45 protein-coding genes and 1 pseudogene (1 of these 46 running past the window's edge) are annotated in these 57671 nt (G+C 57.2%); 23 read left to right on the forward strand and 23 right to left on the reverse strand.

All coding sequences use genetic code 11. From position 1 onward, the window contains the following. Window positions 1-83: 83 nt before the first annotated feature. The 7 genes from FAES_RS13330 to FAES_RS13360 form a co-directional block, all read right to left on the reverse strand. Window positions 84-1655, reverse strand: a complete 1572-nt coding sequence (locus FAES_RS13330; RefSeq protein WP_041257852.1) for a hypothetical protein — start codon at window positions 1653-1655, stop codon at window positions 84-86. 436 nt (window positions 1656-2091) lie between these two features. Next, window positions 2092-2493, reverse strand: coding sequence for a hypothetical protein (locus FAES_RS13335; protein ID WP_015331745.1), 402 nt, complete (start codon window positions 2491-2493; stop codon window positions 2092-2094). Window positions 2494-2582: 89 nt separating this feature from the next. Then, a complete protein-coding gene (locus FAES_RS13340; protein ID WP_015331746.1) occupies window positions 2583-3515 on the reverse strand; it encodes a glycosyltransferase family 2 protein in 933 nt (310 codons plus the stop codon). A gap of 114 nt (window positions 3516-3629) precedes the next feature. Beyond that, a complete protein-coding gene (locus tag FAES_RS30505; RefSeq protein WP_041257853.1) occupies window positions 3630-4190 on the reverse strand; it encodes a collagen-like protein in 561 nt (186 codons plus the stop codon). Between the two features lie 189 nt (window positions 4191-4379). Next, a complete protein-coding gene (gene trhO, locus FAES_RS13350) occupies window positions 4380-5339 on the reverse strand; it encodes an oxygen-dependent tRNA uridine(34) hydroxylase TrhO (RefSeq protein WP_015331748.1) in 960 nt (319 codons plus the stop codon). A 114-nt stretch (window positions 5340-5453) separates the two neighbouring features. Beyond that, a complete protein-coding gene (gene cobA / locus FAES_RS13355; protein WP_015331749.1) occupies window positions 5454-6203 on the reverse strand; it encodes a uroporphyrinogen-III C-methyltransferase in 750 nt (249 codons plus the stop codon). A gap of 64 nt (window positions 6204-6267) precedes the next feature. Beyond that, window positions 6268-8403 (reverse strand): nitrite/sulfite reductase, encoded by a 2136-nt coding sequence (locus FAES_RS13360; protein ID WP_015331750.1) that lies wholly within the window; start codon window positions 8401-8403, stop codon window positions 6268-6270. A gap of 269 nt (window positions 8404-8672) precedes the next feature. On the opposite strand from FAES_RS13360, the gene FAES_RS13365 reads away from it, so the two are divergent. Next, entirely contained in the window at window positions 8673-9389 is a 717-nt protein-coding gene (locus tag FAES_RS13365; RefSeq protein ID WP_015331752.1) for a WD40/YVTN/BNR-like repeat-containing protein, read from the forward strand. A gap of 3 nt (window positions 9390-9392) precedes the next feature. Here the strand turns inward: FAES_RS13365 and FAES_RS13370 are convergent, their stop codons facing one another. From FAES_RS13370 to FAES_RS13380, 3 genes are all read right to left on the reverse strand, one after another. Continuing rightward, the gene (locus tag FAES_RS13370; RefSeq protein WP_015331753.1) at window positions 9393-10256 is read right to left on the reverse strand and encodes a CHAD domain-containing protein; all 864 of its coding nucleotides are present in this window, start codon (window positions 10254-10256) and stop codon (window positions 9393-9395) included. 46 nt (window positions 10257-10302) lie between these two features. Beyond that, window positions 10303-10881: a DUF1003 domain-containing protein gene (locus tag FAES_RS29595; RefSeq protein WP_015331754.1), complete on the reverse strand. Its 579-nt coding sequence runs from the start codon at window positions 10879-10881 to the stop codon at window positions 10303-10305. A 103-nt stretch (window positions 10882-10984) separates the two neighbouring features. Next, the gene (locus FAES_RS13380; protein ID WP_015331755.1) at window positions 10985-11356 is read right to left on the reverse strand and encodes a DUF3471 domain-containing protein; all 372 of its coding nucleotides are present in this window, start codon (window positions 11354-11356) and stop codon (window positions 10985-10987) included. A 110-nt stretch (window positions 11357-11466) separates the two neighbouring features. Here FAES_RS13380 and FAES_RS13385 point away from each other — a divergent pair, with 110 nt between their 5' ends. The 3 genes from FAES_RS13385 (at window position 11467) to FAES_RS13395 (ending at window position 15391) form a co-directional block, all read left to right on the forward strand. Next, complete coding sequence (locus tag FAES_RS13385) at window positions 11467-12024, forward strand: (2Fe-2S)-binding protein (RefSeq protein ID WP_015331756.1); 558 nt, start codon at window positions 11467-11469, stop codon at window positions 12022-12024. A gap of 32 nt (window positions 12025-12056) precedes the next feature. Continuing rightward, the gene (locus tag FAES_RS13390; protein WP_015331757.1) at window positions 12057-13058 is read left to right on the forward strand and encodes an FAD binding domain-containing protein; all 1002 of its coding nucleotides are present in this window, start codon (window positions 12057-12059) and stop codon (window positions 13056-13058) included. 83 nt (window positions 13059-13141) lie between these two features. Then, window positions 13142-15391, forward strand: coding sequence for a xanthine dehydrogenase family protein molybdopterin-binding subunit (locus FAES_RS13395; RefSeq protein ID WP_015331758.1), 2250 nt, complete (start codon window positions 13142-13144; stop codon window positions 15389-15391). An 86-nt stretch (window positions 15392-15477) separates the two neighbouring features. Here FAES_RS13395 and FAES_RS13400 read toward each other — a convergent pair whose 3' ends face one another. Both FAES_RS13400 and FAES_RS13405 read right to left on the reverse strand, forming a co-directional pair. Next, window positions 15478-16254 carry an SDR family NAD(P)-dependent oxidoreductase gene (locus FAES_RS13400; RefSeq protein WP_015331759.1) on the reverse strand — a complete coding sequence of 259 codons (777 nt, stop codon included), beginning with the start codon at window positions 16252-16254 and terminating at the stop codon, window positions 15478-15480. A gap of 60 nt (window positions 16255-16314) precedes the next feature. Further along, on the reverse strand, window positions 16315-17130 hold the full coding sequence (locus FAES_RS13405; RefSeq protein ID WP_015331760.1) for a phytanoyl-CoA dioxygenase family protein: 816 nt from the start codon (window positions 17128-17130) through the stop codon (window positions 16315-16317). 209 nt (window positions 17131-17339) lie between these two features. Here FAES_RS13405 and FAES_RS13410 point away from each other — a divergent pair, with 209 nt between their 5' ends. Further along, on the forward strand, window positions 17340-18458 hold the full coding sequence (locus FAES_RS13410) for a BamA/TamA family outer membrane protein (RefSeq protein ID WP_229364474.1): 1119 nt from the start codon (window positions 17340-17342) through the stop codon (window positions 18456-18458). Window positions 18459-18541: 83 nt separating this feature from the next. On the opposite strand, the gene FAES_RS13415 is transcribed toward FAES_RS13410, so the two are convergent. After that, complete coding sequence (locus tag FAES_RS13415; RefSeq protein WP_041257855.1) at window positions 18542-20233, reverse strand: helix-hairpin-helix domain-containing protein; 1692 nt, start codon at window positions 20231-20233, stop codon at window positions 18542-18544. Between the two features lie 187 nt (window positions 20234-20420). On the opposite strand from FAES_RS13415, the gene FAES_RS13420 reads away from it, so the two are divergent. The 13 genes from FAES_RS13420 to FAES_RS13480 all read left to right on the forward strand — a co-directional run bounded on the left by FAES_RS13420 (window position 20421) and on the right by FAES_RS13480 (window position 35116). After that, window positions 20421-21563 (forward strand): sensor histidine kinase, encoded by a 1143-nt coding sequence (locus FAES_RS13420; RefSeq protein WP_041257856.1) that lies wholly within the window; start codon window positions 20421-20423, stop codon window positions 21561-21563. Continuing rightward, a complete protein-coding gene (locus FAES_RS13425; protein WP_015331763.1) occupies window positions 21560-22255 on the forward strand; it encodes a LytR/AlgR family response regulator transcription factor in 696 nt (231 codons plus the stop codon). The genes FAES_RS13420 and FAES_RS13425 overlap by 4 nt, the downstream gene beginning before the upstream one ends. 122 nt (window positions 22256-22377) lie before the next feature. Then, window positions 22378-23832 (forward strand): DUF3500 domain-containing protein, encoded by a 1455-nt coding sequence (locus FAES_RS13430; RefSeq protein WP_015331764.1) that lies wholly within the window; start codon window positions 22378-22380, stop codon window positions 23830-23832. Between the two features lie 87 nt (window positions 23833-23919). Next, window positions 23920-25026, forward strand: a complete 1107-nt coding sequence (locus tag FAES_RS13435; RefSeq protein WP_015331765.1) for a DUF3500 domain-containing protein — start codon at window positions 23920-23922, stop codon at window positions 25024-25026. A 78-nt stretch (window positions 25027-25104) separates the two neighbouring features. Next, entirely contained in the window at window positions 25105-26376 is a 1272-nt protein-coding gene (locus tag FAES_RS13440; protein WP_229364475.1) for a HupE/UreJ family protein, read from the forward strand. An 83-nt stretch (window positions 26377-26459) separates the two neighbouring features. Further along, window positions 26460-27260 (forward strand): FHA domain-containing protein, encoded by an 801-nt coding sequence (locus FAES_RS13445; RefSeq protein WP_015331767.1) that lies wholly within the window; start codon window positions 26460-26462, stop codon window positions 27258-27260. 68 nt (window positions 27261-27328) lie between these two features. Further along, complete coding sequence (locus FAES_RS13450) at window positions 27329-28237, forward strand: hypothetical protein (protein WP_015331768.1); 909 nt, start codon at window positions 27329-27331, stop codon at window positions 28235-28237. After that, window positions 28224-28832 carry an FHA domain-containing protein gene (locus FAES_RS13455; RefSeq protein ID WP_229364476.1) on the forward strand — a complete coding sequence of 203 codons (609 nt, stop codon included), beginning with the start codon at window positions 28224-28226 and terminating at the stop codon, window positions 28830-28832. The genes FAES_RS13450 and FAES_RS13455 overlap by 14 nt, the downstream gene beginning before the upstream one ends. Beyond that, window positions 28829-29653, forward strand: coding sequence for a PP2C family protein-serine/threonine phosphatase (locus FAES_RS13460; protein WP_229364477.1), 825 nt, complete (start codon window positions 28829-28831; stop codon window positions 29651-29653). Before FAES_RS13455 ends, FAES_RS13460 begins: the two co-directional genes overlap by 4 nt. Continuing rightward, the gene (locus tag FAES_RS13465) at window positions 29640-30437 is read left to right on the forward strand and encodes a caspase family protein (protein ID WP_015331770.1); all 798 of its coding nucleotides are present in this window, start codon (window positions 29640-29642) and stop codon (window positions 30435-30437) included. Before FAES_RS13460 ends, FAES_RS13465 begins: the two co-directional genes overlap by 14 nt. A 34-nt stretch (window positions 30438-30471) precedes the next feature. Beyond that, entirely contained in the window at window positions 30472-32352 is a 1881-nt protein-coding gene (locus FAES_RS13470; RefSeq protein ID WP_015331771.1) for a serine/threonine-protein kinase, read from the forward strand. A gap of 9 nt (window positions 32353-32361) precedes the next feature. Further along, window positions 32362-33372, forward strand: coding sequence for a hypothetical protein (locus tag FAES_RS13475; protein WP_015331772.1), 1011 nt, complete (start codon window positions 32362-32364; stop codon window positions 33370-33372). Window positions 33373-33418: 46 nt separating this feature from the next. Continuing rightward, the gene (locus FAES_RS13480; RefSeq protein ID WP_229364478.1) at window positions 33419-35116 is read left to right on the forward strand and encodes a LamG-like jellyroll fold domain-containing protein; all 1698 of its coding nucleotides are present in this window, start codon (window positions 33419-33421) and stop codon (window positions 35114-35116) included. A 7-nt stretch (window positions 35117-35123) separates the two neighbouring features. Here the strand turns inward: FAES_RS13480 and FAES_RS13485 are convergent, their stop codons facing one another. Both FAES_RS13485 and FAES_RS13490 read right to left on the reverse strand, forming a co-directional pair. After that, window positions 35124-36176 (reverse strand): asparaginase, encoded by a 1053-nt coding sequence (locus FAES_RS13485; protein WP_015331774.1) that lies wholly within the window; start codon window positions 36174-36176, stop codon window positions 35124-35126. Between the two features lie 39 nt (window positions 36177-36215). Continuing rightward, window positions 36216-36653 (reverse strand): NUDIX hydrolase, encoded by a 438-nt coding sequence (locus FAES_RS13490; protein WP_015331775.1) that lies wholly within the window; start codon window positions 36651-36653, stop codon window positions 36216-36218. Window positions 36654-36866: 213 nt separating this feature from the next. On the opposite strand from FAES_RS13490, the gene FAES_RS13495 reads away from it, so the two are divergent. Then, window positions 36867-37577 (forward strand): ThuA domain-containing protein, encoded by a 711-nt coding sequence (locus tag FAES_RS13495; RefSeq protein ID WP_015331777.1) that lies wholly within the window; start codon window positions 36867-36869, stop codon window positions 37575-37577. 78 nt (window positions 37578-37655) lie between these two features. Here FAES_RS13495 and FAES_RS13500 read toward each other — a convergent pair whose 3' ends face one another. From FAES_RS13500 to FAES_RS13515, 4 genes are all read right to left on the reverse strand, one after another. Further along, window positions 37656-38297, reverse strand: coding sequence for an inorganic pyrophosphatase (locus tag FAES_RS13500; protein WP_015331778.1), 642 nt, complete (start codon window positions 38295-38297; stop codon window positions 37656-37658). Between the two features lie 174 nt (window positions 38298-38471). After that, entirely contained in the window at window positions 38472-39446 is a 975-nt protein-coding gene (locus FAES_RS13505) for a glycosyltransferase family 2 protein (protein ID WP_015331779.1), read from the reverse strand. A gap of 121 nt (window positions 39447-39567) precedes the next feature. Continuing rightward, complete coding sequence (locus FAES_RS13510; RefSeq protein ID WP_015331780.1) at window positions 39568-40311, reverse strand: tRNA1(Val) (adenine(37)-N6)-methyltransferase; 744 nt, start codon at window positions 40309-40311, stop codon at window positions 39568-39570. Window positions 40312-40408: 97 nt separating this feature from the next. Continuing rightward, a complete protein-coding gene (locus FAES_RS13515) occupies window positions 40409-41206 on the reverse strand; it encodes a hypothetical protein (RefSeq protein ID WP_015331781.1) in 798 nt (265 codons plus the stop codon). Between the two features lie 138 nt (window positions 41207-41344). Between FAES_RS13515 and FAES_RS13520 the strand changes: the two genes are divergently transcribed. Further along, window positions 41345-41524: a hypothetical protein gene (locus FAES_RS13520; protein ID WP_015331782.1), complete on the forward strand. Its 180-nt coding sequence runs from the start codon at window positions 41345-41347 to the stop codon at window positions 41522-41524. A gap of 2 nt (window positions 41525-41526) precedes the next feature. Here FAES_RS13520 and FAES_RS13525 read toward each other — a convergent pair whose 3' ends face one another. Then, a complete protein-coding gene (locus tag FAES_RS13525; RefSeq protein ID WP_015331783.1) occupies window positions 41527-44907 on the reverse strand; it encodes a methylmalonyl-CoA mutase family protein in 3381 nt (1126 codons plus the stop codon). A 172-nt stretch (window positions 44908-45079) separates the two neighbouring features. On the opposite strand from FAES_RS13525, the gene FAES_RS13530 reads away from it, so the two are divergent. Beyond that, entirely contained in the window at window positions 45080-45979 is a 900-nt protein-coding gene (locus FAES_RS13530; protein WP_229364480.1) for a TraB/GumN family protein, read from the forward strand. 74 nt (window positions 45980-46053) lie between these two features. Here the strand turns inward: FAES_RS13530 and FAES_RS13535 are convergent, their stop codons facing one another. The 3 genes from FAES_RS13535 to FAES_RS13545 form a co-directional block, all read right to left on the reverse strand. Continuing rightward, window positions 46054-49113 (reverse strand): PD-(D/E)XK nuclease family protein, encoded by a 3060-nt coding sequence (locus FAES_RS13535; RefSeq protein WP_041257860.1) that lies wholly within the window; start codon window positions 49111-49113, stop codon window positions 46054-46056. Between the two features lie 167 nt (window positions 49114-49280). After that, a complete protein-coding gene (locus tag FAES_RS13540) occupies window positions 49281-50147 on the reverse strand; it encodes a sugar phosphate isomerase/epimerase family protein (RefSeq protein ID WP_015331786.1) in 867 nt (288 codons plus the stop codon). 106 nt (window positions 50148-50253) lie between these two features. Continuing rightward, entirely contained in the window at window positions 50254-50853 is a 600-nt protein-coding gene (locus FAES_RS13545; RefSeq protein WP_015331787.1) for a MiaE family protein, read from the reverse strand. A gap of 114 nt (window positions 50854-50967) precedes the next feature. On the opposite strand from FAES_RS13545, the pseudogene leuS reads away from it, so the two are divergent. Both leuS and FAES_RS13555 read left to right on the forward strand, forming a co-directional pair. Next, window positions 50968-53869, forward strand: a pseudogene (gene leuS, locus FAES_RS13550) (leucine--tRNA ligase). A 186-nt stretch (window positions 53870-54055) separates the two neighbouring features. Further along, on the forward strand, window positions 54056-57671 hold the 5' portion of the coding sequence (locus FAES_RS13555; protein WP_015331790.1) for an SdrD B-like domain-containing protein. The gene runs 617 nt beyond the window's last position; 3616 of the gene's 4233 nt are visible here — the first part of the coding sequence; the start codon lies at window positions 54056-54058; the stop codon falls past the right edge of the window.

Below are 57671 nucleotides of genomic sequence, written 5' to 3' on the forward strand. Positions count from 1 at the left end.
CTTTGTTGTTAAGGGGCTTTGCCTAGATATCGGCGCACAAGTTGGTTAACTACTGTTGAGCCGGAATGAAACCTATGTGACTGTTACAACCCATCTTGGTAGTCCATAGTAGGCTTAAACATTTTTGATATGTATGTAACCTGACCGTTGCCATCAACAAGCTCGAACGAAACTTGAACGCCAAAATTCAGCCGCCGAGCAGGGTTCCTAGCTAAACCATATATGGCAAAGTTTGTACTCACGTCATACCAAGTGCCTGCTGTTGATTGGCTAATCAAGATAGGATTTCGGTTTGCGCTATTGAAGTCTATACCGCCTGCCCCTTCATAGTACCATACCATGGTGATGTTCTGATTTCGGACAGTGACTTCTCCACTGATAGCTGGGTTTAAGGTTATCGTTGGACTGTCTAATTCGTATCTTGCCGCTAATTCATCATATTTGGATACATGGATAATTGGCATACGACTTAGATTGAACACGCCTAGAGGCTTATCGTAATAAGGAATCACACCTGGCGTATTTGGGTCAGTTCTAGCAGTACCAGGCAAGAAAAAGTGCTGACTGAAAAGCAGAAATTCATCTGTTTGCGTGCCGTTCGCTTTAGTTTGCGCTTTTAATTTGAGGTCCGTATTTTGAACGTTTTGCGCTGGTGAGGCAATTATAGAGGAGAAAAATTTAGTCAGTGGAGTGGTTAAAATGTTCAAGCCCCCACTAGCAAGTGTGTTAGCAGCATTCTTGACCGCCGTAGTTAGTCCCGAGGTGGCGGCGCTACCGATTAATTTAAAAATTCCATTTTTCGCTGCCCCATTAGAACCTCCAGTCGATACACTCCCAACGATGTTGCTGATGTTAGTTGCATTAGATGTTTTGGAGAAGAGAGTTGAAAAGAGTTGCCCGCCACTATCGCCTGACACATTGATGGTACCCTCGATCGTACCGTCTATAGTCCCTGTTATTTCCAGTCTCTTCTCTGATACAGCTCTTGCCTCTAGGTCAAGCCCGACTTGTAAGCCATTTATATTGGGCGTATTAGGATCATAGGCGAACTCGTAGTCGAACGTATACCAAGCGTCATTAAGGGCTCCTGTGTTGTTTGAAAGTGGAGTTGTATTCGTGCCAGCAGTAAAGGGCTTATCAACAAGTATATCCATTGCCTTGGCTTCATCAGTGGAAAAATTCAGCTGTGAGGTGTTATAGTTGACGCTACTGCCAAGACGCAGTTGATGAAGGATATAATTTGAAGCGGCGGGGACAGCTGACGTATTTCTGAAGAATACACGCAAAATGCCTCGGTACTTGTTGTAGAGGATAAAAAACAATTTGTCATCTACGAATTGATTGGGATCAAAGTAATTGTAAACTAACTCCCAGCCATCACGTCTAAAGCGGTCTTGCACTGTATAAAAAGGGAATACGGCGCTGCCTCCGGCTGCCCAAGGTGTTCTAACCTGGATGACTTGGCCATCACTTCGCTTGTAGTAGAAGAATTCAGCGTTTTCCCAGTCAATGTAGGTAGTTGGAATCCTTGCTTTCGAATGAGTTACCGCTGCAACCTTTGCGGCTGGTGCGACAGGACTCACAAGTTCAGGGGTGCAGGAATTGATGAACAGGCATAATGTGAATGTAAGCCCGACTAAAAAGAAATTTCTCATGTTCGTTTTGAAGTTGATTTGATAGATTCTTTCGTGAGTTGAGTGCACTAATCTCAGCTTAAAAACGAACAACTAATTTATGTATACTTATATGTTATTTTATATATATGAATAATACAAAAGGGCTACTTGAGGTTAATATTTGGTTGATCTAAATGAGTAAAAAGGGGAAAATGACCTTTTAATTGACGTAAACTTTAGTGTTATTGATAAAAGACCATGTATTGTATGTGCGGTATGATAAGTATATATCTTAAGATCATTGATAGATTTCTTTGAAAGATCCTAATAGCTATGTGCTTAGAGAGTATGGGCAAATATGTAATTAAGCGGTAAACAAACACACCCCTGCCAGCCTGGCGTCAACGTTTTAAGGTTGAGCCAGTGCCAGCAGGGGTGCGTTTGTTTATGGCCAAGCGACCAACTATGCCGCTACCTAATCGGCCTTTTCGGCAGGTCGGGGGCGCAGGGTGCCACGGGCGATGGGCTCGGGCTTAGCCTTCGGATCGGCGTAACGCAGCAGCGTTGCCGTCGGGAACTCCGCTTTGGGCGATTTGGTGATCAGTAACTGGTAGGAGCGGGTGCCCACCACCAGATTGTGGAAGGTCATGCCGCCCGACTCCTGGGCCAGGCTCCAGTTGGCTACGGCCTGTTGGCCCAGCAGCGTTTTGTCGTCGTCGGACAAAGCGGCGTAGAGGGTATCGGGAACGAATCGTTTGCCGCTGACGCCTTCAATGGCCGAGACAACAGCGGGTGGCGTGGTTTGGGCGGGCTTGGTCTGCGCCATCGCCGCACCGGCGAACAGCGAAAAAAGCCCGGCAAAAAGGAATCGTTTCATCGCGTTGAGTGGGCCAATCTGCTCACCAGACTGACCATAGTTTACCTAATCAACTACGTCCGAAACGATTCGGTTATCGGCTGGGTACGTTATTTAATCTTCACGAACATCTTAAAACAGAACAGCCATTTGCGCAAGGCCGAGCGTTTTTTGGTCGCCAGCAGCTCGTCGCGGTAGCGAAAAAAGGTCATCATCCGGACGAAGTTATTCGGAATCGAAAAGCTCTTGTACGTCCGGTTCAGCCGGGTCAGGACCTTCTTTTCGCGGGTCAGTTCGGCGGGGCACTTGTCGGTCAGCGCCTGGGCCCGCTCCCGAATGGCGTGCAGCCGTTGCTCGGCGCTCTTTTGGGCCCGCGTCCGTTTAACCCCGTTGACGACCGGTAAAATGCCATACACGTTGGTAGCGTGCTGCCGGTAATCGACCAGCAACTGTGGCACAAACTTGACCGGCTGCCTGAACGTCGCGACGAAGCACAGCCAATGATCGTGCGGGATGTGCAGCGGGAACGGTAGGCTTCGTTGTAGCAAGCTCTTGGTGATGAGCATGTTGTGGCCCGATACGGTGTTGCCGATCAAAAACGATAAACAGCTGTCAAAGCTCTGCAATTGGCGGATATCGGAGAAGTTGATGCCCAGTGGCTGATCGTTGTCGTCGATAAGGCGGGAGTCACCAAATACCACGTCGCTGTCGCCCATCGCCTCCACCAGAATGCGAATCTTTTCGGGGTGCCAGATGTCGTCCTGATCGCTCAGGGCAATCAGGTCGCCGTTGGCCAGCAGCATGCCTTTCTCGAAATTCCGGATATAGCCCAGATTGGTCTCATTAACGACAAGGCTGAAGTACGGGTAGCGGGCCGCGTAGTGTTGCAGGATGTCGTGGGTAGCATCGGTAGAACGATCATCGACCACAATCACTTCGAGTTGCGGATAGGTCTGCTGAACGATACTATCGAGTTGGGTCTTTAAAAAACGCTCACCATTGTAGGTGGCCAGCACAACTGAAACTAAAGGGAGTTGCTTCATGGGTACGCAAAGGTACACAGCAATAGCCAGCCCTTGGACCGAATACCTAAACAAACTACCCGGCTGAGTAACCAGACGGTGGTTTTCAGCCGGGTAGCGTTGACGGCAGCGTAATCAGTTCGGAAGCTTATAGAAGGCTTTTACGGCCTGATAATCGTTGAAATCAAGGGCTGCCTGCCGCCCATTGCGCAGGTCATTGGCCGGGATAATGACAATGCGCGTGTTGACAAACGTATCGCTGGTCGTAGACCCCGTACCTACCCGTACGATCGCCACCACTGAATTGGCCGAGGGGCGTATGTTGGTGCGGTACTCGTTGGTGCCGTTGAAAATTCCGGGTAGTGGATACCACCAGGGGTTTGTATTCGACACGTACACGAAAATGGCCGATTTAGTGATCATATCGGCGGTAATGCCGGTCAGCGTGTACGTTTGTTCGGAGCCGGTATGCGTGCGTGAGCCAAACGAAAACTGCATGACATTGGCATTGCCGGTGGGTCCGGCGGGGCCTGCCGCTCCTTGTGGACCGGCCGGTCCGGCGGGCCCAGTTGGTCCGGCTGGCCCTACTGGGCCCGCGGGGCCCTCGGTCCCTTTGCTACAGGCGATAAACAATGAGACGAGCGCCAGCAGCAAGAACGCCGGGCGGAAAATGCGGAAATAAAGTGTGTGGTGCATACGCGTAAATGGACGGATAGAAATGAATTGACCCATTCGGTCCGACGGTCTTTCCGATGCGGAACGAATGGGTCAAAAGTCGCCATCCTGCCCAGGCGGCGCAATCCCATAAATGGGGGATAAGGCTTACACGAATTGGACCGTTTGGGCGCTCAGGCCCAGCGTGCGTCGGCTTGGAGTGACATTGCCTTACTTGGCCAGTTCGCTACGCTTCATGCTGCGGTAACCAAGCCCAGGCGAGTAGCCGATGGGCTTCTTGCTGTAGTAGCCCGTACCGTCGTAGGTACGTAACTGCGGGTCGGCTTTGCAGTCATCCGTGCACGTGCCGGCGTGGGTATCGCCGCAGGCTTCGCACAGCGGTACGTGGTTGTTGCAGGCCGGGCTGGCGCAGTTGATCATCCGCGAGGTGGGCGTGCCGCAGCGGTGGCAAGTCGAAATTACCGTCGGGTTGATGGCGTTGACGTCCACGGCGAGGCGGTTGTCGAACACGTAGCATTGGCCGTCGAAGTCTTCGCCGCCTTCTTCCAGGCCGTATTTGATGATGCCCCCGTGCAATTGATAGACATTCTCAAACCCCTGCGACAGCAGATAGGCCGAGGCCTTTTCACACTTGATACCGCCGGTACAATAGGTGATGATTTTCTTGTCCTTGAGGTGCGCAATCTCGCCAACGTGATCGGGCAGTTCGCGCAGGTTCTCCATGTCGAAGGTGACAGCCCCTTTGAACCGCCCCACGGTATGCTCGTAGTTCGATCGCATATCGACCAGCACTACGTCCGGGTCGTTCTTCATGGCCCGAAACTCGGCCGGTTCCAGGTGGATGCCTGTCTGCTCACGCGGGTTCACGGGCAGGTCGGAATTGACGATTTCCTCTTTCAGCCGAACGTGCAGTTTCTGAAACGTGTGGGCCTCGACCTCATCGACTTTGAAATCGATAGCGGCAAAACGAGGGTCGGCTTTCACCGCGTTCATGTACGCCTCACAATCGGCCGTCAGCCCTGACACCGTACCATTGAGGCCCTCAGGAGCAACGATGATACGACCCAGCAGATTGAGGTCGAGACAAAGCCGGTGGTGCTCATCGCGAAACGCGGCGGCATCAGCAATGGGGGTGTAGTAATAGTAAAGGAGAACGCGGTACGGTTTCATGAATCAGTTGGAACGCGGATAACAGGTATAGAGCAGATTGGCACAAATACTAACTTACCGGCACTCTACTGAAAACTGCGCTCGTCTGCTCAATGGACTCTATCCGCGTTGCTATTACGCCTGCAAATTTACGAAAAATTGCGCGTTTTCGGGATGGTTGGCCAGCCGGGCTACTTCACCGACCACAATCACGGCGGGGTTGCTGATGCCCGTTGCCTCGACCCGCTCGACAATCTCGTGAACGTACCCCGCCACAACTCGCTGGTTGGTGGTCGTGCCGTTCTGAATGATGGCAATGGGCGTATCAGCTTTGCCCAATTCGGTGAACAGCGCCGCGATTTTGGGCAGTTGATGAATGCCCATCAGAATCACCACGGTCGCCGACGACTGAGCGGCCAGCCGTAGATCATTAGAGAAGCTGCCGTCTTTCAACGTACCTGTCACCACCCAGAAGCTTTCCGACAGCCCTCGGCTCGTGAGCGGTACGCCCGCCGCCGCCGGTACGGCATAACTGCTCGAAATGCCCGGAATGACCTCGACGGAGATACCGTGCTGCTGCGCGTATTGCAACTCTTCATAACCCCGGCCAAATACATAGGGGTCGCCGCCTTTCAGCCGGACCACATGCCCATAATGCTGGGCATAATGCACGATAAGCGGGTTTATTTCCTCCTGCGTACAGGAATAGGCACCCCGGCGTTTGCCCACGTAGACTTTCAATGCGTCGGGGCGGCAGTAATCGAGCAGTTCTTCGGCAACCAGTGCGTCGTACATGATGACGTCGGCCGTTTGCAGCACCTTCACCGCCTTCATGGTAATGAGATCGGGATCACCGGGCCCCGCGCCAATGAGCGTAAGTTTCATGCGAGTGAACGAGTGAACGAGTGGCTTAGGTACGTATCCGATTAGCACTCGTTCACTCGTTAGTTTAAGAGTCCTGCGCCTGCGTCAGTTCCTGGAGTTCGGGTTGGCCGTCGCGGGCAATTTGCTCGGCGCGGTAGGCTTGTACGCTTTTCAGAAAAGCAGCGGCTTTGGGTACAAACGACTGGGCAAACTGGGCCGATGGCTCGTTTTTGTTAATGCTGTAGGCCAGCGCTTTAAACTGTCCTTCCGCTTCGTGAAAACCATCGTAAGCCGCAAACTCGCGGTCGAAGTCGGTCACGATGCCGTGGTGCGTATTGGTGTTTACGTCGCGGGTCATCAGCGCCGCTTTGGCACCCGTAATGAGCACGTTGTAGGCGTGGTAGATGGCGTCGGCCCAGCGACTTTCGGCCAGGGCTTCGTCGGCCCATACCAGCTTTTCACCCGCTTCGTCGAGGGTCGTCGCCACGAGGTCAATCATCACGCCGGCACATTCGCCAACGCCCACTTCCGTCACAAACGGTTCGGTATGATCCCAGTCAACGTAATCGCTGTCCTGTACCGTTTTCAGATCGGCCAGCGGCTTCAGCAGGGTGTAGAAATAGTTCTTGCCCTTCCGCCCGTAGTAATCGTTGTAATATTCGCCGTCCAGCGCGTTGGTTTCATAATCCTGAAACAACAACCGCAGGGCGTCGGGGCCGCGCTTGGTCGGGATCTTCACGACTTTATCGCCCAACTGACCAACGCCCGCGCCGTTGAAACCACCACCCAGCAGTACTTGCAGAGCTGGCAGCACATAGGCGCCGTTTTTCATCGACGAGCCGTGGAAACCAATGTTGGCGACTGAGTGCTGACCGCAGCCGTTCATGCAGCCACTGATCTTGATCTTAATGTCGTTGTTGAAGATGATGTCGGGAAACTCGGCCTTCATCATCTCTTCCAGTGCCCGTGTGATGCCGTAGCTGCTCGAAATCGCCAGGTTACAGGTATCGGTACCGGGGCAGGTGGTAATGTCCGCCGTGGTGTCAAAACCCGGTTCGGCCAGACCCAATGCGTCGAGGGCGTGAAAAACGGCTTCTAGATCTTCGGGTCGAATGTACCGGAGCAGGTAACCCTGATTGACCGTCACGCGGATGTCATCGGCAGCGTATTGCTTCACGATCTGCGCCAGTGCCCGCGCCGTATCCGACGACATATCGCCCAGCAGCACGCGCAGTTGTACGGCATACCAGCCCGCCTGCTTCTGCTCGAAGACGTTGGTGGCAAACCAGTTTTTAAGTTTCGAGTCTTGCGTTTGGAGAACGTACCCAGCGGCTTCGGGGCGTGCCTCCCGAACGTCGAAGGCCAGACTCGAAACGGGCAATTCCTTGCTCCGCAAGGCTGTCCATTCTTCCTGTACTTTCTCCAGAAACGTCTCCAGCCCCAGATCGTTGAGCAGGTACTTCATCCGGGCTTTATGGCGTTTGGTGCGCTCGCCGTAGCGGTCAAACACGCGGATCACCGCCTCGATGAACGGAATCACCCGCTCTTCTTCGATAAACTCGGTGGCTGTCTGCGCCAGGAATGGCTGTGCGCCCAGCCCACCAGCCAGCAGCACTTTGAAGCCCCGTTGCCCGTTCTGTACGCGCGGAATGAGGCCGATGTCGTGCATGTAGCCGTAAGCCGAATCTTTCTCCGACGACGAAACCGAAATCTTGAATTTCCGGCCCATCTCCTGGCAGATCGGGTTGCGCAGGAAGTACTCGAAAATGGCGTGCGCATAAGCCGATACGTCGAACGGTTCGTCGGGGTCGATGCCCGCCCGGGCCGAACCCGTCACGTTGCGCACGGTATTACCACAGGCTTCTTTCAGGGTGATGCCCGCGTCTTCGAGGTCAGCCCAGAGCTGCGGCGAATCGGCCAGTTTTACAAAGTGGAGTTGAATATCCTGCCGGGTTGTGGCGTGCAGGTTGCCCGTTGCGTAACGGTCCGACACGTCGGCAATGCGAATCAACTGATCGGCGGTAATGCGGCCGTAGGGCAGCTTGATGCGGATCATCTGCACGCCCGCCTGCCGCTGACCGTACACGCCCCGAGCCAGCCGGAACTTGCGGAACTGCTCGTCGGTCATCTGCCCACTGCGGAAGGCCTCCACCTTTTTCTGAAGATCGAGAATGTCGCGCTGCGCCGCGTTGCTAACGGTGGGGGAGAAGGCAATAGACATAATAGTATTAGCCTATAGAGTTTATATACTGCTACTTTAAAACAAGAGCCGACAGAATACTTGCCGGCTTGTTGTTGATGCGTGTCGTACAAAGGTAATGGCTTTTATGGGCGAATCGTTCCGAAACGGTCAAGATTACGTCGAGCCTGGTGCAGGCATTTCGTTCGACAATAGCTTACCATCTACTAACTGATCTTGTACCGATTGTCTGATTTGGTGTAGTTTAGTAGCCAGTTAGGGAAATTTGATTTCTTTTAAATCAACGTACTATGAAAAGCATAGGCTATGGGCTTGCACTGCTACTCGTACTAGCCGCCTGCCACCGGGACAGTGTCGACACCGTACAACCCGAATACGACAACTGGTACACGCTTCGCTCTCCTGATGCCGGGTCTATCGATGCCGTTTGGGGCGATATCGATAGAACAGTTGTCATTGCATCTACTACGCTTACATTATATCGCACTACGGATCGGGGTGAAAGCTGGCAGCAGGTCTATGCTAAAAATCAACCTGTAACGGGGCTGGTCATGCAAAAGGATACTCTTTTTGCCACTTCAGGTATGCTGTATGCTGGAGGGGAGGTTACACTGGTGAACACGGCTCTGTATAGTATAGACTTGGGCGCAACCTGGCTGACCTATCACCGGATTAACCCAACTTTTGATTTAGTTGGCTATGCGGGAAATTCAGGAATCAAGACCAATCCAGTTACCGCGACGAATGGCGTTACGTACACAATTCGTCGGCAGTATCTCAACGATTCAACAAAAATAAGAGGTCGGTTTATAACACCTGGCGTAGTCACGCAGACCGGTAGACAGATTGACCTGCCTAAGCGACATCAACTGAGGTCACTGGCGTTGGACGCGAAAGGTCGCCTCTACGCTGCTGGCTCAGACGAGGTTTGCGAGTTATCCCCCAACTTCCGGTACTGCAATGGCGGAAGAGGTGTCGTCTACGTCTCGAAAAATCCGCTGCCGTAGTAGCTATACGTTGGGTTCGGCACCCGCACGCCAGGGAGCGAGTCCGTTGAGCAGCGTAGTTAGGTTGTCCATCAGCAGATCGACACGCTTCTCCTGCCGGTTGGCTGTCTGGTGTTGGCGGGCAATCAGGCGTTCCGTATTGTCGTCGGGCTGTTCGTTATCGGCTGCGATAAACGCTTCCAGATGAGAGAGCCAAACGACCCGATCGTGCCAAAGACCCACCTGCTGTTGCGTCTGTTTGGCCTTGGTGAGCAATTGCTCAAGGGCATCGTCGGGCATCAGTTGAATGAGCAACGTACCTACTTCGATCAGCGCTTTCAGGTGCTTCCGCATCTGGTGCGTGTTTTCGGTCGACTGCCCTCCCTGTTGTAGCACCTCGATGGCCGCGGCTTCCCGGTCGATGTACGTCCGCAGCCGCTGATCGACCTTAACGGGCGATACCGTGACGCCGATGCGCTGAATCAGCTTGTCCGCTTTTTTCAGATCGCGCTTGTGGAATTTTTTGAGGGCTTTTTTGAGCTTCTTGCGCGCCTTTTTTTCTTCTTTTTCCAGATAACGGGCGTAGCGTTTGGCCATGGTTCCCCGCAACGGAATGGTATCGATCGACGCCTGGCTGAGTTGAATGTCGCGCAGTTGACCGGCCCGTTTGAAGAGTTTGCGGAAAGCCCGCTCGTGCCGACGGCTCTTGAACTGCTTGGGCCGGATAAACTCCATCAGGCGATACAGCGATCGTAACCGCTTGATGCCGACCCGGATGCGTCGAACGTGCTCGTCGGTAAGGTGGTCGCGGGCGTCTTCGATCCGTTCGATCAGCGACGACGCGCGTTGTTTGTAAAAGTCGTGAAGTGGTGAGGTCGTCTCGGGCATGAGTCAGCAGGCTTTGACAAACAAACGGGCGAATTGGGGCCGGTGTTTAGGGCTTTCGTTGTAAGAGCAGGTCCATTTTCTGTTGAAGAAGCCGGATTTCGCTCTCCGCTTTCAGGTTCACCTCATAATCCTGCCGGGCGCGTTCGCGGTCACGCTCTTCCTGCCGGTTTTGGCTCATCATGATCACGGGCGCCTGCAGAGCAGCCAGGCACGACAGCAGCAGATTGAGCAGGATAAACGGATAGGGATCGAACCCCCGGTTACCCATATACCATACGTTGATGGCCATCCAGACAATAATAACGCCTAGAAAGAGCAGGATAAAGGTCCAGCTACCGCCAAAATCGGCAATCCGATCGGCTACCCGTTGCCCAAACGTCAGGTTGGCATCGGGATCAGGCAGCGGGATATGGGTAGGCTTGGGTAACACATGGGCATGATCAACGGCGCGATTGACGTAGGTAAGCAGCCGGTTTAGCGAGATAAAGCTGTCGACCCGAAACGTGGGGAAATCAGCCCGGATAGCTGCCAGCACCCGCGGGTGAAGCTGGTAGCCTGGTACGGCCGCCTCAATCGCGACGTTTTCGCCCGATACGTCGCAGAGTACATAAATTGGCTTCTTCATGCCCAAACATACGCGCTGAAAGCTACTATTAGCACTACCTGGTAACCATCGACCCGTTACCGTCACGGTCAGGAGTCAGCCTGGTTGCCGGGCTCGCCGCCAGCTAGTTGTCTTTCTTCGCGCTGAGTTGCTGCCCCTGCGCGGCAAGCGACAGGCCAGTAATCTGTTTGGTAGTTGTGTCGCGGGTGAATGTGATAAGCGAGCCGTATGAACTCGTCGATTTGTATTGGTCAGTCGCTTCCTGCTTGAGCAGTTTATACGTACCCATACCGGCGTCGCCATACAGATCACCATCTTTCACCGTGATTGTGTAAGTGCTGATTGGGCTGCCACTGGCGAAGGTATAGGTGCCGGCGTAGTCGCGCAGGGATTCGCTGGTTGCCGAGGTGGCCATCGGGGCGGTCGGGGCGGTTTGGGCCAGCGCAGCCGTCGTGAGGGCAAACAGGCAGAGCAGGAGACAGATAGGCGTTTTCATGGCAGTAAGGGGTTTGGCCGGACAAGGTCGTAAAAAAGCACGGGCTTCGCTCTGATTTTTGAACAACCGATAAGTCGAGGGGTTCCGTAGACAAAAGATCCTTAGTATTTATGTCTACAGTCACGTTGCCCCATCCGCCCGCAACCGGTCAGAAAACGGCAGGTACGTCGGCCAATCGACCGCAATCCGCTGCTCCGGCTCCTACGCCTGGCACCGTTACGTTGACCATCAACGGCACGGCCCGTCCGCTTAATCTAGCTCCCTGGACCACGCTCCTCGATGCGCTGCGCGAGTACGCCAACCTGACCGGCACCAAGAAAGGCTGCGACCACGGACAGTGTGGAGCCTGCACGGTATTGGTGGACGGGAAACGTGTCAACTCCTGTCTGACCCTGGCGGTGATGCACGACGGACACGATATTACCACGGTCGAAGGCTTGGCCAACGCCGACGGAACGCTACACCCCATGCAGCAGGCGTTTATCGACCATGACGCGTTTCAGTGTGGGTACTGCACACCCGGTCAGATCTGCTCGGCGGTCGGGATGATCAACGAAGGCCACGTCAAAACCGACCACGACATCCGCGAACTGATGAGTGGTAACATCTGCCGTTGCGGGGCTTACCCGCACATCGTCGATGCCATCAAGCAAGTGATCGACAAATAGGTTGGCTTAGGCCGTTAAACGTCAGACGAACCATGAACCCATTTACCTACGCCCGACCCGACTCGGTTGAGGCGGCTGTCAACGACCGGGCAACCGAAACCCAAAGTAAGTTTATTGGCGGTGGCACCAACCTCATCGATCTGATGAAGGAGAACATCGAGCGCCCCAACCGGCTGATCGACGTCAATAGCCTGCCCCTCGGCGGCATCACCGAGTTGCCTGATGGCGGCCTGCGCCTGGGTGCTACCGTCACCAATGCCGATACGGCCTACCATCCGCTGGTGCAGGAGCGGTATCCACTGCTGTCACAGACTATTTTGGCGGGGGCCTCGCCGCAACTGCGCAACATGGCGACCAACGGGGGCAACCTGTTTCAACGTACCCGTTGTTATTATTTCTACGACACCGCAACGCCCTGCAACAAACGCAATCCCGGCTCGGGCTGTGGGGCCATTGGCGGCTACAACCGCATCCACGCCATCTTGGGTACGTCCGATAGTTGCATCGCCACCCATCCGTCAGACATGTGCGTGGCCTTGGCGGCGCTCGAGGCGGTGGTGCAACTGACCGGCCCCGATGGCGACCGCAGCATTCCGATGGCCGACTTCCACCGGCTACCCGGCGATGAACCCCAGTTCGACAACACCGTCAAGCCCGGTGAGCTCGTTACCAGCATCGACCTGCCCGCTCGTGGTTTTCGGGAACACTACAATTACCTCAAACAGCGCGACCGCTCATCCTACGCGTTCGCGCTGGTGTCGGTAGCCGTCGGCCTGGAACTGGATGAAGCTGGCACTACCATCACAGCGGCACGGCTGGCCCTCGGCGGCGTGGCCCACAAACCCTGGCGCAAGCCCGAGGCGGAACAACGGCTGGTTGGCCACGAAGCCAGCGCGGCTAATTTCCAGGCGGTAGCCGATGCCCTGCTCGAGGGAGCCGTGGGGTATGGCCACAACACGTTCAAAATCGACCTCGCCAAACGTGCCATCGTACGGGCGCTGGACGAGGCCGTGCGCATGGAAAAGGCAATGTAAAACAGGTAGCGGTTGCTCGTCGGCTCAGAAGCGTTCAGCGGCTGAATCGTGCCAACCCTCAACCGCCAAACTTCAACCGAATTATGACGTACATCGGCCAGCCTGTCAAACGTGTTGACGGCTATGATAAAGTAACCGGTAAGGCCAAATACGCCGCCGAGTTCAACGTACCTGACCTGCTCTACGGCTACGTGGTGTCGGCGGGAATCACCAAAGGAACCATTCGCCGCATCGACACCGGGGCGGCGCTGTCGCTGTCGGGCGTCGTGCAGGTGTTTACGCACGAAAACCGCCCGCACACGGCCTGGTTCGATATGAACTACAAAGATCTTGATGCGCCGCCGGGCTCGCCCTTCCGGCCTTTGCACGATGATCAGATCAAATACAGCGGGCAACCCGTCGCCCTGGTCGTGGCCAACACATTTGAACTGGCCCGCTACGCGGCCTCATTGATTGAGGTGACGTATGACGAAGAAACCTTCGAAACGGATCTGGAAGCCCACCTGCACGAAACGCGCGAACCGGCAAGCGGACTGGCGAGCCTGCTGAAACCACCACCGCCCAAACCGCGCGGCAACGCCGATGAAGCGCTGGCCGCCGCGCCAGTGTCCATTAAAGCCCGGCACGTACACGGGGCGCAACACCACAACCCGATGGAGATGTTCGCCACAACGGTAGACTACGGGAAGGAAGACAAAGACGGCACGCCTTTCCTGACGATCTACGACAAAACGCAGGGCGCGCTCAACAGTCAGTCCTACGTGAAAAGTGTCTTCAATCTGCCAGCCAGCCACGTGCGGGTGATCTCGCCCTATGTTGGCGGTGGGTTTGGGTCGGGGCTACGGCCGCAGTACCAGTTGTTTCTGGCCGTTATGGCGGCCAAAGCACTGAAACGGTCGGTGCGGGTGACCCTGACGCGCCAGCAGATGTTTACCTTCGGTCACCGCCCCAATACGGTGCAGGAGGTCGAACTGGGGGCATCGGCCGACGGCACCCTCACGGCTCTGAAACATAGCGCCAAAGCGGCCACCTCGCAGTTTGAAGATTATACCGAAGTGGTCGTCAACTGGTCGGGGATGCTCTACGACGTACCTGACACCACGCTGGCCTACGAACTGAAACCGCTGGATATCTACACGCCCCTCGATATGCGGGCACCCGGCGGCGTCACGGGTGACCACGCCATCGAAACGGCGATGGATGCGTTGGCCTACGAATTGGGCATGGACCCGGTCGAGCTACGGCTAAAAAACTATTCGGAAAAGAACTGGACCGAAGACGACAAACCCTATTCGAGTAAAGAGCTACGGGCCTGTTTCCAGCAGGGAGCCGACCGCTTCGGCTGGTCGACGCGCAACCCGGAGCCTCGGTCGACGAAGCGCGGTAATGTGCTGGTCGGCTGGGGTATGGCCACGGGTATCTGGGACGCCAACCGCCTGCTGGCCCGCGCCGAAGCGGTCCTGACGGTCAACGGCAAGTTACGCGTCAGCAGCGCTACCGCCGACATTGGAACGGGCACCTACACGATTATGACGCAGATCGCGGCTGAAACGATGGGCATGCCCATCGACGACGTGATTTTCAAACTGGGTGACAGCGACATGCCCTGGGCGCCGTTTCAGGGCGGATCACTCACGGCGTCTACCGTCGGCTCGGCGGTGAAACAGGTATGCGAAGACCTGAGCAAAAAGCTGTTCAAGCTAGCCAGCAAGCCGTCGTCTTCGCCGTTCTATGATGCGCGCTGGGATGACGTTGTGTTTGCCGACGGGCATATGCGCCTCAAATCAGACCTGTCGGTCGCCATGTCGTTGCGGGATATTGTCGCCCTGAACGGTGGACGGGCCGTTTCCGAAACGTCCACGTCGATGCCTAATCCGCTCAAATCAGGCAAGTACTCAAAGCACGTGCACTCGGCGGCTTTCGTCGAGGTCGAGGTCGATGAGGACCTGGGCACGGTTACGGTGACGCGGGCCGTTACGGCGGTCGCTGGCGGAACGATTCTGAACCCCCGCACGGCACGCAGTCAGATCATCGGGGGTATGGTGTGGGGCATCAGCCACGCCTTGCAGGAAGACAGCAAGATGGATCATCGCCTGGGGCGGTTTATGAACCATAACCTCGCCGAATACCACGTACCTGTCAACGCCGATATCCACGATCTTGACGTGATTTTCGTGGAAGAACACGACGACATCGTCAATCCGCTGGGCGCCAAGGGGCTGGGCGAAATCGGTATTGTGGGGATGCCCGCTGCCGTAGCCAACGCCATCTTCCACGCCACTGGCAAACGCATCTACGACCTACCCATCACGATTGATCGGGTGTTGTATTAATGATAAATGATACGTGGTAAGCGATGAATAAACTGACGCCAAAAACAAATGCGTTGGCTTATTCATCGTTTACCACGTATCATTTATCACTCTTTATAAATCTTGTACGCCGTTTTCTCGACCAGCGACTTGGGTAGGAGCCAGGCGGCGAAGGCCCCGAGCTTATTGATGGCCCCGGTGATGACTTCGGCTTTTTTAGCGTACATGGCTTCAACGGCCTGTTTCGCCACGACCTCCGGCGTCATCACCACTTTCTTGGCCGCTTCCCGTGCTTTGTCGTTAATCTGGGCGCGATCGTTGAAGCCGGTGTCCGTGGCACCGGGGCTTACGCTTGTAACCGATACCGACGTACCTGACAGCTCATGGTGTAACCCCCGGCTGAAATTCAGCACAAACACTTTCGTGGCGGCATATAGACTCATACCGGGTAAGGCCTGATAGGCTGTCGAGCTGGCGATGTTCAGAATATAGGCCTGCTTTTGCCGACGAAGCTGCGGCAGAAACAACTGCGTAAGCTGAACCAGTGCCGTCATGTTCACCTGCATCATGGCGAGGTTTTCAGCGACCGTATACTGCTCAAAATCGCCACTGAGCCCATAGCCCGCATTGTTGATCAGCATCGACACGTCGATGGCGTTGGCCTGGCACCAGTCAAACAACTGCTGCGGCGCGGCGGGGTCGGCAAGGTCAAGCGCCAGCGAACGTACCTGAACGTTGTATTGAGTAGCCAGCTCCTGCCCGATGCGCGTAAGCGCGTCGCCCGAGCGGGCTACCAACAACAGATCGACCTGGCGGCGGGCCAGTTCCGTGGCAATCGCCTGACCAATTCCCCGGCTAGCGCCGGTAATGAGTGCGTAAGGCATAAAAAAAGTTTGACACGGCCCGCCGTGGCAGACCGTGTCAAACGATATAGTAGCTAAAATTTAAATGTTCACCTTCTGGATAAACCGGTGGTAGAACGGTGTCTTGCTCGACTCGTTTTTCGGCTTGTATTTGCCCGTAACAACCGGCACATACATCACGCGGCGGCGGCTCGCTTCACCGAAGTGGGGCGACTGCTGCACCCGGTGCCAGATGCGACCGTCGTGTACGGTGAGATCACCCGCCTGAATGTCGAGGCCAACCTCGCGCGGATCGGGGTTGTTATCGACGAAATACTTCTTGGCAAACAGCATGCGGAAGGTGCTCTGCTTGTGGGTGCCGGGCAATACGCGCAGGCCACCATTTTCCATGGGGCAGTCGTCGAGGTGCAGCCCCACGTTCAGCATCGGCATGATGCGCTGACCGAGGAAGATGTCGCGTGGGCTATCGGTATGCCAGCCCATTTGCGAATACTGGCTGTTGGCCGTCCGAACGTAATTGTTCAGGACAAAACCATCTTTCTCATTTTCGCCGATACGACCTTCGTACGGTTGCAGCAGGTCAACAACGGCCTGCAGGCGGGGGTCCTGCAAAAATTCATGCAACGCCTGGCTGTAGTGCGAGAGGAAGCACGAGCGCTGAATAACTTTGTTGCCGGCTTCATCACGACCAAATTTGAGCGGCACGCCATTGACTTTATCACGCCCTTCGGCCAGCCATTCTTTTTCAATCCGGGCGTTTTCGCTCAGGAAAAGATTGACGGTTTCGCGCTTAATAAAGTTCGGGAAAACGATGATGCCGTATTTGTCAAAAAACGCTTTTTGTTCCCGAGTGATCGATTCACCCAGTTCAAAACGCGGGCTTTGTAATTTTTTCATATTAGTGACGATTAAGTACAAATCAATCGTTGTCAGATTTGTTGTTGCGGATTCTGGCTCTAAATTAAATGCAATTAGTTGGGATGACCAAACACTTTTTTATGAATGAGATTATTCGAGGATCAGCTAATACTTAGGCCGGATAAATGCTTATTCACTTCGCAAAGTTTACTCAACGGAGCCTTATCTGCTAGTTAAAGCGTATTAATTTGAAAACCCCATTCCGCCTAATAGTCCTATTTTCAGTAAGTTGGTTCAGTATTTATTTCGCCGAGGCGCAGAAGAGCAGCCCGATGGCCGATAGCCTGAGCCTACCGCGCAAAGCGTCGAACCGAACGTTACTGGTGCTGCCACTGGTGGCCCGTTCGATAGAAACAGCCTGGTCGTTCGGGCTGGCCGGGTCACTTACCTTCCGCCTGACCGACGATTCCACCACCCGAACGTCGAACAGTCAGGCGCTGGCGCTCTACTCCGTAAAACAGCAATTTGTGGTGGCACTCAACGGGGCTACCTACTTCCCGGGCGAGACCTATATCCTGAATCATCAGCTGTCTTACAGCTACTTCCCCGATAAATTCTGGGGGCTTGGCAAGGCCGCTCCCGAAGAGGCCGTCGAGAACTACACCTTCCGACAATACTACATCTACCTGCACTTGCAGCGGCAGATTCGGCGAAACCAGTTTGCGGGCCTGGTCTACGAGTTTCAGCGGGTGCTGAATGTCGACTACGAAGGCGGTGGGTTATTTGATAAGCAGGCCGTTGCGGGCCGAACGCCCTACCATGTGTCGGGCGTTGGGTTGAGCTACACCTACGACACGCGCAACTCGGCGTTTTCGCCCAATCGAGGTGGCTTGTTTCAGGTCCAATTCAATCATTTTGCGCCGCTGCTGGGCTCCGATTACCAATACACGAATTACGTGCTCGATGCGCGACTGTTCCGCCAGATTGGCCGACAGCAGGTACTGGCCTTGCAGGCTTATGCCTTTCTGAATTCGGGCAACGTACCCCTGCGCAGTCTGGCGTCGTTTGGTGGGGCCAACAGCATGCGCGGCTACTATGACGGCCGCTACCGCGATCGGAATCAGGCGGTGGTACAAGCCGAATACCGAATACCCCTGTTCTGGCGGCTGGGGGCCGTGGCGTTTGGTAGTGTCGGTAACGTGGCCTACAACGTCGATGAACTGAATTTTCGACAGCTTAAGGCCGCCTACGGGGCTGGCCTGCGCCTGGCGCTGAATCGCCGCGAACGCCTCAATCTCCGCGTCGACTACGGCTTTGGCGGCACCACCGGTAGCGGCCTGTACTTCCAGCTAGGCGAAGCGTTTTAATGAATAATGTATAGTGGATGATGAATAATGGGCTGACGCCATCAACAAACAGCGTCAGCCCATTATTCATCATCCACTATACATTATTCATTAAAACGCTTCAGCACCTCAACGAGGGGCTGGGCGTTGAACGTCATGGCCTTGGTGAGGCCTCCTTTGCGGGCGGCGTAGATGCCGTAATGCATGTCGAGGAGGCCGCGCATCTCGTGGGCATCGGGGTTGATACTAAGCATCACGCCGCGCTGCATGGCGTAGTCGATCCAGTGCCAGTCGATATCGAGCCGGTAGGGGCTGGCGTTAATCTCAATGATGACGTTGTTGGCCGCGCAGGCGTCGATAATCACGGGAAAATCGAGCGGGTAGCCTTCCCGCGCCAGCAGTAGCCGACCGGTTGGGTGCCCCAGAATAGACGTATACGGATTCTCGATCGCCTTCAGCAGCCGCGCCGTGGCTTTCTCCTTCGTCATGTTGAGGGTTTGGTGCACCGACGCCACCACGTAGTCGAACGACGCCAGCACGTCATCGGTATAATCCAGCGACCCGTCGCCCAGAATGTCGGATTCGATGCCTTTCAGGATGCGAAAATCCAGCCCGGCAGCGGCGTATTCAGCATTCAGCGCATCGATCTCGACGTGCTGTTGTGCCACTCGTTCGGGCGAAAGGCCACCGGCGTAACTGGCCGTTTGCGAGTGGTCGGCAATCCCGAAATACGTCAGGCCCAGCTCGCGGGCGTAATCGGCCATCTGGCGCAGCGTGTGCTTCCCGTCTGACCAGGTGCTGTGGTTGTGCAACGTACCGGTGAGATCGTCCCATGTCACCAGCTCATCGGGCTGATGTTGGCTCGCCCAAGCGAAGGCCTGGCCATTTTCGCGCATTTCGGGCACAATGTAGGGCAGCCCCGCCGAGGCGTAAATCTGCTCGTCGGTTGCATTGGCCGAGGCCATCGTTGCCGTCTGGAGCAGGGTTTTGCCGGTAGCCCCTTTCTGCATGAGGTGCGCCTCGGTAGCCGACCGGATAAAACGCTGCTGATCGAACTGCCCCGCTGGGTACGTGAGTACCGACACCTGCACGTCGAAACCCGCTACCTCGCCACGCCACGCAAACGGCGACGATGCCGCCCGGTTCTGTGTAAAATTGGGCCGTGCGTTAATCGCATCCTGAACACCGATGGGGTCGTCGGATTCAACCAGCAACTCAACCGTATCGACCTCGATGGCCCGCCGCAACACCTGCCCGCTCACCTCCACGCGCCCCAGGGGGGCCAGTTCGTCGCAGAGCAGTTGGGCCAGCCGGTCGGCCTTGTCCATGCGCACCTTGCCCGACTGGCTCTCCAGAAACAGAATGCTTTCGAGGATGTTCTGCTGGGCTTTTTCGCCGAAGCCTTTGATGGCCGCTACCCGCCCCGTTTCGGCGGCCTGCCGCAGGTCGCGCAGGGTTTCGAGGCCCAGTTCCTGCCAGAGCGTTTTGATTTTCTTCACGCCAAGCCCTTTGATCCGAAACATGTCGAGCACGCCCGGCGGGGTCTGAGCCAGTAGCTCGTCGAGTTCGGCCAGGTGGCCCGTGTCGGCAAATTCGCGGATCTTGCCGGCAACTGCCTTACCCACACCGGGCAGTTTGGTCAGTTCCGCAACGGGTTGCTCAGCCAGGTCGAGGGTTGTTTTTTCGAGCGAAAACGCCGCCGATGAAAAGGCGCGAATGCGAAACGGATCGCCATCGTGCAGTTCCATCAGCCGAGCCGTCAGCTCGAGCATATCGATGATGTCAGAATTTGTCATGAGTTGGGAAATCGTTGTGCAAATTACGCCATTCCGGTTTAGCTCGGCAGGGGCGTTGGGCATTGTCGTCGGGATAAACCCGCCTGCTTCACCACCGCTTTTGGCCAACTGACCACTACCTGGCGCCCGCCGGAACGACCACGCCTTCCTTTTCCTTTCCATAGATTGACGACTGATCGCCCCACTCATGAACTTCCGCTTGCTGCTGACAGTCACGGCCCTGCTGGCTCTGCCTGTGCTGTACATATTGAATGAAGACATTAGCCTGCGGCCGTTGAATCCGCACGACCATATCATTCAGAATGGGCTGACCTACGCGGCGCTGCTGCTGTTTACGTACCTGAACCACACCGTCTTTGTGCCTCGGCTGTATCTGACGGGGCGCTACCGGCGGTACGTTGGTGTGGTGGCGCTGTCGCTGTTTATGACCGCCTGGCTACCGCACCGCATCGAACAATGGACGTTTTTACAATGCCCCGACAAACCGACGCTCCTTGGCTGGGCGGGCCAGCTGCTTTGGAAAGAAAACCTGTTTCACGCAACGCACAGGCACCACGGCCCACCAGATGGTCGAGCTTTTTCGGGTGAAAAACAGCCTCCAGGCGAAGGGCCCGTGCGGCGCAATTTTCGGTCGGGCCCCTACATGGCTACGTTGCCTGTCAAGCTGGCCATTATCGTGTTGCTGGGCAGCGTGAGCACGCTGGCATCCGTTTCGGTACAGACCCAGAATCGATTACGGCAGGTGGAGACCGACCAACTGCAAACCGAATTGCGGCAGTTGAAAGCGCAGATTCACCCGCACTTTTTGTTCAACACGCTCAACAGCATCTACGCGCTGGCGATTCGTAAGGACGACCGCACGGCCGATACCATCGTGAAGCTGGCCGAATTTATGCGTTACATGATCCGCGATGCCCATCAGCACCGGGTTCCGTTGCAGAACGAACTTAATTACCTGCACAATTACATCGACCTGCAGCAGGCCCGCCTGCGCGACGCCGTGACCCTGCAAGTCGCCATTGATCACGATGCGGCGGGCAGGCAAATCGCACCCCTCATTCTGTTTACGTTTATTGAGAATGCCTTCAAATACGGCGTCAACCCCGACGTACCCAGCACGATCCGTATTCGGATTGCCATCGAAGGGCCACGGCTGACCCTGCACGTTTTTAACCGAAAAGTGCCGACTAATCAGCTCGACGAGTCAACGACGGTCGGGGTGCAGAACGCCCGGGATCGGCTCCAATTACTTTATCCCAATCGGCATCAACTCCGGATTGACGATGCTGCCGACACGTTTACCGTCGATTTAACGATGCAACTTACATGATGCAGGCCATTGCTTTAGACGACGAACGCCCCGCGCTGGAGGTGATTGAGGCGTTCTGCCAGCGACTCGATACGGTCCAGCTGGACCAGACGTTTACCCGACTTGGCGACGCCCGAACGTACTTGGCTCAGCAGCGGGTCGATCTGTTGTTCCTGGATATCAATATGCCGGCGGGCTCGGGTATCGAGTTTGTCAGAAGCCTGCAGCCCGCGCCCCTCGTCATCTTCACGACCGCCTACAGCGATTACGCCGTGACGAGTTATGAACTGTCGGCGGTCGATTACCTCCTGAAGCCATTCACCTTCGATCGGTTTCGACAGGCCGTCGATAAAGCGTGGCAACAGCATCAGCGGCTGACCGGCCCGCTGGCGCCAGAGGCCGAGTATGTGGTGTTTCGGGTTGATTACAGCCTGATCCGGGTGGCGCTGGCGGACATCGTGTTTGTTGAGGGCTTGGATAACTACCTGAAGATCCACTTCGTTGGGGCCAAGCCCATCGTGGTGCGGCTGACTATGAAAGCGATGATCGAGAAGCTCCCGACCGATCGGTTTGTGCGCATACATCGGTCCTTCATCGTTGCGCTGGCGCGGGTCAGATCCGTACGGAATAAGCTGATCGCCATTGGTGATGAAGACCTGCCACTGAGCAGTACCTACGAACGAGACTTCTTCGCGCTGTTCGATAAGGAGTGAGGGCTGCCCCTCATTGTTGACCCTCTTTACCCCAACATTTGGCCGGTTCGTCCCTAAACGGGAAAACTACTCAACACTATTCGTCTGAGCAGCGTAATTGGACACATAAAACCCCCTACGCTATGACGATCACCTTCCCTGTGAAACCGCTGCTGCTGGCCAGCCTGCTGGTTGGCTTTGTTGGCTTTGACGCCTGCAAGCAGGACACCACCACGACCGTTGCGCCTACCTCGGCTACTGTTTCGGCCCTGAACTGCGGGTCTGCTACGTTCTCAACCACCGCCGTCAGCGGCGCGGCCTATACGGGCACTGTCACCGTGCCGTACACGGGTGGAAACGGTATTGCCTATACGGCGGGCACCGCCATTGCTTCGACGGGCGTGACGGGGCTCAATGCCACGCTTCAGGCAGGTACGTTAACGAGCAGCAGCGGCAACCTGACGTACAGTGTCAGCGGTACGCCGTCGGGGGCGGGAACGGCTACGTTTGCGCTCACCTTCGGCGGACAGACCTGTAACCTGCCCCTGACGGTCAGTTCTCCCAGTTCGGGTACTACGTCGGGCACGGCATCGTCTACTATTACGGCGGTGATGGCGGTAACGACGAGCGCCAACACCAGTTGCGCCAGTGCGACCGGCCTGGCCAAAATTATCTGCCTGACGGAGGCGTTCAAAGCGACCTTGAGCAGCACGCAGTTGGCCGCCACGCAGCTTAGCTACAGCAAAGCCAACGCCCAAAAATGGTCGAATCTGCCCGCCTCACTGTCGAGCCGCATTGGTATTAACCTGGGAGCGTTAAACGCTACTCAGCTAGCGGCTGCCCGCGATTTGCTGGTGGCGCTACTGGCATTGGGAGGAACCAATGAAAGCTACGACGAAATGCTGGGCAACCTGGTGGCCGACGATTACCTGGCGACTGCTGGTGGTGGCTCAGGCTACGGAGCGGGTAATTATTACCTGTCAATTCTGGGAACGCCCAGCGCCACGGGCCTGTGGTCAATCCTGTTTACGGGGCACCATTACACCCAGCCCTACACCTTCAATGCAGGGCAGCTAACCGGCGTCACGCCCGCTTTCCGGGGGGTAGAACCCGCCTCTGTCGTGACGTCGGGTACCCGCAGTTACCAGCCGTTCGAACAGGAGCGGTTGGCCTTTGCGGCGATGCTGACAGCGCTGAGCAGCACAGAGCAAACCACCGCCAAGCTGTCAACGACGTTTTCAGACCTGGTGCTGGGGCCGGGGAAAGACGCGCAGTTTCCGGCCACGAGAGTGGGCCTTCAGGTGGGTACGTTGAGCGCCGACAAACAGGCCTTGGTGCTAAACGCCATCAAACTGTACGTCAACGATCTGGAACCGGCCACGGCGGCGACTATCCTGACGAAATATACCTCGGAGCTGGCCAATACCTACATCGCTTATTCGGGTACGACCGGCGTGGCGACCCAAAATGATTACGTGCGAATTGACGGACCTAATGTCTGGATTGAATTCTCGTATCAGGGGGGCGTGATCATCCGCAACACGCCGCACCCGCACTCGGTCTGGCGCGACCGCACGGGCGATTACGGCGGTAATTAGCCTGATTGACCGGTGCATGACGTCGGCGATACGAATGTCATGCACCGGCCCCTAACTCAGTTTGTAGAGTACATTTCTTCATAAAATATGGCAGCATTAACCAAGGCCGGCAGTGGCCTGTTCATTGTAACGGCGCTGGCGCTGGGGTGTAAATCAACAGAGAGTTCAACGGTTACGCCCGGGGCTTCGTCGGCCATCACGGCGGCGCTGGCTACCACCAGCAGTACAAACACCAGCTGCGCTTCGTCGACTGGTGTGGCGAAAGTGGTCTGTTTGACCGAGGCGTTCAAAGCGACCTTGAGCAGTAGCCAGCTGTCGACCGTGCAGCTCAGCTACAGTAAAGCTAATGCCCAGAAATGGTCGAACCTCCCTGCCTCGTTATCCGGCCGGATTGGTATCCGACTCGATGCGCTCAGCGATACGCAATTGGCTGCTTTTCGCAATCTGATGGTGGCTGTGCTGGCGGTGAGCAACCCGGAAGAAGGGTACGACGAGATGCTGGGTAACCTGGTGGCCGACGATTACCTCGGTAGTATTGGCGGGGGCTCCGGCTACGGGGCGGGCAATTTCTACCTGTCAATTCTGGGAACGCCCAGTGCCACGGGCCTGTGGTCTATCTTGTTTACAGGGCACCATTACACCCAACCCTACACCTTCAATGCAGGGCAGCTAACCGGCGTCACGCCCGCCTTCCGGGCGGTAGAACCGTCGACGGCAGTGTCGGCCAACAGCCGCACGTATCAGCCCATCGAGCAGGAACGACAGGCCTTTGCGGCCTTATTAACAGCTCTGAGCAGTAGCGAGCAGGCTACGGCCAAGCTGTCGACGACGTTCTCCGATGTGGTGCTGGGACCGGGCAAAGATGGACAATTCCCATCCGCGAAAGTCGGCGTGCGCGTGGGTACGTTGAGTACCGACAAACAGGCGCTGGTACTGAACGCCATCAAACTGTACGTCAACGACCTGGAACCGGCCACGGCGGCGACGGTGCTGGCCAAATACACCGCTGAACTGGCTAACACGTATATCGCTTTCACGGGCAACACGAACGTAACGGCCCAAAACGATTACATTCGGATCGACGGTCCGAGTGTCTGGATCGAGTTTTCGTACCAGGGGGGCGTGATCGTTCGTAACGCTCCGCACCCGCACTCGGTCTGGCGTGACCGCACGGGCGATTACGGCGGTAATTAAGACAAGGACCACGGTATGATGAATGGCGGACAAGCGCTAATAAGGCGTGTGATGGGCCTGATCCGATTAGCCTTGTGCATGGTTCCTTGGGTATTGGGTCTGCTGGGTCAATCGGTTACGGCCCATCCCATGCCCAATTCGGTGGTGCTGCTCAATGTGCACGCTGACCGCATCCGCGCGGAGCTACAGATTCCATTGAGCGAACTGCAACCGGCGTTTGGACGAGCTGTGAACGATTCGGCCAGTCAACTGATCGACGCACTGAGCCCTCAACTGCGGGCGTACCTGGTTCGCCACATCCGGCCCCAAAGCCCCAACGGGCGCTTCTGGACCGTAACGGTGGGTACGTTGTCGATGCAGGAGACGCAGAACCCCATCAACGGCACCTACCGCGAACTGATTGCACAGGTGCAGATGGTGCCCCCACCCGGTGCCGACGTGCGGCAATTCAGTTTTCAGTACGATGCCGTGCTGCATCAGGTCGTCACGCATAAAATTCTAGTATCGGTGCGGCAAGATTGGGAGCGGGGGCAAGTGGCGGAGCAGGAACCCGCTCAGGTGGGCGTTATCGAACTGGATATCGTCAACAATCGCATTTTGCCGCTACCCGTCAAGCTGGAGGGCGGTAGCGTCTGGACAGGCTTCCGAAGTATGATCGCGCTGGGTGTTGACCACATTGCCGATGGGACCGATCACCTGCTGTTTCTGCTGGTGTTGCTGCTCCCCGCGCCGCTTCTGCGGGCCGAAAACCGCTGGGGACGCTTTGGGGGTATACGTTACAGCCTCACCCGGCTGCTCTGGATCGTGACCGCCTTCACGGTGGGGCATTCCATCACGCTGCTACTAGGGGCGTTGGGGTGGGTACGGTTACCGTCGCAGCCCATCGAAGTGCTCATCGCCGTGTCGATTCTGGTTTCGGCCCTGCACGCCTTTCGCCCGCTCTTTCCAGGCCGAGAAACCTGGGTAGCGGCGGGTTTCGGTCTGGTGCACGGGTTAGCTTTCGCCACGACACTCACCGATCTTTCGCTCGATGCCGGGCGTATGGTATTGAGTATCTTGGGCTTTAACCTGGGTATCGAACTGATGCAACTGATCGTAATCGCGCTGACGATCCCGTGGTTGATGCTGCTGAGCCAAACGCCAGTCTATGGCTGGGTACGTCGTGGCGGCGCGTTGTTGGCCGCGGTGGCCGCAACCGCCTGGCTGGTGGAGCGCATCACGCAGCACCCAAACGGCGTGACTAGGCTGGTTGAACGGGTGGTGATCTACGCACCGTATGGACTGGCTGTCTTGGCCGGTATGGCTCTATTGCTGACCTATCAGACTCGGCAGCAAAGGCAGCGAGCCTAGCGGTTAAGCACAGCATAGGGCGTCGGTATGTGTCCGTTTACTGGTAAATTGTCGTAAGTTGCTTGCCGAATGACCCCTGGGCCATGACGTACTCAACCAGACCCACAGACTCTATTGAAGCGGCCATCGAGGCGCTGAGCCAATTGCCGCGCTATTCGATCGGCCGCACCGTTGGGAACACCATCGTGGTGCCCAACGCCCGCGTTAGCAGTCAGCACGCTACGCTGATCCGTTGCTCCGACCAACTCTATGTGCTGGAAGATCTGGCCAGCAAACATGGCACCTTCGTCAACGACACGCGCATTACCCGCAAACTGGTTGGGCCGGACGATACCCTCCGCTTTGCCGACAGTCCTTTTTCCCTGGCTGACCTGCTGCAACAAGTGCCGACGCCGGGTCCGGTACAGGTGGGCCGCTCTACGCTGGTGCCCCAAACGTCGCCATCGTGGTCGGCCGGGGCGGCAACGTACCCAGCCGACCACGATGCGCTTGACTTTCGGGCGGCGTTTGCTGAACTGAAAGCTGTTTTTGACCAATACCCCAAACTGCGGCGCGACTGCCGAAACCGCGATAAAATGATCCGCACGGGCAGCGTCATTGTCTCGTCGGTGGTGGGTGTGAGTGCCGTGCTGGCCTCGGGTGGGGCGTTGGCGGGCTTCGGGTTGTTGCAGGTGCTATCGGGTGCCGGGTTAAGCATGCTCATTCCGACACTCTGCTCTACGTTGCTTTCGACCGACGAAAAGCTCGAACTGATCGACAAGACGTATCGTGAGCGTTACCGCTGCCCCAACCCAACCTGCCGCGATCCGTTTGGTATGCGCGAATGGGAACAGCTGGCTCAACAGAAAAGCTGTCGTCGTTGCAAGGCCATCTGGGCCGACTAAGCCGCCCCGCCCGACCCCTTACCTTTCGGGCTAACTAACGATACACGGCAACGCTTACTCCTTTATTCATGGACCAGGACTCTACCTATCTACAATGGCCGGGCGACCCGGCAATGACCAGTAGCACCTCGGATGGGGTTCGGCGGCGCGTTGGTATTTCGGCGGCAGCTTTGCTACTGGGCGGCGGCGCGGCTTTGGGCCTGATTCCGCGCGCTGGCCAGTCGCCCCAACCACCGGCTACCCCGACTGGTGAGGCGGCCTCGTTGCCCCCCAGTGCCGCCGTGGCTACCACTGTCGATGATTCGATGCCGTTCGGGGAAGCGTTTGCGGCGGCGCGAGCCGAGGTTGGCCCTGGCGGCGTCTTCCGCTGGCACGGACAGGCCTACAACACGTTCTGGCAGGAAGAATGGGCCGATCTGTCGCTGGCGCAACGGCAGGAATACGCCGAACAGGTGCTCAACACGGAACTACCCGTTCGGCAGATCGCGGCAGCTGACGACTGGAACGTACCGGGCCAAACCGTTGCGACAATGGGCAAACCAACCGTGATTGAAGGGTATGTAGCTGGTCGCCGGGTGATGGGAGTCGACGATGACAACGACGGCACAATCGACGCGCTCGTGATTGCGGGCGAGGATGGCACCACTTACAAAGTGGTGGATCGGACCGGCGATGCGGGCCTGGATACCTTATACGAGTACGACACCGTGGCTGGCGAATACCAATTGCTCCACGCGCTGCCAACCCCCACGGTGCTTACCAACGGGCAATTGAGTGCCAATCTCGAGGAAGCCATGTCGAGGCAGGTCATCAACGATCTGCTAGCCGACAAACTCCCCTCAGCTGCCCACCTCCAGCCGGCTGTCCACGTCAACGTGCCCCACGACGCCCATGACGACGACGTCGATGACTCCTACATCAACAATGGCGATGTCGACGACATGGACGACCCGCCACATGACCATGACTCTGAGTAAGATCAGCCTGATGAATTGCCAGCACTGTGGTCGAAAGATCATGCTGCGTCCGGCCGATCTGGAACGGGGCTTCATCGTTTGTTCGCACCTGAACTGCGGTGCTACCAACCAACTCACACCAACGACCGAATACGACCCCCAACTGGCCATTGATCTGCCCGAACACGGCCACCTGACGTACCTGAACGACCCGACGGTAGTGCTTCGGCTGAAGTTGGGCCTCAACGTGCTGGGTACCAGCGACTCATGCAGCGCCCGCGTGGCACGGTACCTGCACCGGGGACGTTGCTACATCAGTCGGCGCCATTGTTCAATTACCGTCGCTTTTGACCAGTGGACCGGTACGTTGCGGTACCAGCTTCAGGATGGAGCTGCCGACCCGGCGGCTGGACCGACTACGCATAAGCCCAGCCTGAACGGCACCCTGCTCAATGGACAGCTGTTGCGGCCGGCTGAGATGATCGACGTGAATGATGGCGGCCTGATTTCACTCGGCGGGGCCGATTCATTCCAACTATCACACGCCAAAATTGATCCTATCCTTCGCGAAACGTACCGAATCGATTCTGACTTTAACGCCGACCTGACGCAGTGAACTACACGCTCCAGCCTCCCTGCGGGTTTTCGATGATCGGCGGCCGCCCGACGAATCAGGATGCGCTATGGCCGCCGGTGGGTCAGGCCAACTCCGCCACTCGTCTGTTTGTCCTATGCGATGGCATGGGCGGCGCTGATCGGGGCGAGGTAGCGAGCCGGTTGCTGACCGAAGCGGTAGCGCATTACGTTGCGGCCTGGAACAACCCGGTTCTAGACAGCGTACACCTGCAATCGGCCATTGATATGGCCTACGAGGCGTATGCCTTTTTCATGAATCAGCATCCAACTATCAACCGAATGGGGGCCACACTGGCAATCCTCCAGTTGCACGAGCGCGGGGCATCGCTGGCGCACATGGGCGATAGTCGCGTCTACTGGCTGCGCAACGGGCAGGTTCTCTTTCGGACCATGGATCATAAACGCGTCAACGAATTGGTCGAAACCGGCGTGCTGACAGCCCAACAGGCCCGGAACCACCCGTGGCGCAATCGCCTGAGCCGCGCCGTGCTCATGCACCGCGACCCGGCGGGCCTGCATCGGTCGGCGGCGCAGCCAGACCTGCTGCTGATCGACGACCTACAGCCGGGCGATTACTTCTTTCTGTGCACGGATGGCGTATTGGAGCACCTCGACGATGAAACCATAGCCGCTATCCTGGCAACCGACGATACCGACCCTGTAAAGCTGGATACGCTGCTGGCAGCCTGTAACCAACGTACCCAAGATAACTATTCGGCCTATCTGGTTCGGCTCGAAACCGTCGAATCTGACGTGGTGTCACTCACAAAACCTACACCGGTAGCCAATGAAAAAGCCTAACCACATACACGCGTGGCTGCTTGGCCTTGGCCTATGCCTGGGGTTGCAATCGGTATGGGCGCAGGGCCAGACGTACGCCGTCGTTGTGGGTATCGCCGACTACAAAGCCCTGACGTACCAGACTGGCGATCTTCGCTACGCCGATCAGGATGCCCGGCGGGTCGCGGCGTTTCTGGCCAGTCGGGGAGGGGGGCAGGTAGCACCGGCCCGGTTGCGGCTGCTGACCAACCAACAGGCAACGGGGGCCGGCATCCGGTCGGCAATGAAACTGTTTACCCAGGCCAAACCAACGGACCGGATTGTCCTGTATTTCTCGGGGCATGGTCTGACCGATAGCTTTGTGCCCTACGACGTGCGCCCCGACGACCCCGCGTCGCTGTTGACCTACGCCGACATCAAGGCGGCCTTTCGGGCGTCGGCTGCCGGCGTAAAGCTATGCATCGCCGACGCCTGCCTGTCGGGCAACCTGACGCGGCCCGTCCAGCCCACAGCGCAGTCGGCAAAAGCGACGCGAATGACCGCGTCTGGCACGAATGTAGCGATGCTGCTTGCCAGCCGATCTACCCAAATGGCCGTCGAGGATAAGCAGTTGCTGGCGGGTACATTTACATACTTTTTATTGAAAGGATTACAGGGGGAAGCGAATAGTGATAGGGATAATGTACTGACTATTAAGGAGTTACACGATTACGTAGTGCCCCGCGTTAGAAAGTTATCCAAAGGGAAGCAATCGCCGGTTTTTTATGGACGGTTTTCCGATACATTGCCATTAGCGTATTTTTGAGGATTGGTATACAAATAACTTGTACACTGAGGGCATGACTCCACACATCGATACGTTCGCCGACTTCAAACGCCGATACCCCATTCGGCCCGCCGACCCGGCCACCTGGCTGGGTAGCGGCTCATATGGGCGAGTCGTTAAAGTCGAGGATCAGGTCGAGACCGAGTGGGTCGCTATTAAAATCAGTGAATTCAAAGGCGAAGACAGCCAATCCCTGCGGGCGGAGGTTGAACTGGCCCAACGCATCCCCCGGCACACCAACATTGCCCGTTACGATCGTTGCTACCGCTTCGAAACCGATGCCAGCGTAAGCGATTTCGCGGTGATGAAGTATTACCGCGATGGCAATCTGGCCAATCTACTGAAGCATCAGAAGCTGACTGCCACTGAGGTGTATGACCTCACGAAAGGCATCTTGCTGGGGCTGCAACACCTGCACCGTCAGCGCATCGTACACCGTGATTTCAAGCCCGCCAACATCCTCATCTCCCGCGATAACCAGGGGCGGCTGGTGCCTAAAATTGCGGATTTTGGCCTTAGCAAGCTGGTCAATGGGGAGGCCGCGCTCGATCAGTCTGATTTTGACCTCAGCGATGGTCGCGGTACCCCGTCTTACAAAGCACCCGAGCAAATCGAAGGCGGCCGGGTGAGTTACAACCTCGATCTGTGGGCGTTCGGCGTGGTGCTCTACGAAATGCTGGTGGGCGAGAAACCCTTCGGTGCCGATCGCCCCGCCGACAGTGAGCAACGGGCGCGCCGTACCGTCGAGCAGAAGATCATGGCCGCGCGCCTGCCGGCCAAGGTGGAGCAGGTAGCTGAACCATACCGCACCATCATCAAACGGTGCCTGGTGCGCGATCTCTACCAGCGGGTCCGTCGGGCTGATGAACTGCTGGCGTTGCTCGATGGCGTGGCCAACGAACAGCCGAGCGAGTCGGTACCAGTGCCGGGCAACGTACCTGAGCGCGCGCCAGACGAGCCGACCGACCTGTTTAAGGAGGAGCAAACCGATCTGTTCGGCCAGACCGAACCGACTGACCTTCGCACGGAGCTGGCCGTTGAGCCAACCGAACACATCGCAGACACTGCTGCTATCCCCCCGCGGGCGAACGTACCTGAAGCGAAACCAACCCAGCGCCAGGGTCGGCGGAACACGTGGCGAATGGCATTGCCGGCGGCGTTGCTGCTGGCTGGGCTTGGTATCTATTTGTACGTAGCCCGCAATCGCAGTCTGGCTACGCCTAATCAGAAAGCGACCAACGGCTCTAATCTGGTCGATACTCGGTCGGGCGGCGCCAACGAGCCGATTGCCCTGCTGACAACGATGGCCTCGGCCAGCACGGCCGCCTCATCGCCAAACACGGTGGTCGATCAGTTGTTGCAACAGGCCCGTACGGCTTTTTACCGCGAGCAGTACCCGCAGGCCGTGCTATTGGCCGATAAAGGCTTGCACGAGGCGCCACAGCGGCAGGAACTGATTCGGCTGAAATCGCTGGCTCTGGAACGTCTCGCCGCCAGGCCAACGGCAACTGCTCCGGCCAGGCCAACGCCCGCTACGGCGGCTACAGCCAACAGCCAGGCACCTGCACTGGATAGCCATGAAACCCTGCTGGCCGCGCAACAGGCGCAGCGCAACTACGACCAGCTCATCGAGCGCGGTACCAGCGCCATCACCAACGGAAACCGGAAAGCCGAAGCGATCACGGCCTTTTCAGAAGCACGCGCGCTGGCCGATAAGTACAAGCTAAACACCGAGCGCGGTCACGAACGATATATGTTTTACATGGAAAAAGGCGACCGGATTTTTGACCGCGACGAACGGGAGGGCGCCCTTTTATGGTATCAGGTGGCGCAATCCATTGAGAACACAGCGGAACTAAAAGCCAGGATCAAAAAATGCTCTCAGTTGCAGTAAGTGACCACTATGCTCTTTTTTCTACGTCAATACAGTCTGTTTTTCGCGCTGCTGGTAGCCTGGCCTCAGTTGGCCACAGCCGCCGTGCCCGTTGCGCATACCAGGGGTAGTGGTGGCTACATAGATGAGGAGTATGACGCCTACCGGCGGAAGGGCGACGCCTTTTTTAAAGCAGGTCGCTACAGCGAGGCTCGTCAGCAATACCAGAACTGTCTGGAAGTGCCCGGTTTCGAGAATGACGAGTACGCCAAAGGGCGCATCGAAGTAACGACCCGCTGCCTGGCACTGCTGCAACAGGCCGACGACGCCCTGCAAAATCAGAATGATACGCTCGTTGTACAAACGCTGCAACAGGTGTTGGCCCTGAATCCAGCTGACGAACTACTGATAAGCCGAATCACCGAGCATTACGAACTGGAAGGCAATACCCTGTTTGCTGCCGACCGGTTAATGGAGGCGCGTACGTACTATGTGCGCGCGGCTGGGTACGCCAAACAAGTTCGTAATCGGTTGAAAATGAGTACGCTAGAAACCCAGATTCGGGCTATCGATATTCGCTTGGAGCAACTCGAAAACGAACGGGAAGTCTTCTTGCGGGCCTCGCCCCGTAAACTTCCCAAAACGATTCCGGCCGTGCCGGTGAAAAGTCGGGTTGACCCAACGAAGCCACTACTGAAGATCAGCCTCGCTGTCCTAACCGCCGGGTCGGGTTTATTGGCGTATAGCCTGCGGCGTGATTTTGAAGACAAGAAAGAGGTTGTGGAGCGACTAGGCGCCGAGCTCGACCCGGATAACAAAGGGATCAAGCCCGATCAGTTTCCTGCGTATCGTGAGGCTGCCGAACAAGTCCGAAAGGCGTATGAGCAGCAGGGTCTTTACCGGATTTGCCTGGGTGTCGCTACCGCAGCTATCCTGGGCGAGGCCTACCTGTTTCTGCACAAACCGCAGCCCCGCCCGACCAGTTTTTTCTGGCGGCCGTCGGCTACCAGTTATGGTTTAACGATCGGCTATCGATTCTGACTGTCATGTGCTAAATTTACCGTCAGTTACGTTTGATTGCCTTATGATGCGCCGTCACCCTATCTTCAACGCTGCCTTCTGCCTATTGATGGCCTGTGCCTGGCTTTGGGGATGCGGCGCCTGGGAACTGCCGCCGCTGAAAACGCAGCGTATTTGCGAGAAACCAGGTGCGAAACTCATCGTCGACGCCAATCAGCTTCAGGTAAAATTATCGCTGGGTGAAACCCACGACATCGACAGTGTGCGCTGGGATTTCGGCGACGGAACCACCCAGAAGACCAACGCACAGATGAGCGTGTCACGTACCTACTCGGTTCCCAATACGTATACGGTCAACGCGATCCTGATCAACACCTGTGGCGACCAGATTCCGCTTTCGCAGGTGGTTAAGGTAACCAACGTGGTGAAACCCTCCATTGTAACGCTGGAAGACCCGGATTTTTTGTATACAACAGCCCGTGTGCGCGTTCAACTGGTTAGTACCGGCAATGCGGCCATCACCCGTTATGGCGTTTGCTGGTCGGCTACGAACCCGTCTCCGAGTATCGAAAACGGGGATAGCAGTACGGTCGGCTCCGTACCGACCCCGGCCGTCAATACCCCAATCACGGTGCCGCTGACTCGTTTGCAGGCCAATACCACCTATTGGTTTCGGGCGTTTGCCATGAACGCCGAAGGGCAGATCGGCTACGGCCTGACGCTCGATCGCCGCACCAACCGGTACCCTGAGTTTGCCATTGCCGACGTAAGCTGCACCGCCGATTGCTTTACGACAGCGCATATCAATTGGCGAACAACCGACCCTGGCTTTCCACCGGTCACGCAATATGGGCTGGCTTATTCACTCACCAATAGCCTCCCCGAGGTAACTACCGGCCCATTTGTAGAGGCAGGCGGCCCTAACGTACCCATTGATCTGTCGGGGCTGCTAACTGGCCGGTCCTACTACATGCGGCTCTACGCCCGGACTACGGCAGGGGTTTATTACGCACCGGGACCGGCAGTAGTCTATCAAACCCAAAGCGCGCTCAACCGGAACCTGGTACTTGATCTGCCGTTCTTTGATCCACAATTCAATGCCCCCTCGCTCAATGATCAGAGTGGGAATAACAACGACGGCACCCAGAAAAATGGGTTTCCCCTCTACACAACCGACCGGAAGGAGTTAGCCCAGCACGCGCTCCGGTTGCAGGGACGCCCCAACGACTATTGCTACGTGGCCGATGCACCCTCACTTCGCCCGGATGCCCCGTTGTCCATCAGTATGTGGTTTCAGGTGGGCACCCCCGCGGATACCATGGCGCTGTTCAGTAAAGCACGGTTTGCCGACGGATCCGGTGAGCAATACAGCTGCCTGCTGACCAACCCGGATTCGCCGACTGAACGCGCCATTAGTGTCTTTCTCAGGCCGGGGACGAATTGCCCGCGAGGGGAGTCCGCCAGAACCATATCAGCTGTGTATAAGGTCCCACCTTTTGCCTACAAAGGCTGGAACCACTTGGTGATGACCTTTGGCAACTCGGCTGGAAGTGTAGTCGTAACGCTCTACCTGAATGGCGAAAAGCTAAACATATATACCTATAGTGTGGCCGAGTTGCTGGCCAACGACTGCCAGTTCGGCGAACTGAAATTCGGCGCATGCAACGCCCGGACGGCCTATTATTTCAACGGCGCACTTGACGACATCCGGCTCTATCGGCGCGAACTGAGCGACTCGGAAGCAAAGGAACTGGCCAGTCAATAGGCTTCCATTAACTGCTCAACTCGCCGCGTAACGAAACGCCCAACTGCTGAGCAACCGTGCCGGGGTACGGAAATTGCCCCAGCAGTACCATCAGTTTTGTAATGGCGGCTTCGGTGGTCATATCGGCTCCGCTGACCACGCCAATCTGTTGTAAGCGCGTACTGGTTTGGTATTGCCCCTGCGTAACGCGGCCCCCTTCGCACTGCGACACGTTTACGATCACCACGCCCCGGCCAATGGTTTCGCTGAGGGCTTCGGCAAACCAGGGGTCTGTGGGGGCATTGCCCGCCCCAAAGGTTTCCAGCACAATACCGCGCAAACCCGGAATCGACAAAATCGCCTTGACGACGGCGGGGGTTATGCCGGGAAACAACTTCAGAATGGCCACCCGATCGTCGACTGCCGTTTGTATACCAAAGGGCTGACCAACGGCCTGCCGGGCAATGAAGGGCCGGTTATATTCGATACGTACCCCAGCCATCGCCAGATGCGGGTAATTTTCGGAATGGAAGGCGTTGAAATGAACGCTCTCCTGCTTCTTGGCCCGATTACCCCGCAGCAGCAACGAGTTGAAATAGAGGCAGACTTCGGGCACCACCGGGCGGCCATCCTGCCGGTCGGCGGCAATTTCGAGCGCCGTGAGCAGGTTTTCGCGGGCGTCGGTGCGCGCCACGCCGATCGGCAACTGAGCGCCCGTCAGAATCACCGGCTTACCCAGGTTTTCAAACATAAAGCTCAGCGCCGAGGCCGTGTAGGCCATCGTGTCGGTGCCGTGCAGGATGACGAAACTATCGAAGGCGTCGTAGTGGTCGTAGATAAGCTGCGCCAGACGTACCCAGACCGCCGGTTTCATATCCGACGAGTCGAGAATGGGCTCCAGCGTAATCAGGCTGATGTCGAAATCAAGGCGCTGAATTTCAGGCACCCGGTCAATCACCTGACTAAAGTCGAAGGGCATCAGTTGACCCGATTGCCGGTCGTAGACCATGCCGAGCGTACCGCCCGTGTAGATAACCAGCACCGACCCGGCCGGGTTAGGTGTTTTATTGAGTTGAAGCATGAAGTGTGTAAACCAGCCAGAGGCAGGCGGGCAACGAATTTAGAAAAAGGGCTGGTCGATATAGCCCAGATAGGCCGTGGGCAACAGCGCCGCGTGATAGTCGAGGATGGCCTCGCCCACGTTGGGATATAGATTCAGATCGGGCAGCGTATCGAGTGGCTGCCAGACAATGGCGCGGGCCGTGGTGTGTTCGGGGTTCAGGGCCGGATCGCCACCAAGCCAATCGCCCATGAACACGCAGTGTAGCACATCTTCGCGCCGCCCACCATTGTTGACGACCCCACAAAACAGCAGTTGCGATACCTGAATGCTAATGCCCAACTCTTCCTCCAACTCACGCTCGAGGGTCGCTTCCAGGTCTTCACCAGGGTCGGGGTTACCGCCGGGCAGCGCAAAAACGTCGGTGTCGCCGTAGCGGTAATGCATTAACAAAACGGAATCATTTTGGCGCAGAACAACAGCGGGACGAACTTTCATACGGTGAACGACTTCGTGGAAAACCAGACGTATCGGTGGCTGGCACCCATCACATGTCTCGGTACAGTAAGCTACAAATAAATTGGAATTTAGCCAAGGAAATGGCCAATATGGCCGAAAAAGTGCTTGGTGAGGAAATCCGAGGCAGCGGGGAAGTATGTAGTTTCATCGCTGGCCTTTTTGTGGAAATCATCTTGTAGATAGCAAGCTACCATGCGTCGTCTTTTTTGTACTGTTGGCCTATTGGCCGTTGCTTTCTGTGCTCAGGCGCAGGACGCGCTATTGATATTTTCCAAAACCAAAGGCTACCGCCACGCATCGATCGGGGCGGGCAAGCGCGCGATTATGAAGCTGGGTAGCGAGAACGGTTTCCGGACCGACACCACCGAAGATGCTTCGCAGTTCACGCTCGCCAACCTGAAGCGCTACAAAGCCGTGGTGTGGCTGTCGACCACCGGCGACGTGCTCGATTCACTGCAACAGCAAGCCTTTCAGCAATATATTCGGCAGGGGGGCGGCTACATTGGCGTTCATGCCGCTGCTGATACCGAATACGGCTGGCCGTGGTACAATCAGCTCTGCGGGGCCTACTTCCTGAGCCACCCCAAACAGCAGAATGCCGACGTGGTAGTGGTCAACAAAAAGCACCCCTCGACGAAAATGCTGCCTGATCGCTGGAAGCGGTTCGACGAGTGGTACAGCTACAAAAACATCGTTGAAGGCCCAACAGTGCTGGCCACGCTCGACGAAACCACCTACGAAGGCGGCAAGAACGGAGCCAACCACCCCATTGCCTGGTATCGTACGTTCGACGGGGGGCGCTCATTCTACACTGGTGGCGGCCACACCGACGAATCGTACACCGAACCCCTCTTCCTGCAACACCTCCTCGGCGGCATCCGCTGGACGATGGGGAAAAAATAAAGAGTGAACGAGCGAATGAGTGAAAGAGCGTTGACTGTAACAAACCACTCTTTCACTCATTCGCTCGTTCACTCTTTATTAAAGTGCCTTATAATCTTCGATCGCGGTGCGGATTACCTCGTGGGCTTCTTCGCGGCCGTAGATGCTGGCCAGTTCCATTACCGTGGGCTGGTCGGGCAGGTTTTTGTAGGTCAGGAAGTAGTGTTGCAGGCGGTCGATGATGCCGTCGGGCAGTTCGCTCAGGTCATTGAACGCTTCATACATGGCATCGCCTTTCAGCACGGCAATGATCTTGTCATCGGCCTCGCCTTTGTCGATCAGGCGGAAACCACCGATGGGGCGGGCCTGCAACAGAATGTCGCCGTGGGTGATGGTATATTCAGTCAGTACGCAGATGTCGAGCGGATCGCCGTCGCCTTCTTCGATGGTGCGGCCGGTTTTGTCGGAAGCCAGCTTGGCAATGCCATCGCCGCAGTAGGTCTGCGGGATGAAGCCGTACAGCGACGGAACGATGTTAGAATATTTCTGCGGACGATCGATTTTAAGGTAGCCGGTCTGCTTGTCGATTTCGTATTTGACCGTATCTGAAGGTACAATTTCAATGAACGCCGTCAGCAGGTCGGGGGCCGCGTCGCCGGGGGTAATGCCGTGCCAGGGATGCGCTTTCGACTGCGCCTTAACGGTGGTTTCGATTTCTTTGGTTGAGAATTCCGCTTGCATAATTGCTACTTGATAAAATTGTCTTATTCCGTGAAAGGGAAGGGCCTTAAAAACAATGTATCCCGGCAACCAGAACCCGTTAAGTGCTTCTTGCTGAAGCGGGTTATGATTGCCGGGATGGCCTGCGCGGCACGACTACCCGATTGATAACACAAAGATAAGACGAACCGGCAGCTAAACCGTCACTGTATCCGAGAAACCTATTTTTCGGGCAATTTGATACTCAGCGGTCCGGTTGGATGCCTGCCGGATATAGAGTTCCGCCAGGAAGCCCGCCAGGAAGAGTTGCACCCCTAAAACAATGGCGATCAGGGCGACATAAAACAGCGGATTATCGGTAGCATTCCGGTACCGCAGCCCCTGCGAAATATTGTACAATTTCTGGCCGACGATAACGACCGTACTGACCAGACCCAGGAAAAACGACAACGTACCCAGCCCCCCAAAGAAGTGCATAGGCCGCTTGCTGAATTTGTGGACGAAGGCAATCACCAGCATGTCGAGGAAGCCGTTGATGAAGCGCTCCAGCCCAAACTTGGTGCTGCCATATTTGCGGGCGCGGTGTTGAACCACCTTCTCGCCGATGCGGGTGTAGCCGTTCCAGTTCGCTACGATCGGGATGTTGCGGTGCATGTCGCCGTACAGGTTCAGCGATTTGACCACTTCCTGCCGGTAGGCTTTCAGGCCACAGTTGAAATCGTGGAGCTTGACGCCCGAAATCCAGCGGGCTACGCCATTGAACAGTTTGGTGGGCAGCGTTTTGGTAATAGGGTCGTAGCGTTTCTGCTTCCAGCCCGACACCAGATCGTAGCCCTGCTCGGTAATCATCCGGTACAACTCAGGAATCTCGTCGGGCGAGTCCTGCAAGTCGGCATCCATCGTGATCACCACGCGGCCCCGTGCGGCCTGAAAACCCACCTGTAAGGCGGCGGTTTTGCCCATATTTCGCGCAAACCGAATCGCCCGAACGTTCGGGTTGACTGACGCCAGCCGCTCGATCACGTCCCACGAGCGATCGGTGCTGCCATCGTCTATAAACAAGATTTCGTAGGTATAGGCCTGTTCCGTCACGACCCGAACAATCCAGTCGTGCAGTTCGGGCAGCGACTCGTCTTCGTTGAAGAGCGGAATCAATAAGGTGAGTTGCATTAGAAGCTTCGCTTTACTACACAGTGAACAATGCGCACTGTACAATGGTGCGTTTGGGCGAGGTAGGTACGTTACAGGCGCGAAACTACTGTGAAGGGGGGCATTCTGTACGATATGCCGTTCAAAAAATAAGGTAGTACGGCTGGAGTAGCGCCCGGAACTGGGCCGTGTAGGTCCGTCCGTCGGGTTCGTAAATGGCGAGGATCGCAGGGTTGACGGGGCCAGGTACGTTGCCGGACGAATCGGTAAACCGGAACCCCACCAGCTGCCGGAAAACGGGTTTCTGATCGTGATGGCGCAGGTGTAGTTCCGTGACGGGCACCAGGGTGGGCGAACCTGCGGCTGCCAATTGGCGCAACACGGCCATCTCGGGCGGGGGCAGCAATACCCACCACGTACCCGTGGGTGCCAGCAACCGCCGCACGGCCACCAGCAAATCGGCAAACGGTAGCTCGTCGGTATGCAGGGCGCGATTAACGGCCTTATCAGGCGAGCGCAACGAGTTGACGTAGAAGGGTGGATTAGTCAGGATGTGGTCGTATCGAAGGGGAGAAGGGCTGACCGCGGAAGGGGGATAAAACTGCTGGATGGCCGATTGATGCACGGTAATGCGGTCGGCAAACGGGCTGGCAGCTACGTTGTCGGCCGCCTGTTGGGCGGCGGCCTCGTCCAGTTCCACGGCGTCGATTTGGGCATTCGGGTTGCGCTGAGCGGCCATGAGCGCCAGCAGCCCCGTGCCTGTTCCAATGTCGAGCAGGTACGTTCCCGCCTCGATCTGCGCCCACGCTCCCAGCACACAGGCATCCGTACAGACTTTCATCGCCGTGCGATCCTGCTGAATCGTGAACTGCTTGAAGCGAAACATGGGGTAGGCTAGTGTTTGGCGTTGAACGTTTGATGGTGGCTCACGCGTTCTCGGCTTTCGCCGGCCAATATCAAACGTTAACTACTAACCATCAAACCTACTTGTTCTTCCGCTTATTGCGCCAGTACTTGAAATCGGAAGTAAGGTTTTCGAGGTAAAACGATGGTCCGATCGACAGGTATAGCCCCGAGTAATTGATGTTACTGTCGGGTACGTCGCGTTTCAGAATGAACCGGTAACCCGTGAGCACGTTGAAGCCAAACCAGTGGATGGGCCGAATACCGAACAGCACCGGAAACTGGTAGGACGCCGAGATGCCCACACCAGCCGGAATGAAAACGCCTCGCGCCACTTCCCCTTCGCGCGTTTGATCGCTGATGAGTTCGTAGCGGGAATGCCCATAGCCAATCTCGAGCGGCAGACTCACTTCGATGGCCTTTTTGCGGTAGAGATAGGGTTCGAAATAGAGCGTGGCAATCCGCAGATACCGTTTGACCGACTCCGACGTATTGGGCAGCAGCCCCGGCCGGTCGAGGGTTTGGTTTAAGAAGTAAAAGCCCGCTCCCGCCTTGAAGGCCGCCCGCAGGCCACCCGGCTCGTGTTGCTTACGGGTCGGATACAGGAAGCCCGCCCGGATGCCATATACGCTGACGGGTACCCGCTTGCCGTTGTCGTTGCGGGTGTCTTCGAAAAAGTAAAACCGCTGATCGGTCGAGGCCGTGAAGGTGAGGGACTTCGGCTTCTCGACGCGTAGATTGACCGTGTCGGGCGACTGACCCGCGTTGGTGGTCAGGTTGGTTGGTTTACGAATATTGACTTGCGTTTGGGCAAGGGTCGCTTTGTAACTACCCATCCAGACGATACAGAGTAAAACAAAGCGCCATAGACTGGTCATAATCGGTGAGAACAGAGATGTAGTGATGTGAACAGAACCAACCGACAGCGCAATGGTTTTAATGCCTAATTGAGTGGCGTCGACATGATAAAGCCGCTGTAGGGCGTTATTACGTTATCCCACAACGGCTTTATCAAGATGAAACGCTTTGTTCCGTACTGCCTGCTCGCCAGCCTGCTTTGCCTTTGGGGCTGCGGCCCTGTTTTCACCACGTCCGGCTCCCGGCCCAACTACCCGCACGACAACGGGAAACACAAAGGCTGGTATAAACACGGGCGGGGGCTGCCGCCGGGGCAAGCCAAAAAACGAGGCTGGTAACCCTACATATTCCGTCGGTATTGCCCGCCAACGGCATACAGCGCTGCGCTCATCTGGCCCAGCGAGCAAACTTTGGCGGCTTCCATGAGTGAGGCAAACAAATTACCGCCGGTCAGGGCCGTGTGCTGAAGCTGTTGCAGCGCTGTTTCGGCGTCGGCCCTGTGCCGTTCCTGAAAGGCTTTGACATTGTCGACCTGCGCGCGCTTTTCGTCGTCGGTGCTACGAATAACTTCGGCGGGCGTAATCGTGGGTGACCCGTTGGGGTCGAGGAACGTATTGACCCCGACGATGGGCAGTTGCCCGTTATGCTTCAGCATTTCGTAGTGCATCGACTCTTCCTGAATCTTGCTGCGCTGGTACATCCGCTCCATCGCACCCAACACGCCGCCTCGCTCGTTGATCGCCAGAAACTCCTGATACACGGCCTCTTCAACCAGATTAGTCAGCTCGTCAACGACAAACGAACCCTGCAACGGATTTTCGTTCTTGGTTAGCCCGAACTCCCGGTTGATCACCAGCTGAATGGCCATGGCCCGCCGCACCGACTCTTCGGTGGGGGTGGTGATGGCCTCGTCGTAGGCATTGGTGTGCAGCGAGTTGGTGTTGTCGTAGATCGCCAGCAGCGCCTGCAAGGTCGTGCGGATGTCGTTGAACGCGATTTCCTGCGCGTGGAGGCTCCGGCCTGAGGTCTGGATGTGGTATTTCAGCTTCTGGCTGCGATCGTTGGCCCCGTACTTGTGCTTCATCGCTTTGGCCCAGATGCGCCGCGCCACCCGGCCCAGCACCGTGTATTCCGGGTCCATGCCGTTCGAGAAAAAGAACGACAGGTTCGGGGCAAAATCGTCGATCCGCAGGCCCCGGCTCAGGTAGTACTCCACGAAGGTGAAGCCGTTGGACAGCGTAAACGCCAGCTGACTGATGGGGTTGGCGCCCGCTTCGGCAATGTGGTAGCCCGAAATGGAGACCGAATAGAAATTCTGTACCCGGTTTTGCGTGAAGTATTCCTGAATGTCGCCCATCATCCGGAGCGCAAACTCGGTCGAGAAAATGCAGGTGTTCTGGGCCTGATCTTCCTTCAGAATATCGGCCTGCACCGTGCCCCGCACTTTCCGTAGCGTATTGGCTTTGATCTGCTCGTACACCTCCGCCGGAATCACCCGGTCGCCCGACGTACCCAGCAGCGCCAGCCCCAGCCCGTTGTTGCCGTCGGGGAGGGGGCCGCTGTAGGTGGGTGCTTCGCGCGGGGGTTGCAGGGTGCCTTGCGTCGAAGGCTTACCCTGCTCGTTCAGCCATTTCTCTACCTGCTGATCAATGGCGGCGTTGAGGAAGAAGGCCAGCAGCATGGGGGCTGGTCCGTTGATGGTCATCGACACGCTGGTGGCGGGGTCGCAGAGATCGAAGCCAGAATAGAGTTTCTTGGCGTCGTCGAGGGTGCAGATGCTCACGCCCGAGTTGCCCACTTTCCCGAAAATGTCGGGGCGCAGGGCGGGGTCTTCGCCGTAGAGCGTGACCGAGTCGAACGCCGTACTGAGGCGTTTGGCGGGCATCCCTTTCGAGACGTAGTGGAACCGCCGGTTGGTGCGCTCGGGGCCGCCTTCGCCCGCAAACATGCGCGTGGGGTCTTCGCCGTCGCGCTTGAGCGGGAACACGCCCGCCGCATACGGAAACTCGCCGGGTACGTTCTCGGTCATCAGCCAGCGCAGCACGTCGCCCCAATCGGCGTATTTGGGCAGGGCCACCTTCGGGATGCGCAGGTGCGACAGCGTTTCGGTGTAGAGCGGTTGGCGGATGGTCTTGTCACGTACCTGAAACTCGTAGAAATCGGCTGTATAGCGCCGCTGCATTTCCGGCCACTGCGCCAGCAACTGTTTAGCGGTAGGGTGAAGCTGGGCGGCAATCTGGTCGTAGAACGGCCGTACATCTTCGATGCCCATCGCCAGCACACCGTCGAGCTGATACCATTTGCGGGCCAGCGCGACCTGCTGCTCCACGAAGGTGTCGTAGCGGCGGCTTTCTTCTACGATCTCCGCCAGGTAACGTACCCGATCGGGAGGGATGATGGCCTTCGGCGCAGAAGTGGTGGCCGAGCTACTCTGGGCGATACCTGGCTCCATGCCCAGCAGCGCGGCAGCACGCGCAAACAGGGCGTTCATCCCCACATCGTTAAACTGCGCGGCCATTGTACCCAGAATAGGCAGTTCCTCGTCGGGGGTATCCCAGTCGTTATGGTTACGGCGGTACTGCTTCCTGACGTCGCGGAGGGCATCGAGCGAGCCGCGTTTGTCGAACTTATTGATGGCAATCAGGTCAGCGAAATCGAGCATGTCGATCTTTTCCAGCTGCGTCGCCGCGCCATACTCGGCGGTCATTACGTACAGCGTCTTGTCGGCGTGTTCGGTGATTTCGGTGTCCGACTGCCCAATGCCCGACGTTTCTACGATAATGAGGTCGAAGCTGGCCGCTTTGCAGATGTCGATAGCCTGCTGAACGTGGCGGCTCAGGGCCAGGTTGGCCTGTCGGGTCGCCAGCGAGCGCATGTAGACGCGCCCGGCGCTCACGGCGGGGTTCAGCGTGTTCATCCGAATGCGGTCGCCCAGCAGGGCCCCACCCGTCTTGCGCTTCGACGGATCGACCGAAATGATCGCCATCGTTTTGTCGGGGTAGGTGCGCAGAAAACGTAGCACCAACTCATCGACCAGCGACGATTTACCCGCGCCGCCCGTGCCGGTGATGCCCAAAACGGGGGGAATCTGTGTGGCCGGGATGCCGTTGGCGCGGGGGTACCGTTGGCGCAGGGCTTGCAGGGTTTGCGGTGAGGGCGAGTTGCCGTTTTCGGCCTCTGTAATCAGCCGGGCAATGGTGGCAAATAAGTCGTCGTCCTGCTCCGCGCCCCTTGCCCCCTGCGCCACGCAGTGGCTCAACAGGTCGTCGATCATGCCTTGCAGGCCCATCGTGCGGCCATCGTCGGGGCTGTAGAGGCGCGTGATGCCGTAGGCGTGAAGCTCGTCGATTTCGCGGGGCAGAATGGTGCCGCCGCCGCCGCCAAAAATACGGATATGGCCCGCGCCGCGTTCGTGCAGCAGGTCATACATGTACTTAAAAAACTCGATGTGCCCCCCCTGATAGCTCGTGATGGCGATGCCCTGCGCGTCTTCCTGAATGGCGCAGTCGACAATCTCGGCCACCGACCGGTTGTGGCCCAGGTGAATCACCTCGGCACCCGATGCCTGCAACAGCCGCCGCATCAGGTTGATGGCGGCGTCGTGACCGTCGAAGAGCGAAGCCGCCGTAACGAGCCGGATTCGCCCCGATTGGACGGTGGGCGGCGTCGCCGTGGCCTGGCCCGATTGCGTGTCTGGTGTCTGTGTTGATGAAGTCGTCATATGGGTAAAGATAGGGGTGGTAGGCTAACCGTTTGTTTATCGTAACGGTAATTCATAAACGCATTGGTTAAGGTAATAAATGAGCAGAAAGTCATCGATAAACCGCTTTTCTCGTTGCTATTTTGTCCTGACGAACGGGGCCTGTTTACGTACACGCACCGCGCTATACCTCTTGAAACGAACGAATTACCTGCTTACGGCCTGCCTGTTGCTATGGCCTGCCCTATACGGTCAGGTGCTGGCGCAGGACGCGGCTCTGTTCTACGAAATTACGGGGAAAAATCTACCGGCCCCATCCTATCTCTTCGGCACCTTCCACCTGATCTGCCCAACCGACCTGACGCTGACCGAAGGAACGCGGCGGGCCTTTGCCCAAACCCAGCAGCTTTATCTGGAACTGGACGTAGACGACACGACGGTAATGGCTCAGATGCAGCAAGCCATTCTGCTGCCAGCGGGCAAATCGGTGCGCGATTACCTCGTTCGGGAGGAGTATGACCTGCTCGACACGTACCTGCGCTCGTCGGTGGGGCTGGGGCTCGATCAGTTGGGGAGCGTCAAACCGCTGGGCCTGATATCGATGGTGTACGTGTCGATGCTGCGTTGCGAACCTGCTTCCTACGACCTGACCCTGGCGCAACTGGCTGCCGACACCCACAAGGAGGTGCTGGGCCTGGAACCCCTGAGCGATCAGTTGAATGCCCTCGACCGAAAACCCCTTTCGACGCAGTACAACGAACTGGTGGACATGGTACGCAACCCAAAACAGGCGCAGGCAGAGTTTAACGAACTGCTGGCCGCCTACAAAACGGGCGATCTGACCAAACTCAGCGACCTGATGAAAGCCAGCAAGTATGCGGGCGACCTGAAGGAGCTTGAAGACAACCTGCTCAATGCCCGCAACGCCAACTGGATTCCCGTGATAGAGCGGGCCGCCAGCACCAAACCAACGTTCTTTGCCTTCGGGGCGGCGCATCTGATGGGCGAAAACGGCGTGGTCGCGCTGCTTCGTCGCCAGGGATACACCGTGCTCGGTATCTACGAATGCAAGATGGAGCCGGTGAAAAAATAATGTATACTGTAGGATGGATAATGAATAATGGTGTTCGCGTCGGCAATAGTCCCGCTCGAGCCATTATCCATTCTTCACCGCCCGCAGATCTTGTTGTAGTGGCAATACTGGCACTGCTCGATCTGGTTGGTCATGGCAAAGGGCTGGGCTTTATCGAACATGCGCTTCACCATTTGCCGAAGCAGGTTTTCGGTTTCGGTAATGTAAGTAGCGGGGTCGTTGTCGTCGGAGAAAGCGACGCGGTTGCTCAGGAAACGCGGGTCTTTCTGAAAGGTGCGGAGTGAATAGAACCCCGCCTCCACAGGTACGTTGGGGTACTGATTCTCTTTAAGAATCAGGTATTTATATAACCAAAGCTGCCTGATTTTTTCCCAGCGATTGCCTTCGTCGGCCAGCAACATCAGCGACTCACCCAGCGTGGCGGGGTCGACTTTGGTCGGCAGATCGACCTTGCCCGATTTGTAATCGACGATGCGGATTGTGCCGTTGGCGAGGCGTTCGAGCCGGTCGATTTTGCCGCCCAGTTTTACCGTCACCACCTCGCCATTGCCCAGATCGACCGGCAGGTACGTGATCAGGGTACGTTCGGTGGCCAGCACGGTAATGCCTTTGTCGAGGGTTTCGCGGTTCTGATAGTCCTGAAACGCCTGCATCAGGTCGTGGGCCAGCTGGTAAAACAGCAGGTTGTAGCCCGTATCCGACACGCGCCCGCCCATTACGTTGCGGTATTCGCGGTCGAGCAGCGTTTTCACCACCTCCTGCGTAACGGGCTTGCCCAGCATCCGGTACTCCTTGTCGAGGTTTTCCATGGTGTTGTGCAGCCAGGTGCCAAATTCGGCCACGTCGATGCGCTCGTCGACCTCTTCTTCTTCCCGAATGCCCACAATCCGTTCAAAATAAAACCGCATTGAGCAGGCGACGAAGTGATTCAGCGCGGTTGGAAAGAGGCCGCGCTCGGTCAGGTACGTTTTCAGGCTCTCGCGGATCGTCTCGGTCTTGGGTACGTTCAAGACGACGCTGTCGGGGCGGTCGGCGTGGTCTACGCGCAACAGGGGTTTTGTGAGGCGAATGTTGCCTTTGGCAGCAGGGACCAGCTCGTGCTCGATCTGGCGCAGAAACCGGCTGGGTTCGCCTTTGCCCTTGCCATACGCATCGGTTGCCGTGGTGTACAGAAACGTGACGTCGGTGGCGCGTTGCAGCAGCCGGTACAGGTGGTAGGCCGTAATGGCTTCCTGCTCGCGGTAGGTAGGCAGGCCCACTTCTGTGGCAATGTCGAAGGGAATGAGCGAGTTGAGGTGGCGCGACTGCGGCATGATGCCCTCGTTGGCCGACAGCACAATCACCCGGTCGAAGTCGAGCGTCCGGGTTTCGAGCAGACCCATCAACTGCACGTGGCTGTCGCCTTCGCTCGTGAAGGGGATGGTCGTCTGCCGGATCAGTTCGTACAGAAACTGCTGGAAGCTTTTCAGCGTCACGGCCGGTGAGCCCGGCGTCTGAGCCTGTCGGGTGAGCGTGGTTTCGAGTTGCTTCAACAGGCTGAAAAACAGGTACAGGTATTCGATCTCGATGGTGTCCTGCGCGTCTCGGTACACCTCACGCAGCAGATCAACAAGATTGAACAGGGCGCGGATCGCCACTGCGGGCTCGTTGGCGGGCCAGCGTTTGAAGAGCACATCGAACAGCTGATCGCCCTGCCCCAGTTCGAGCAGTTCCTGTTCGTCGAGGTAGGCACGTTTGCCCGTCACCACTTCCGCCAACATCCAGTCGATCAGCGGTTTGGGTAGCTCGTTGTCCCGATCGGGAGCCATGAGCGCGTGGATCTTCTCGTACTGCCGCACAAACGGGTGGTTCAACAGCTTCACGACCTGCCGGTGGTGAAATTTCGGCACTTTCTCGGCAGGCTGACCCGGCGTTTTGAATTCCATCAGCGTGCGCTGCATCTCAAACAGCGTATCGATCAGCGTGAACAGCAGCGAGTTGCGCAGCGTCAGACCCATCGTGACGTTCAGTTCGCGCACCGACTCGTGCAGGGCGTACAGCACTGGCACAAGCAGCGTTTCATCGGCCAGAACGATAGCCGTGCGGGCGGCCCCTGACCCCACCCCCGGCCCCTCCCCTTGAACTAAGGGGAGGGGAGTTTGCTCGCGAAGCGTTTGCCCCCCTCCCCTTAGTTCAAGGGGAGGGGCTGGGGGTGGGGTAGTCGACACCAACTGCCCGGCTACTTTGGCTTGCAGGGAAGCGGTGGGCAGGCCCATCATCTGGAGCTGTTTGGCGGTGGTCGTGAGGCTGTCGCCGACGGTGACGGTCTGGGCGTCGCCCTGACCAACGTACCCGGAGCGGTCTTTGAAGCCAGGCAGGCCGCTGTCTTTGTATTTACGCAGGAAAAAACCCGCCTCCTGCTCGCGGTCGGCGAGGTAATAGCTGTCGGCGTCCCAGATCAGCTCGGCGCGGTCGGTGCTGGTGAGTACCCGGATGATGTGTTCTTCGCAGGCCGAGAGCGCATTAAACCCGACGAAATAGATTTTTTCGTAGATACCTGGCTTATCAACAACCAACGAACGCACCCCGTCGGCCAGCAGGCGATAGGCCATGCCCCGGTAGGCCAGTTCGTTAGCCAGCAGGCGTTTGCGGAGCTTGTAGTAGGCGGCTTTGAGGTTGCTGAACAGCCCGAAGTAATGCGAGAGGGCCTTGCTGTCTGTTTTGAAGGGCAGCTGTTGCGGCTGATCGGGCGACCAGCGCTCAAGGGCTTTGGCTTCCGTGAGGTAATCGAACAGGTGATCGGGATCAATACGGTAGAGGTCGATGCGGTCGAGGTCGGCCAGCAGCACCGATGCCCAGCCCACAAACTGCTCGAATTCGACGTTTTTGTCGAGTTCCCGGAAAACTTCGTAGAGTTCAAACAGCAGACTGACGTTGTCGATCAGTTGCACGCCGGCCGCTTCAGTGATGAAATCATCGACCGCCACCATGTGCGGGGCCAGCATGGGCCGGTCGGTGAGTTGGGTGAGTTCCTGCTCGAAGACCATCACGGCGCGGCGGGTGGGCAAAATCACCCAGACGTTGTCCATCGGTTGATGGACCTTCGCGCTGTGTTTGGCGAAAATATAATTGGCTGTCTGTTGAAGAAACGTCACGGTAAGCGGGCTAACGGATAACGAAGATACGCCCGTTGCGCCTAATCCCTGTTAAGTAACTCCACACTATAGAGACGTCTCCTGACAGAGTGGCGGCTTATGCACCAGCCTGTCAGCGGAATAGCAACAAAAAGGCCGCTCTTCTTAGGAGCGGCCTTTCTAACCGTTTACACGCTCAGCTTTTTCACGTTGGCGAAGCTGATGGCGATGGCTTCGAGCGGGGTGCCTTTGCTCACCACATCCTGCTCCACGAAGAAGTGTTTGATCCCCGCCGTTTTGCGGGCGTCCATGATCCGCTGGAAGTTGATCGAGCCGGTGCCTACCTCGGCAAACTCGCGCTTTTCGGTCTTGGCAATGTCTTTCAGGTGCACCATCGGGAAGCGGCCGGGGTTTTCCTTGAACATGGCTACGGGGTCTTTGCCCGCAAACGTAGCCCAGTAGAGGTCCAGCTCCATCTTCACCAGGTTCGGGTCGGTGCCTTTCAGCAGCAGGTCATACGGCACCTGCCCTTCGAGCGGCTGGAATTCAAAATCGTGGTTGTGGTAGGCAAACTGAATACCCGCTTTCTTACAGGCTTCGGCCGATTTATTGAACAGATCGACGTAGCGTTTGTAATCGTCGAGCTTGGTGCGTTCCTGCGGAAACAGATAGGCGCAAACCATGTACGACTGGCCCAGCTCTTTGGCGTGGTCGATGGCCTTATCCCAGTCTTTCTGCATCTGTGGGACCAGGAAGTGACCGCTGGGGGCTTTCAGGCCCAGCCCGTCGAGCATCGAACGGAGTTCTTTCGGCGTTTTGCCAAAATAGGTGCCGTTGTTGTAGCCAAACAGCTCCAGCTCTTTGTAGCCGATCTCGGCCACGCTTTTCAACGTGCCGGCCAAATCTTTACTCACTTCGTTGCGAAGCGTATACAATTGCAGCCCAACGCTGCTGAGGGGTTTGGCCAGTGCTGCGGTGCGGCTCAGGAACGGCAGTGAAAGGGCCAGTGCGCCGCTGGCTTTCAGGAAATCCTTGCGCGAAATAGAGTTAGTCATGAGAGGTTGGCGGTTGTCGTTTAAGGCTTGTTGGTACGCAATTACGCGAACGGCCGTTGAACTGAGTCAAACAACGCCAAACCTTAAACGACAAACCCTAAACTTTTTAATGCATTCGGTCGCCGCGTATGTCCATATTGGCCAAAATTCGTGCTTCCAGCGCCAGAATTTCTTTCCAGCGCTGCCGCACCCGCCCGGCGTCCACGTAGGTTTCGGCCAGTTCGATGAAGTTGCGATAATGGCCTGCCTCCGAAATCATCAGTTCGTGGTAAAACCGGCGAAGGCCCTCGTCGGTCAGGTGCTCCGAGAGTAGCTTGAACCGCTCGCAGCTCCGGGCCTCGATCAGCGCATTGAGCAGCAGCCGTTCCATGAGTTGATCGTAATAATCGCCCGAAGCGCGCAATTCGGCTTGCAGGGCGTTGACGTATAAGTCTTTGCGTTGGCGGCCCAGCGGCAGGTTTCGCTTGCGTAGTTCTTTCAGCACCCGTTGAAAATGACCCCACTCTTCGGCTACCACGGGCGTCAGCATGTCCACCAGCTTCACTTTGTCCGAATACTGCACGATGAGCGAAATGCACGACGAGGCGGCTTTCTGCTCGCACCAGGCGTGATCGGTCAGGATGTCGCCGATGTTCATTTCGGCAATGTTGACCCAGCGCGGGTCGGTCGGGAGTTCAAGCCCAAGGGTGGTAAGTGACGTAGCCATCAGACCAGTTTCCGGTTAGTGTTTTCGCTTTCAGCGGCTTCGGCGAAGGACTCATTGAGCACTCCGAACCCAACTGAGAACGGAAAACTCCAAACGGAAAACTATTTTTGCAACATGTCTGATTACAACCATCGCGAAACCGAACAGAAATGGCAACGTTTCTGGAAAGAAAATAACACCTACAAGACTGAAAACCAGTCGGACAAGCCCAAATATTATGTGCTCGATATGTTTCCGTACCCGTCGGGGGCCGGGCTGCACGTGGGGCATCCGCTGGGCTACATCGCGTCGGATATCGTGGCGCGCTACAAACGGCTGAAAGGCTTCAACGTGTTGCACCCGATGGGCTTCGACTCGTTTGGGTTGCCCGCCGAGCAATACGCCATTCAGACCGGCCAACACCCGGCCCTGACGACCGAACAAAACCTGGCGCGCTACACCGAGCAGCTCAAAAATATTGGCTTCAGCTACGACTGGAGCCGCGAAGTACGCACCTCCGACCCGAATTACTACAAGTGGACGCAGTGGATCTTCATGGAGTTGTTTCGGTCGTGGTATAACCGCGATACCGACAAAGCCGAACCCATCGAAACACTGCTGGCCAAATTCGCTGAGAACGGTACGGCGGGCGTCAACGCGGTCTGTGCCGATGGCGTCGCTTCGTTCACCGCTGCCGAGTGGAACGCCAAATCGGCCGAAGCGCAATACGCGATCACGCTCGACTACCGGCTGACGTACCTGGCCGATGCGCTGGTGAACTGGTGCCCGGCATTGGGCACGGTGCTGGCCAACGACGAAGTGAAAGATGGCCCCAACGGGCGCGTGTCGGAGCGGGGCGGCTACCCCGTCGAGATGAAGCTCATGCGCCAGTGGATGATGCGCATCACGGCCTACGCCGACCGCCTGCTGACTGGCCTCGACACCATCGACTGGTCGGAATCCATCAAGGAACAACAACGCAACTGGATCGGCCGCAGCGTGGGGGCCAGCGTGACGTTTGCGCTGGCAAACGAAGCCGCCGACCCGGCGGCGGGAGTGTCAGCCATCGAGGTGTTCACTACCCGCGTCGATACCATCTACGGCGTCACGTTTATGGTGCTGGCGCCGGAGCACGAACTGGTGCCGAGCCTGACCACGCCCGAACAGCGCGAGGCCGTGGAGGCCTATGTGACCGCCGCCAAACTCCGCTCGGAGCGCGACCGCATGGCCGATACCAAAACCGTGTCGGGTGTGTTTACGGGTAGCTATTGCATCAATCCCATCAGCGGGGCGCAGGTGCCGATCTGGCTGGCCGACTATGTGCTGGCGGGTTACGGCACGGGCGCGGTCATGGCTGTACCATCGGGTGATCAGCGCGACTACGGGTTCGCCAAACAGTATGACCTGCCGATCGTCCCGATTCTCGACGCGCAAAAGGGGTTAGATGAACAGGCTGACAACACCAAGGAAGGCCACTACATCAACTCAGACGTGATCAACGGCCTGACCTATGCCGAGGCGACGGCCAAACTGATTGCGTTGCTGGAAGAAAAAGGCATGGGCAAAGGCAAGGTAAACTACCGCCTGCGCGACGCCGTGTTCAGCCGCCAGCGCTACTGGGGCGAACCCGTGCCGGTCTATTTCAAGCCCCGCACCGACGGGCAGGGTGTGTTACCGTACCTGATCGACGAGGCCGACCTGCCGCTCGAACTGCCCGCCATCGACAAATACCTGCCGACTGAAACCGGCGAACCCCCGCTGGGCCGGGCCGAAGGTTGGACATATAACCCCACCCATCCCTCCCCTGAATTCAGGGGAGGTGCCGCAGGCGGAGGGGTACGAATACGAACTCAGCACCATGCCGGGCTGGGCGGGGTCGTCGTGGTACTGGTACCGCTACATGGACCCGCAGAATACCGGCGAGTTTGCCTCCCGCGCTGCCATCGACTACTGGCAGGACGTCGACCTGTACATGGGCGGTTCGGAGCACGCGACGGGCCATCTGCTCTACAGCCGTTTCTGGAATAAATTCCTGAAAGACCGTGGGTACGTACCCCAGGAAGAGCCGTTCAAGAAGCTCATCAACCAGGGCATGATTCAGGGGCGATCGATGCTGGTATATCGTCTGGAAGGAACGGGTATGCACGGGCAAGCCCCCGTGTTCGTCTCGGCTGGTCTGAAAGATCAATACCAGACAACCGAACTGCACGTCGATGTCAATATTGTCAACAACGATGTGCTCGACACAGAAGCCTTCCGTAACTGGTTGCCCGATTACGCCAATGCCGAGTTTGTCCTCGAAAATGGGAAGTACATCTGCGGAAGCGCAGTCGAGAAAATGTCGAAGCGCTACTACAACGTGGTTAATCCCGACGATGTAGCTGAACGTTACGGGTCAGACGTACTGCGCCTGTACGAAATGTTTCTCGGTCCGCTCGAACAGGCTAAACCCTGGAGTACCAGCGGTATCGACGGCACGTTCCGGTTCCTGCGGAAGCTCTGGCGGTTATTCTACAAAGACGTACCTAACACGGATGATACGATCTGGATCGTGACCGACGAAGCGCCGACCAAAGAGGAACTGAAGGTGTTGCACAAGACCATCAAAAAGGCGCAGGAAGACATCGAGCACTATTCGTTCAACACCTCGGTGTCGGCGTTTATGGTGTGCGTGAATGAACTAGCGACGCTGAAGTGCCACAAACGGGCTATTTTGCAGGAGTTGGTGCTGCTGGTCTCACCCTACGCGCCCCACATCGCCGAAGAGCTTTGGGCGGCGCTGGGCAACGTACCCGGCACGGTATCGAAGGCAACGTACCCAGCTTTCAACCCGCAGTACCTGGTCGAAGAGGCCTTTGAATACCCCATTCAGATCAACGGCAAGGTGCGCACGACCATCAGCTTCCCGCTCGATCAGCCCAGCGCCGCCATCGAGCAGGACGTACTGGCCAACGAGGTTGTGCAGAAATGGCTCGAAGGCAAAACGCCGAAGAAGATCGTTGTGGTGCCGAAGCGTATCGTGAACGTGGTGCTGTAGGCCTTATTCGCTAACAGCGAACCTGATAAACAACACAGTAAAACCGCTGATAGAGCGCCTAAAAGGTTGCCTGTCAGCGGTTTTGTGCATTTCTGGTAAAAAAGTTACTGTAAATAAATCATTCTGGTTCTTACCGGCATGTCATTTGTGGCGAGCACTATCAAATGTACTCAGCTTAATATATAAATGTCTTTGTTTGGTCAGACTAGTAACTACGACAGCGACTGGATTCAACGCAGAAATTGGTATCGGTTCATCATCGCCACCTGGCTATTCGTCGGGTTATGTACAGCAGGTTACAGTCAGTCTGTACAGCTTCAGTTTAACTCCGTCGTTAATTTACCCACCACCACCAGCGTTGTTAGTTGCTCGGCTTTCACCGTCGATATGAGCTACGGGGTGGTCAGTCCCACCACCGCTGCCTCCGACGCACGGGTCATTCTGCCATTGAGAGGCCTGACGTATAACAGCATCGTTACCACCCCTGATGTAACAACGGCCATCGTTCGGGGAACGTCGCCGAACGATACGCTGATTGTGGTGATGAAAAGCCCGTTGGCAGCGGGGTCAGCCGGAACGGTTACGGCCAATCTGCAATTTCCCTGCGGCACGGCGTGTTCGGGAACGACCGCCGCCGTTCGTCCTTACTTCAACGCCACCAACGCCACGGTTCAGGCTACGACTAACCCTGTTTCCCTGACGGCGCGCTCCGTCGATCCGGGTTACCAGATCAATGTGCTGTCGACGGCCTACAACGGCAGTACCCGCCGGGGAACCTATACGGTTCGGATAACGCCCACCACAACGCCGACAAACTACCTGGCTCTGACCAGCCAGGCGATGTCGCTGACCGTGCCAGCGGGTGTAAACGTGATCACACCGGCGGGGGGCGGCACCCGGACCAATTTTCCGACCACAATAACCGGCGGGAGTTTTACGCCCACGTCGACGACGGCCGCCGGGGCGGGCGGAACCAGAATCATCACCTGGACCAACCTGCCCACGTTTTACCGGGGTGGCAATTTTGATATTACGGGCGTGGTGCTTGAATACCCACCGGCGCTGTTTCCGGTCAATTCTGCGGTTGTGCTCAACTCAGCCTTCAGCGGCGTATTGTCGACGTCGGCCTGCGGAACTACGTCGGGAACCAGGTCCTTTACGCAGGTCGTAACCGATTTCTCGGCGGCGCCGGGGGCGACGGGCTGCTCCTCGTCGACGCTGCTGGCTGGCCTGTATAACGGCACGGTGGGGAACGGAAACGCTATTTTCGTGGGTAAAGCCAACCAGGCCCGGATCACGCTGCCCATCTCCAATACGGGTAACGTCACGCTGACCAACCTCACGTACACCATCGACATACCAACCAACGAGTTAAACGCGACCGTGGTAGGGCTCAGTGGAAGTAACGGGCCAACGGGGAGTGTTGCCTATCAGACCAACCTCAATCCGGCGTATCGAGCCCTGGGTACGACGCCACTAACGATCGGCGCAACCCGGTCATTCTCGCTGGCGAACGGGGAATACGTAACAAAGGTGCAGGTCACATCGACATCGCTGGCGGCGGGTAGCAATATGTCGGTCTACGTCAACGCGTCGCAGTTATCGCCGCTCCGCAATGGGAACGCGGTCAACGCGTCGCCGCTCAATACGTTCGCGATCGCCAGCAATGCGACCAAGAACACTTGCTACGGCGGATACACCTGCGCGACCACGTCGGTAACGGTCACGGCCGAGTACAGCGGCAGTGCCGTGCTGAACCAGACCTGTTCGGGGTCGCGGGTTATTGTGCAGCCCGCCGCCAGTTTGCAAACGTTCGCAAAGACTATACCCGTGGTGCCGTCGTCCTACGTACCTGGCACGGTCTACCAGTACCGCGTTCAATTCACGCCAATCACGGCCGGGGATACACTACGGAACTTCGTGCTGACTGATGTTCTACCGGCATCGCTGGAGTATGCAGGCAACCTGCGTTACAGCAATTCCACCACGTACCCAACCAGCAGCGTCACGTTCACGTCAGGTACGTCGGTACCCGTCTTTAGCCGGTCGGGGCAGACACTCACCTGGAGTTGGGCGGCTCTGCCAGCGGCGGCAGGTAAGATTGTGTCGCCCCTCGATCACTACATCTTCTTCGATGTCCGGATCAGACCGGGTACGTCCAGCAACATCACCAACTGCATCAGCGCCACCGCCACCAGCGCTTACTTCTCGTCAACGTCGGCCTGCGCCCCAGCGGTTACCCTCAATCCACTGGCTAAAATCGACGCTATCAAATGGGTGCGGGGTGATCTGGACCGCAACTACACCCGGTTCCCAAAAGTGGGCCATACCACGGACGGCGGGCGGTCAGATTATCGGTTTGTGCTGGTCAATCCGGGCAACGTCGCCTTTAAAAACATCGTCCTGGTGGACATCTTTCCCTGGATTGGCGATAAGACCATCGCGGCCGACTATGATCGCCTGTCGGAGTGGCGTCCTCAACTGGTTCAGACGCTGCGGTTCTACACCAAATCGTCGGCCGATTCGGCCAAACCCGCCTCAACAACCATTGCTACGCCCGCCAACGTAACGGTGTCGTATTCCACGCAGACCAACCCCTGCCGGTCAGAATTCACCCCGCCCTACAGCCCGTCGGGTTGCGTTGCCAATGCCTGGACGGTCACGCCCCCGGCTGACCTGAGTACCGTGCAGGCCATCAAAATCAATATTGCGGGGCCTTTCGTAGCGGGCGATACGCTGGTATTCGGCGTGTCCATGCGCTCGCCACCCGGTACCGAGCTTGGAAAGGCGGCCTGGAATTCGTTTGCCTATCAGGCTACCCGAAACGACAACAACACGATTCTGCCCGTGGCTGAACCCAACAAAGTAGGGATCGACGTGAAGCGGTTTCCGGCCATTGGTGATTACGTCTGGATGGATGCCAACGCGAATGGGAAGCAGGACGAACCGGCCAGTGCGGGGGTCAACGGGGTGTCGGTGCAACTTTGGTCACCGGGCGGCGATGGCCTGCGCGGTACCGACGACGATTTTCTGGTAGGTACCAAGGTCACGGCCAACAACGCGGACGGTAACCCTGGGTATTATCGGTTCGACAGTCTGTTCGCTGAAACCTATTACCTGCGCTTTATTGCCCCTGCCGGGCAGGCGTTTACCCGCCAGAATGCCGCAGGTGTAAGCAGTGCGCTGGATAGCGACCCCGACGGCGTTAGCGGCTGGACCGAGCTTACGACGCTGGACCCCGACGAACAGGATTTTACCTGGGATGCGGCCCTTTGCATTATTCCTAACGCGGGTCCCGACCAGCTTGTGTGTTCGCCAATCACCAGCGTTAAACTGCCAGATGCCACAGGCCTGGAAAGCTGGACCGTCGCCGCAGGGAATCCACCCGGCGCCAGCATCAACGCACAAACCGGGCAGGTGACCGGTCTTGCCACGGGTGTCTACCGGTTCATACTGACCATTGGCGGTGGCTGTGTCGATACCGTCGTGGTCGACCGCCGCCCGCCGGCCACGGCTACGGTTTCCAACGCGACGCCCTGTACGGGAGAGTCAGTAACGCTGACCGCAGGGGCGGCTGGCACGCAGGCAACGTACCTGTGGACGGGCCCCGCCAGTTATTCGGCCAGCGGGCCGGTTGTGGTGCTGCCCGCCGTCACCAGCGCCCAAACCGGCAGCTACACGCTGAAACTAACGGACGCCGGTTGCGTATCCACTACCGCGCTTACCCTATCCGTCAATAGCCCACCCCAGCTGACCACGCAGGTCGGCTCCTGTTCCGCAACGACGAATCAGTATAGCGTAC

The organism is Fibrella aestuarina BUZ 2 (assembly GCF_000331105.1).
In the GTDB taxonomy this organism is placed as follows: Bacteria; Bacteroidota; Bacteroidia; order Cytophagales; family Spirosomataceae; genus Fibrella; species Fibrella aestuarina.

Coding starts and splice junctions, on each gene's coding strand:
- FAES_RS13445 (WP_015331767.1), top strand. CDS start 26,460: ATGACGTACTCAACCAGACCCACAGACTCTATTGAAGCGGCCATCGAG.
- FAES_RS13400 (WP_015331759.1), bottom strand. CDS start 16,254: ATGCCTTACGCACTCATTACCGGCGCTAGCCGGGGAATTGGTCAGGCG.
- FAES_RS13405 (WP_015331760.1), bottom strand. CDS start 17,130: ATGAAAAAATTACAAAGCCCGCGTTTTGAACTGGGTGAATCGATCACT.
- FAES_RS13365 (WP_015331752.1), top strand. CDS start 8,673: ATGAAAAGCATAGGCTATGGGCTTGCACTGCTACTCGTACTAGCCGCC.
- FAES_RS13420 (WP_041257856.1), top strand. CDS start 20,421: ATGAACTTCCGCTTGCTGCTGACAGTCACGGCCCTGCTGGCTCTGCCT.
- FAES_RS13360 (WP_015331750.1), bottom strand. CDS start 8,403: ATGTCTATTGCCTTCTCCCCCACCGTTAGCAACGCGGCGCAGCGCGAC.
- FAES_RS13465 (WP_015331770.1), top strand. CDS start 29,640: ATGAAAAAGCCTAACCACATACACGCGTGGCTGCTTGGCCTTGGCCTA.
- FAES_RS13450 (WP_015331768.1), top strand. CDS start 27,329: ATGGACCAGGACTCTACCTATCTACAATGGCCGGGCGACCCGGCAATG.
- FAES_RS13395 (WP_015331758.1), top strand. CDS start 13,142: ATGACGTACATCGGCCAGCCTGTCAAACGTGTTGACGGCTATGATAAA.
- FAES_RS13510 (WP_015331780.1), bottom strand. CDS start 40,311: ATGTTTCGCTTCAAGCAGTTCACGATTCAGCAGGATCGCACGGCGATG.
- FAES_RS13475 (WP_015331772.1), top strand. CDS start 32,362: ATGCTCTTTTTTCTACGTCAATACAGTCTGTTTTTCGCGCTGCTGGTA.
- FAES_RS13415 (WP_041257855.1), bottom strand. CDS start 20,233: ATGACAAATTCTGACATCATCGATATGCTCGAGCTGACGGCTCGGCTG.
- FAES_RS13370 (WP_015331753.1), bottom strand. CDS start 10,256: ATGCCCGAGACGACCTCACCACTTCACGACTTTTACAAACAACGCGCG.
- FAES_RS13545 (WP_015331787.1), bottom strand. CDS start 50,853: ATGGCTACGTCACTTACCACCCTTGGGCTTGAACTCCCGACCGACCCG.
- FAES_RS13480 (WP_229364478.1), top strand. CDS start 33,419: ATGCGCCGTCACCCTATCTTCAACGCTGCCTTCTGCCTATTGATGGCC.
- FAES_RS13540 (WP_015331786.1), bottom strand. CDS start 50,147: ATGACTAACTCTATTTCGCGCAAGGATTTCCTGAAAGCCAGCGGCGCA.
- FAES_RS13455 (WP_229364476.1), top strand. CDS start 28,224: ATGACTCTGAGTAAGATCAGCCTGATGAATTGCCAGCACTGTGGTCGA.
- FAES_RS30505 (WP_041257853.1), bottom strand. CDS start 4,190: ATGCACCACACACTTTATTTCCGCATTTTCCGCCCGGCGTTCTTGCTG.
- FAES_RS13340 (WP_015331746.1), bottom strand. CDS start 3,515: ATGAAGCAACTCCCTTTAGTTTCAGTTGTGCTGGCCACCTACAATGGT.
- cobA (WP_015331749.1), bottom strand. CDS start 6,203: ATGAAACTTACGCTCATTGGCGCGGGGCCCGGTGATCCCGATCTCATT.
- FAES_RS13485 (WP_015331774.1), bottom strand. CDS start 36,176: ATGCTTCAACTCAATAAAACACCTAACCCGGCCGGGTCGGTGCTGGTT.
- FAES_RS13380 (WP_015331755.1), bottom strand. CDS start 11,356: ATGAAAACGCCTATCTGTCTCCTGCTCTGCCTGTTTGCCCTCACGACG.
- FAES_RS13435 (WP_015331765.1), top strand. CDS start 23,920: ATGGCAGCATTAACCAAGGCCGGCAGTGGCCTGTTCATTGTAACGGCG.
- FAES_RS29595 (WP_015331754.1), bottom strand. CDS start 10,881: ATGAAGAAGCCAATTTATGTACTCTGCGACGTATCGGGCGAAAACGTC.
- FAES_RS13520 (WP_015331782.1), top strand. CDS start 41,345: ATGAAACGCTTTGTTCCGTACTGCCTGCTCGCCAGCCTGCTTTGCCTT.
- FAES_RS13425 (WP_015331763.1), top strand. CDS start 21,560: ATGATGCAGGCCATTGCTTTAGACGACGAACGCCCCGCGCTGGAGGTG.
- FAES_RS13430 (WP_015331764.1), top strand. CDS start 22,378: ATGACGATCACCTTCCCTGTGAAACCGCTGCTGCTGGCCAGCCTGCTG.
- FAES_RS13505 (WP_015331779.1), bottom strand. CDS start 39,446: ATGCAACTCACCTTATTGATTCCGCTCTTCAACGAAGACGAGTCGCTG.
- FAES_RS13335 (WP_015331745.1), bottom strand. CDS start 2,493: ATGAAACGATTCCTTTTTGCCGGGCTTTTTTCGCTGTTCGCCGGTGCG.
- trhO (WP_015331748.1), bottom strand. CDS start 5,339: ATGAAACCGTACCGCGTTCTCCTTTACTATTACTACACCCCCATTGCT.
- FAES_RS13440 (WP_229364475.1), top strand. CDS start 25,105: ATGGTTCCTTGGGTATTGGGTCTGCTGGGTCAATCGGTTACGGCCCAT.
- FAES_RS13330 (WP_041257852.1), bottom strand. CDS start 1,655: ATGAGAAATTTCTTTTTAGTCGGGCTTACATTCACATTATGCCTGTTC.
- FAES_RS13500 (WP_015331778.1), bottom strand. CDS start 38,297: ATGCAAGCGGAATTCTCAACCAAAGAAATCGAAACCACCGTTAAGGCG.
- FAES_RS13470 (WP_015331771.1), top strand. CDS start 30,472: ATGACTCCACACATCGATACGTTCGCCGACTTCAAACGCCGATACCCC.
- FAES_RS13515 (WP_015331781.1), bottom strand. CDS start 41,206: ATGACCAGTCTATGGCGCTTTGTTTTACTCTGTATCGTCTGGATGGGT.
- FAES_RS13390 (WP_015331757.1), top strand. CDS start 12,057: ATGAACCCATTTACCTACGCCCGACCCGACTCGGTTGAGGCGGCTGTC.
- FAES_RS13525 (WP_015331783.1), bottom strand. CDS start 44,907: ATGACGACTTCATCAACACAGACACCAGACACGCAATCGGGCCAGGCC.
- FAES_RS13385 (WP_015331756.1), top strand. CDS start 11,467: ATGTCTACAGTCACGTTGCCCCATCCGCCCGCAACCGGTCAGAAAACG.
- FAES_RS13495 (WP_015331777.1), top strand. CDS start 36,867: ATGCGTCGTCTTTTTTGTACTGTTGGCCTATTGGCCGTTGCTTTCTGT.
- FAES_RS13490 (WP_015331775.1), bottom strand. CDS start 36,653: ATGAAAGTTCGTCCCGCTGTTGTTCTGCGCCAAAATGATTCCGTTTTG.